This is a genomic window from Eggerthella sp. 1_3_56FAA, assembly GCF_000185625.1.
GTDB lineage: Bacteria > Actinomycetota > Coriobacteriia > Coriobacteriales > Eggerthellaceae > Eggerthella > Eggerthella lenta.
In genome coordinates this window covers 606,240-662,112 of sequence record NZ_GL622581.1, presented here as the reverse complement: position 1 = coordinate 662,112, position 55,873 = coordinate 606,240, and the positions used below count along the sequence as shown (strand labels likewise).

Below are 55,873 nucleotides of genomic sequence, written 5' to 3'. Positions count from 1 at the left end.
GAAGCCACGGCGCATGTGTCGGCGGAGGGTCCTTGCACGGTGACGGGTGCCGATCTCGACATTCCCACCGAGTTCACGCTGGTCAACCCGGAGCACGTCATCGCTACGGTCGCCGACGGCGGTCAGCTGGACATGACGGTTCGCATCGGCGTGGGCCGCGGTTACGTGTCGGCCGAGCGCAACAAGCGCACGGAGGATCCCATCGGGGTCATCCATGTGGACTCGCTGTTCTCGCCGGTTCGCCGCTGCACGCTCAACGTCACCGACACCCGCGTGGGTCAGCGCACCGACTACGACAAGCTCGTGCTGGAAGTTGAGACTGACGGCAGCATCACGCCCACCGAGGCCGTGTGCCGCGCGTCCAACATCATCAACCAGTACATGGGCGCGTTTTTGAGCCTGTCCGACGTTGTCGACGAGGAGGAGGGCGAAATCCCGTCCATCTTCGCGCCGGAGGGCCAGGAGTCCAACGCCGAGCTGGACAAGCAGATCGAGGATCTCGACCTGTCCGTCCGCTCGTACAACTGCCTGAAGCGTGCCGGAATCCACTCGGTGCGCCAGCTCGTTGAGTTCTCCGAAAACGACCTGCTGAACATCAGAAACTTTGGTGCGAAGTCCATTGAAGAAGTGAAGGACAAGCTCATTTCCATGGACCTCAATTTGAAGCTATAGGAGATACGAATCATGCGACACAACTACAAGGGCCGCAAGCTGGGCACCGACTTCAGCCACACCAAGGCCATGAAGAAGAGCTTGGTGAACGCCCTGTTCCTGAACGACCGTATCAAGACGGTCGAGTCCCGCGCCAAGGAGATCCGTCCGAACGTGGATAAGATCATCACGTGGGCCAAGAAGGGCGACCTGCATTCCCGTCGTCTGGCCATCGCGGCTCTGGGCGACAAAGAACTCGTGCGCGAGATCTTCGAGAAGGTCGAGCAGGGCATGTTCGCCGACCGCCAGGGCGGCTACACCCGCATCATGAAGCTGGGCAACCGCAAGGGCGACAACGCTCCCATGGTTATCATGGAGCTCGTGACCGAGCCCGTGAAGAAGAAGGAAGAGCCGAAGCCCGCTGCCAAGAAGGCGACGAAGAAGGCCGCTCCGAAGAAGGTCGAGGCTGCGGAGGAGGCTCCGAAGGAGGAGGCCGCCGAGGCCAAGGCCGAGGAAGCCGCCGTCGAGGTTGCCGAGAAGGCCGAAGAGGCTGCCGCCGAGAACGCGGAAGCCGCCGAGGTCGAGACGGCCGATGCCAAGGAGGAAGAGGCTGCTAAGTAGCCTTTTCTTTTCAGATTGCTTTTCCGAACGGGGACCTGCGGGTCCCCGTTCTGCTTTTCAGAGGATGAAAATGAGACAAAGGGACAGGGTTAATGTCTCATCCATGCGCTGTCGCGCAGCCGTTTCAGTACCGTAGCGCTGCGGTGGTCGTGCGCGCAGGGCTTCCTCAGTACAATCGGGGTATGAACTCAGCACGCAAAGCGCGGTGCTTCGCGCCGTGCAAATGGAAAGGAGCCGACATGGATGGCACGACCACGAAGGAAGACGTCCGCATCGACAAGGATGATGCCGACGAGCTCAATCGGGAGGCGGCCGAAGACCTCGAGCGCATCGAAAACGAAGTGAAGCGCGAGGCCGAGCAGTACGTCGAGGCCGTCGACGGCGATGGCAACGAGAAGGAATCCGTGGAGGCGGCGGCTACGGCGTTCGATTTCGATCGCGCCGAAGCCGAGACGGAAGAGCTGCTTATCAAGACCACCGGCGAAGCCGACGAAGCGTAGCACGAAAACGATACCTCTATCTGAAAGGAACTATCATGGTTGATCGGGCTTACAAGACGGGCGACGCGTCCGTCGATATGAAGAACGGCGCGAAGGATATGGGCCACGACGTGAAGAACAACATGAAGGATGCCTACCACGAGGCCAAGGCCGGCATGAACGAGCGCAAGGCCGAGGATGCCGCCGCGAAGCGCGAGCACGAGGAAGCGCAGCGCACGGGCGACCCCGCGGCCGCTATGCGCGCGCAGCAGCACGAGCAGCGCAAGGATGAGAAGGGCGAAGGATTCATGGAGTCCGTCAAAGAGTCCATCGGCAAGGCCGGCGAGGCTATCAAAGATGCCGCCGTCGATGCCAAGGACAACGTAAAGCAGGGTGTCGAGAACATTCGCGAAGGCCGCTAGGCGCTCACGCGCTCGACCGTCAGCGGCGAGGGCGAAAGCGCTCTTACGCTGCTTTCGTCCTCGCCCCGGGCGCACTTGGAAACGAGCGCGCCCGGCATCCTCCGAAGCCCGTGGCCAGCGCCGCGGGCTTTTTCTTGCCGGTTGATTCACTCTTGAAAGGTCGTGCCATGGCTCCGTCTTCTTCCTCATCTGCTTCGTCCGCCTCGCGCGGACGCGGCAAGGGGTTCGCGCTTGTTGCGGCCGTGTATCTGCTGGGCCTGTTCATCGGGGCGCTCGATACCGGCATCGTCACGCCTGCCCGCACGGTCATCCAGAGCGATCTGGGCATCGGCGAGCAGATGGGCGTGTGGATCATCACCATCTATACGCTTGCCTACGCGGCCGCCATTCCGGTGATGGGCAAGCTGGCGGACCGTTCGGGACGCAAGTACGTGTACCTTGCGAGCATCCTGCTGTTCGGTGTCGGGTCGCTTCTATGCGGGTTGGCGCAGGACGTGGGGAGCTTTTGGATGCTGTTAGCCGCGCGCGCCGTGCAGGCGGTGGGCGGAGGCGGCATCGTGCCTGTTGCCACGGCCGAGTTCGGCACGACGTTTCCTCCCGAGAAGCGCGGGCTGGCGTTGGGTCTGGTAGGCGGCGTGTACGGCATTGCCAACATCTTCGGAGCGTCGGCCGGCAGCCTGATCCTATCGGTGTTCGGGCAGGCCAACTGGCAGTTCATCTTCTACGTGAACGTTCCCATCTGCGCCTTCATCGTGGTGGCGGGGCTGTTCGTGCTGCCGAACACGCGAGCCGAGCAGGTGAAGCCCATCGACGGGTGGGGCATTGCAGTGCTGGTGGCGATGGTGTTGTCGCTGCTGTACGGACTGAAGAACCTCGATTTCTTCGATCTGGGAGCATCTGCGACCTCGTCTGACGTGTGGCCGTTCTTGCTCGCGTTCGTCGTGCTGCTTCCGGTGTTCGTGCTGATCGAGCGCCGCGCGGCCGACCCGGTGCTCAACCTGTCGTACTTCCGCGACCGCGACATCGTGATCACGTTGGTGCTGTCGGTGATCACCGGCGTCATCCTGATGGGCATCATCTTCATCCCGCAGTTCGCCGAGAACGTGCTGAAACTGCCCTCGGGCAGCGGCGGCTACGTAGTCATCGTGCTGGCGGCGTTCGCCGGGGTGGGAGCGCCGGTGTCGGGCAAGCTCATCGATCGCTTCGGCGTGAAGGCGGTGCTCGCGTTCGGGCTGGCGGCTTCGGCTGCGGGAGCGATGTTCCTGGCGCTGGTGGCCACGCAGTTCGCGAATATGGCGACGCTCATCATCAGCCTCGTGGCCATCGGCATCGGGATGGGCTTCACGATTGGAACGCCGCTCAACTACATGATGCTGGCGAAGACGAAGGAGCGCGAGGCGAACTCGGCGCTGGCGACGCTGTCGCTGGTGCGCTCGGTGGGCACGGCGGTCGCGCCTGCCGTGCTGGTTGCGTTCATCGCGCATGCGGGCATGGCCATTCCCGATCGCATCATGGGCGTTCTGCCCGATGCGCCGGGCGGGCAATCGATTGCGCAGCTAGCGAGCGGGCAAGCGCAGGGAGGCGATGGCGCTGGGTTGCCCGACGATCTTCAACAGCTGATGAAGGGGTCGGATGTGACCACGATCGTCGCGAACGTGAAGACGCTGGCAAAAACCGAGATCGAACAGGAAGCTGCTTCGGCGGGCATGCCGGCCGAAGCCGTCGACGCGGCGGAGCAACAGTACCTCGCCGCCATCGACGATCGGGCAGGCGACATAGAAAGCACGTTCCAGAGCACGGTCGACGAAGGCTTTCGCGGTGCGTTTCTGCTGGTGGGGATTTGCTCGCTCGTGGGGTTGGCGCTGCTTGCGCTCTACCGGGAAGACAGGCCGCGGCCCGGGCAGGCGAAGGGGGAGCCGGCGCGCTGATCGCGCGGAATTGTCACCCTGGTCGTCGCGCGGGAAACGCCGTTGTGGCATACTGCCAGCATGCGTATCAACGTCAGTTCGTACATCCCCGGAACCTCTGCTGTGCACGCGTGCGACGCACGCGTGAAAATCGTGCTGCTTGCGGCGTATTCCGTCACGCTGTTTTTGGTGCGTTCTTGGATGGGCTTGGGGCTGTGCGCTTTGCTGTTCGTCACGGTGGCGACGGCGTCGCGCATTCCGGCGCGACGGTTCTTCGGTTTGCTCGTGCCGGTGTACGTGATCGTGGCGTTCACCGTGCTGTTCAACGGGTTCTCGCTTGACGTGGGGCAGGCTGCGAGCGCGGCTCCGCCGGCCTTGGGCGATGTGTCGGCGGGAGTGCTCGCCGCATGGGAGCCGGTGGCGCTGATCGGGTCGTTCGGGCTGGTGCCGGCAGGGCTTGCGCGTGGCCTTTTCTTCGCGGTGCGCATCGTGCTGCTGGTGGTGGCCAGCCTTACGGTCACGTACACGACGACTTCCACCGAGCTGACCGACGCGTTGGGCTTCTTCCTGAGGCCGCTCAAGCGTTTGGGCGTTCCCACCGACGACATCGCCATGGTGTTCTCGTTGGCGCTGCGGTTCATCCCGGTGACGGCCGAGGAGTTCGGTCGCGTGCACGACGCCCAATGGGCGCGAGGTGCTTCGTTTGCCGAGGGCAGCCTGTGGGAACGGCTGCGCGCGTGGCAGACGGTGCTGATTCCCCTGTTTGTCGGGTTGTTCCGGCGTGCCGATTCGCTGGCTGTCGCCATGGACGCGCGCTGCTACGGCGCCCCTGATGTCGAACGCACCTCGCTTGCGCCGCGCGCGTTCTCGGGGCGCAGCGGCCTCGTGCTGGCGGTGGGCTTGCTGGCGTGCATCGGTCTGGCCGTGTGGCTGTAGTAGTGCTATCACATCATTTGATGTCATTCGGCATGCTTTCATGGTATACTGATCACATCAAATGATGTGATGCGGGGTGAGCGATGGGGACGGTTGCAGAACGCTGGAAGATCGAAGCGGTGTTGGCGCTGGTGCGGCAGGTTGAAGCCTGCGATTTCTTTGTCGCTGGCGAATACAATCCATCCAGCAAAACGAGGGCTTTCATGAGGTTGGTGGAATTCGACTATCGTGACGTGCGCCGGATTATGCGAGGGCTTGAAGTCGAAGACTATTGCGAGGGGCCGCTATCTGACGACAAAGGTCGCCCTCATGATCTATGGGTGTTCGGAGCCTATGTGGCGCAATTCGAAACATATATAAAATTTGCGATCTACGTTATTCAGGGAACGGTGAAATCGATCTGCGTTTCGTTCCATGAGGCGGAACGACCTCTTTCGTATCCGTATAGAAAGGCATCGTGACATGACGTGCACGAAATCGCTGCTTTGCCCGGAATGCTGGGAGGAAGTTGACGCGACATACGAGATACGGCACCATGTCGAGCAAGTCCGAGGCGTGACGGTCGAGGCCGATATCGAACATTACGTTTGCCCGAAATGCGGTGAATCTATCGGATGGGCGCCGATCGTGGATAAGGGTCTTCATAAGCTCTACCACGCGTACCAAGAAAAGATGGGGCTGATGCTGCCCGAGGAGATCGTTGCGCTGCGTAAGAAATACGGGTTCTCGCAGCGAGTGCTCGCGGCGATTCTCGACATCGGCGTGGCCAGCTTGCAACGGTACGAGCGGGGGTGCCTCGCTTCCGATTCCCATGCGCAGCTGCTAGCCAACGCGCGCGATCCGCGCTTCTTGCTGAAGTGCCTGGAACGGGGCGCGCGCAAGCTTTCTGACGAAGAGCGCGCCAAAGCGTGCGATACGGTGCGGAAGCGCGGTCTCTTCCGGGTCGACTACGCGGTGGTTCGGCTCAACGTGCTGGACGAGATCGCGAAGGAAAAGACGCTGGATACGGGCATGCGCGCGTTCGATTCGGATCGCATGCGCGAGACGGTGGTCTACCTTGCCCGGCATGTTCACGATCTGTATCGCACGAAGCTGAACAAGGTGCTGTTCTATCTGGATTTCGCTGCCTACCGCGACGGCGGGGAAGGTTTCACGGGTCTGCGCTATGCGAAGGCGCCGTTCGGTCCGGTTCCCGACCAGTTCGAGCTGCTGGTTGCCGGTCTCGTCGACGACGAGGCGCTCGCATTGCGCGAACAGGGCGACGGCCAGGTGATCGTTGCGGGACGCGCGGAGGATCCCATCTGTTTTTCTGCATCCGACCTGAGCCTGCTCGACGCGGTATGCTCGTTCGCCAACGGCTTCGCTTCAACGTCGGCGTTATCCGAGTTCTCCCATGGCGAGCGAGGCTGGCGCGAGACGGAGGTGGGGGGCATCATCTCGTACGAGTACGCCGCGCACCTTCTCTGGGCTTCGTGATCGGGCTAGCGCGTTGAAGAGGTAGGGCTCGCGTTTCGCCCTCTCGACCGCTTGTCGACAATGGCGGGAAAACGGCCAAAGGGACGAACGCTGCGCTTCCGACGTGCTATGATTACCGCGAAGTGCATCTTTGCCGTGGCGATGCGGCAAAGCGGGAAAACCTACTAGGAGGCATGCATGAGCGTCATCATCGATGTGTTCGGTCGCGAGATTCTGGACTCGCGCGGCAACCCGACCGTGGAAGTTGAAGTGGTGCTGGAAGACGGCGCGTTCGGCCGTGCCGCGGTGCCGTCGGGCGCTTCGACGGGCGCGTTCGAGGCCGTCGAGCTGCGCGACTGCGACAAGGGCCGCTATCTCGGCAAGGGCACACTGGATGCTGTCGCCCACGTGAACGAGGAGATCGCCGAGGCGCTCATCGGCGTCGAGGCCGACGATCAGCGCTTTATCGACGACATCATGCTGCAGGTGGACGGCACCGACAACAAGGGTGCCTTGGGCGCGAACGCCATCCTTGGCGCGTCGCTGGCCTGCGCCAAGGCTGCTGCCGAGTCGGCTGAGCTGCCGCTGTACAAGTACGTCGGCGGCGCGAACGCGCACCTGCTGCCCACGCCCATGATGAACATCCTCAACGGCGGCGTGCATGCTGACAACAACGTGGACTTCCAGGAGTTCATGATCATGCCGGTGGGCGCGAGCACGTTCGCCGAGGCGCTGCGCTGGTGCGCCGAGATCTACCACACGCTGAAGAAGGTGCTGCATGACGCGGGCCTCGGCGGCGGCGTGGGTGACGAGGGTGGCTTCGCCCCCAACTTCAAGACGAACGAAGAGCCGCTCGAGTACGTGACGAAGGCGTGCGAGGCTGCCGGTTACAAGCCCGGCGTGGACATCATGTTCGCCATGGACCCGGCATCCACCGAGTTCTACGACGCCGATAAGAAGAAGTACGTGCTGGCGGGCGAGGGCCGCGAGCTGACCAGCGCCGAGATGGTGGACTATTGGGAAGCGCTCGTGAACAAGTACCCCATCGTCTCCATCGAGGACGGTATGGCCGAAGAGGATTGGGACGGCTGGAAAGAGCTGACCGACCGCATCGGCGACCGCGTGCAGCTGGTGGGCGACGACCTGTTCGTCACCAACTCCAAGCGCCTGGCCAAGGGTATCGAGCTGGGCTGCGCGAACGCCATCCTCATCAAGGTGAACCAGATCGGCAGCCTGACCGAGACGCTGGAGGCCATTGAGATGGCGAAGCAGGCCGGCTATGCATGCGTCATGAGCCACCGCTCCGGCGAGACCGAGGACACCACCATCGCCGACCTGGCCGTCGCTTGCAACACCGGCCAGATCAAGACGGGCGCGCCCTGCCGCAGCGACCGCGTGGCGAAGTACAACCAGCTGCTCCGCATCGAGGAAGAGTTGGACACCGCCGCCCAGTACGCCGGCATGAACGCCTTTTACAATATCAACCGCTAACGGTTGCGAGAGCTTGACGGCTCTTTAGCTTCGCGAAACGAGAAGGGCTGCCTTTGGGCAGCCCTTCTTCATGAGCGGGAAAAGGCTTTGCCCTACGCTCCCCGGTGCATGTCCATGTCGGGGGCGGGGTGCTCCAGCACTCCCTGCTCCAGCATTTCGCCGCTTTGGCGCACGTAGTCGTCGGCGGGGAAGGTGCACATGGACGCAATCTCCTCGTCGGTCAGCGCGCGCTTCACGCGCGCCGGCGTGCCCATGATGAGGCTGCCCGGCGGGAACTCCTTGCCCTCTGTCACCAGCGATCCTGCCCCGATCAGGCTGTTCGCGCCGATCTTCGCGCGGTTCATCACGATGGAGCCCATGCCCACCAGCACGTTTTCGCCCAGCTCGCACCCGTGCAGGATGGTGCCGTGGCCTACGGTGCAATGCGGCCCCACGATGCAGGGCACGTCGAAATCCACGTGGACGACCGTGTTCTCCTGCAAGTTGGACTCGTCGCCGATGACGACGGGCGCGTCGTCGCCGCGGATCTGCACGCCGGCGAACACGCTGGCGTCGCGGCCGATGGTCACGTCGCCCACGATGCCAGCCGACGGCGCGATGCGGGCGGTGGGATGGGCTTTCACGCGGTGGTACAGGGGCGTTTCTTCTGAGGTCATGGGCGTCTCCTTGTGTGCGAGGGTTCGGTGTCCTTCCATTATCGCGAACCTGGGGGCGAGGGGCTATCGTCAGATCATGGCGATTGGGTGGAGCGCCCCCCCTTGAAGCCCGCGTACGACTGCCGATGCTGCCAAACTTCCTGCGCAACACTATACTGCAAGCGCTATAATGAGCCGCACGAAGGAAAAGGATGTGCAACCATGCCAGAAATGATCTCACTTGAAGAGGCCCGTGCGCTCGTGTTGTCCCATGCGGCGCCCCTGCCGGTGGAAACCGTGCCCGTGTTGGAAGCGGTCGGCCGCGTGGCCGCCGCCGATTTGAAGAGCGATATCGACATCTCGCCGTTCGCCCATTCGGCGATGGACGGGTTCGCGGTTCGGGCCGCCGAGCTTGCCGAGGCGTCGCAGGAAGCGCCGGTCGAACTGGACGTCGTGGCCGAGATCGCGGCGGGCGACGTGTTTGAAGGCTCTATCGAGGCCGGGCAGTGCGTGCGCATCATGACCGGCGCGCCCATGCCCGACGACGCAGACTCCGTGGTGAAATACGAGATCGTCGACGTGGTGACCGGCGACGGCAAGCCCGGCAGCCGCGTGGCGTTCTCCGCCCCCACCGCCGTGCGCTCCAACGTGCGCGAGGCCGGGGAAGAGGCGAAGGCGGGCGAGACGGTGGTGTCGAAGGGCGAGGTCATCGGCTCGGCCGGCGTCGGGTTCCTCGCGGGATGCGGCATCGTGGAGGTGCCGACGCATCGGCGTCCGCGCGTGGCCGTCATCTCCATCGGCTCCGAGCTGGTGGATCCCACAGTCGTGCCCACGCCCGGCAAGATCCGCAACTCGAACAGCTACGCGCTTGCCGCCTGCGCGCAAGCAGCGGGTGCGGTACCCGTCATCCTGCCCATCGTGGAGGATACGAAGGAGGCGCTTGCGGCGGCGGTGTCCGCGGCGGCGGACGCGTACGACTTCGTCGTGACCAGCGGCGGGGCGTCGAACGGCGACTTCGACTTCATCAAGCCCGTGGTGTCCGAGTTGGGCGAGCTGCTGATGACCACGGTGAACATTCGTCCCGGCAAGGCCCAGACGTTCGGCATCGTGCGCGGTACGCCCGTGTTCGGCCTGCCCGGCAACCCGGCGGCGGCGTACGTGGGCTTCGAGATGATCATCCGCCCCGCGCTGCGCAAGATGCAAGGGTATGCGCATTTCGAGCGCCCGTCGGTGATGGCGAAGCTATCGCGCGACGTGAAGAAGAAGGACCCGCGCCGCATCTTCCTGCGCGGCACGCTGTACAAGAACGATGAGGGCGAATACGTGGTGGCGCCCGCCAAGAACCAGAGCTCGGGCCTGTTCGGAGTCATCCAGCGCAGCAACTGCATGGCCATCCTGCCGGAAGGCCTCGACTCTCGCACTGCCGGCTCGCTTGTGCAGTGCGTCCTGCTCGACGTTTCCGAGGAAGTGAGTTTGTAAGATGGAACAGAACATCACCTTCGCCATTATCACGTGCTCGGATACGCGCGGCATGAAGGAGGATACGGCCGGCGCAGCGCTGGAGACGCTGATCGCCGAAAACGGTTGGGAGTGCAAGAGCCACGTGGTGGTGCCCGACGAGCGACCGTTCATCGCGTCGGCCATTGTGCGCGCCTGCGACGAGCAGGACGTGGACGTGGTGCTGACCTGCGGAGGCAGCGGGCTCTCGCTGCGCGACGTGACGCCCGAGGCCACGATGGACGCGTGCGATCGCAACGTGCCCGGCATAGCCGAAGCCATGCGCGCGCATTCGCTGGCCATCACGCCGTACGCCATGCTGTCCCGCGCGCTGTGCATGCAGCGCGGCCGTCACCTGGTGATCAACCTGCCCGGCAGCGAGAAGGCTGCCCGCGAGAACTGGGACGGCGTGGTGAAAGCCCTGCCGCACGCCGTGAAGATGATGGCCGGCGGCGGGCATTAGGAACCGCTTCCCCGCGGTGTTTGACGTATGCGACTGAACTTTCCTATCGTAAGGGTTTCTTCGTACGCAGGGGAGTCGGTTTTTGTTTGCGCGGGCAGCGATAGTATCGGTAGCGAGTCGGATTTTGGCAAAAATTTCGAGGTAGGAAGATGTCATCTGCATCTAACTCTACGGTTCAGGCTGTATGGAAAAACATGACCTGGGATTATTGTCGAAACGAGCTGGGCAAGGCATCCTATAGTGCAAGTATTCCTTGGCTAACATCTTCTTACCTCGAAATTTTTGCCAAAATCAGGGAAGTCGGCGAACGGCCGCTGTGTTGCCACACGGGAGAACTGCTCGATCAAAACCCTACGGTCATGTGCAGGTGGTAGAACACGATGCGGGTGACGAAGACGGCTGCGAGCGCGAGCAGGCTGGCGGTGGCTCTCAGCGCGAGTGTCGTGCGGCGGGATTGGACGCGCTTCATCGACAGGCCGGCTATCGCGAGTGCGATCGCGCCTACGATGAGATGCGCGCCGATGACAGCAGGATAGGAAGGCGCGAGCGTGCTGGCTGCGAACTCGTTGTTCGCGATGGCGGAAAGGCTCTCCTGGTGCAGTGCGAGCACGACGGTCCCCGCCACGAGCGCGAGCGCCGCCAGTACGACGAGAGCGCGCTCGAGCGCGCGCGGCCGCACCTGCGCCAGCTCCAGGAACAGGAGCCCCAACACAGGGCCTGCCAGCAACGCTGCCAACACGAGGTTCGCCGGCGTGAATGCGGTATCCCAGGTAGGAACCGTGTCCACGTTGTACGCCATGGACGTGCACGCGATAAGCGCGATTCCTGCCAGACAGGCCAACGCCAGCCATGGCTTCGCCACGGCATCGGGAAAGCGCTCCTTGAACGCCATCATCCAGTACGAACCTACCAGGAAAAGGAACGCGACAGCGCTCAGAACCTCGTTGGACAGCGGCGAGCGGCCGACGCCCGAGAACACGTGCAGCGCGTTCGCGGGCGTTCCGAGGTGCGTAGCCGAGGCGATGAACCCGATCAGAACCACGCTGAACGGCAGCGCGATCATGCGGTCGATGCGCACTGAGGCCGTGCGGTCGCGCGACCAGAGCCGCACGAGCGCGAGTGCCAGGAACGCAACGACGCCCGCCGGTGCGAGCGAGGTGAACAGGCCCAGCGAGAAGGCGTCGAATCCGCTGGTCATAGATGAAGCTCCGTTCGGTTCACGATGCTGCCTCCCTGCTTTTCGGCTCGTTCGGCCGCAGGCGACGGCAGGATGAGGAGGTTGGGGCGCGTGGCCGATTCGTCCGGTAGCGGCAGGATGGAGCGCACCGCGTCGGGGTGGCGGTCGGTCAGCTCGGACGTCAGCCCGAACTCCAGCGCGCGCAGCGGGCAGGCTTCCACGCAGACAGGCTGCCCGCCGTCGACGAGGCGGTCGCGGCAGCCGTCGCACTTGCTGCTGCGTTTCAGGCGCGCGTCGATATGCGGTGCGTGGTAGGGGCAGGCCATGGTGCAGTAGCCGCAGCCGATGCACTTGGTGGCATCGGGCCAGACCAGCCCGAGCTCGTCTTTATGCATGGCGCCGGTGGGGCATACGCGGGTGCACACGGGGTTGTTGCAGTGGTTGCACGAGATGGACACGTGGTAGGCGAACGCGTCCTGCGAGAACGTCCCGTCGACATCGGGTTGCCAGGAGCCGCCTTCGTAGTCGATGACCATGCGGAAGGCCATGTCCGGTCCGTGGTCATGGTAGTCCTTGCACGCTATGACGCAGGTTCTGCACCCGGTGCAGCGCGTATTGTCGTAAAAGAAGCCCCGTGGCATAATGCCGCTTTCGGTCGGAAACGATGGAAGACGAAGACGATTCTACCACGAAGGCCCGTCGATTCCCCGGAGTCCGTTCGGGCGGCGCCGTGCGCGGGGAAGCCCCGTCCTTGGGGAAGGGAGCCTTCGTTCGAAGATGCGAAGGGGCGCCCCTGCGGCGCCCCTTCGAGTAGCGGATGGCGGTTAGGCCACGCCCGTCACTTCCTTCTCATTGGCGATGGCGCCAGTGGTGTCGCCGGGCTCCTTCGCCGCCGGGCACGGCAGGATTGCGATGGAGGGCGTCGTCTCGTCGGGCGACGGCATCGGCGCAATGCCTGCCACCGTTCCTTCGTGCTTCGCCCTCAGCTCCTCGATGTCGCCGAACTCCAGCGCGCGCAACGGGCAGGCCTCCACGCAGATGGGGCTCTTGCCCTCGGCCACGCGGTCGGCGCAGCCGTCGCATTTCACACCCTTGCCCAGGGCCTTGTCCACGATGGGCACGTTGTAGGGGCACGTCTCCACGCAGGCGCCCACGCCCGTGCATTTTTCCTGGTTGATGTGCACCAGGCCCGTCTTGGTATCCTTCTCGATGGCGCCCTGCGGGCACTTGGCCATGCAGGCCGGCATCGCGCAGTGCTGGCAGCCCAGCGACACGTGGTAGGTGAACGCGTCGGACGTGAAGGTGCCGTCGCCCGCGTCGCTCCAGGCGCCGCCCTCGTAGTCGTACACCTTGCGGAATGCGATGGTGGCGGACAGGTCCTTGTAGTCCTTGCACGCCATCTCGCAGGTGCGGCAACCCGTGCAGCGCGTGCTGTCGAAGAAAAATCCGTACTGAGTCATGTGGTCCTCCCCCCGTTAGGCTTTCGTGATCTGGGCGATGATGGAGTGCGCCGGGCCGTTGCCCTTGGCAAGCGGCGTCGGGCGGTACGTGGTCAGCGTGTTGACGCACGCGCCCTCGTCCACGCGGTCGCCGTTCATGTCGGCCTTGTGCCACGCGCCCTGCGGGATGCCGATGGTGCCCGGGATGATGCGCGACGTGACCAAAGCCTCGATGCGGATCTCGCCGGCGGGGCTCTTCACGGCCACCGTGTCGCCGCTGGCGATGCCGCGCGACTCGGCGTCGGCGGGGTTGATCCACAGCTGCTGGCGCGCCACCTGCTCCAGCTCGGGGATGAAGCCGAAGGAGGAGTGGGTGCGGCTCTTGTGATGGAAGCCCGTGCAGTACAGCGGGTACTCGTCGGTCACCGAGCCGTAGCCCTGGAAGCCGGGCGTGAACACGGGGATGGGGTTGATGACGTCGCCCTCTTCGAGCTCCCACGTGGCGGCGATCTCGGCCAGCTGCTCGGAGTAGATCTCGATCTTGCCCGACGGCGTGGACAGCGGGTTCTTCACCGGGTCGGTGCGGAAGTCCACCAGGCCGATGGCCGGCTCCAGCGGACGCTTGTACACGCCTTGGGCCTTGATCTCGTCCCAGGTGGGCATGTTGCCGTCGGCTTTCGCGCCGGCCTCGTAGAGCTCCTTGATCCAGTCTTCCTGCGTCTTGCCCTCGGTGAACGCGTCCTTCTTGCCGAACTTGTCGGCGATGTCGGCGCATACGTCGTAGCTGGAGCGGCACTCGCCCGGCGCTTCCTGCGCGGGCCCGCCCACGACGACGGCGGTGTAGTATTCGGAGTAGCCCTGCGTCTGCATGTTCAGCTGCTCGGAGCGCATGGCGTCGGGCAGCAGAATGTCGGCGTACTTGGCGGAGTCGGTCATCACGGTGTCCCACACCAGGATGAACTCCAGCTTGCTCTCGTCTGCCAAAACGTCGTGCGTGTAGTTGATGTCGCCGTGCTGGTTCGTGATGCAGTTGCCCGCGTAGTTCCACAGGAACTTGATGTCGTTGTTCAGCTTGTCGGCGCCCACGATGCCGGCGTTGGTGGCCGTCATCTCCTTGCCGTGGTCCACGGCGTTGATCCACTGGTACACCGGGATGGCCGTCTTGATGGGGTTCTCGAACGGCAGGCTTCCCACGAGATAGGTGGGCGGTTCGGCCTCGCGCTGGCCGGTGTTCGTGCCGGGCAGGCCGATCTTGCCGATGAGCACGGGCAGCATGCAGATGGCGCGCGACGTGTCCTCGCCGTTCGTGTGGCGCTGCGGGCCCCAGCCTTGGCAGATGAACGGCGCCTCGGCGGCGGCGATGTCGGCTGCCAGCTGCTTGATGCGCTCGGCCGGGATGCCGGTGATGGGGGCGGCCCACTCGGCGGTCTTCTCTACCATGTCGTAGCCGGTGCCCATGATGTAGTCCTTGTAGGACTTGTTCTGGCCCTTGGCGCTCTCGGGCATGGTGTCCTCGTCGTAGCCGACGCAGTACTCGTCCAGGAAGCCCTTGTCCACCTGGTCGTTCGCGATCCACTCGTGCGCGATGGCGGACGCCAGCGCGGCGTCGGTGCCGGGACGGATGGGCAGCCACTCGTCCGGGTGTCCCGAGCACGACTCGTTCATGCGGTAGTCGATGTTGACGATCTTGCCGCCGCGGCCGGTGACGGACTCGCGCACCTTCGCGAAGTCCCACACGGCGTTCGCGCCGCCCATGCGGGTTTCCGCCGGGCTGTTGCCGAACATCACCACAAGGTCGGAGGCGCGCTCGGCCTCGGAGAACGAGGAAGCGTGCACGTTGTCGTACGGGCTGCACTTGCTGCCGTACATGAAGGGCAGCGCCACCTGCAGCATGTGGGTGGAGTAGTCGTACGCCTGGTTGATGTAGCCGCCCAGCAGGCCCAGCAGGCGCAGGCCCGGCTGCTTGCCGGTGGTGGAGTACATGCCGGTGGCGTAGTTCACGTAGATGGCGTCGTTGCCGTACGTGTCGATGACGCGCTTCAGCTCGCTGGCGATGGTGTCGATGGCCTCGTCCCAGCTGATCTCCTCGAACTTGCCCTCGCCACGCTTGCCGACGCGCTTCATGGGCTTCGTCAGGCGGTCGGGGCTGTTGATCCAGCGACGCATGGAGCGGCCGCGCAGGCAGGCGCGTGCCTGCAGATCGACGTCGCCGGTGTTGTCGGACTCCATGTAGACGATCTTGCCGTCCTGGGAGTGCCACTGGAAGACGCAGTTGCCGCCGCAGTTGACGTTGCACTGGCTCCACGAGATCTGGTCGGTCGATGCGCCCGCGCCCTCGCTTGCGGCGCCCTTCTCGTCCTTCGGCGCGCAGCCGTACAGCGCGGTCGATCCGGCAGCGCCGGCAAGCGCCAGGCCGGCCAGCGATCCCTTGACGAACGTGCGGCGCGATACGCTCGATTCGTTCATGGTCATGGTTCCCTCCTCTTGCTTCGATTGTTCCTCTCGCCTGTTCCAAAGTACCGGAAACAGCTGGCGGGGGAATCACACTCGTCATGTGATTTAAGAACAAAACCCCAGGTAGGAGTCATCACTATTCTCTGAATCCCCCGTTTCGGAGCCGACGGCTATGCTACCATGCGAAGCGTCGTGCAAGCTGGGATAGGAGGGGTCGTGGAGCAAAGCTCATCGCGCATGCATGTGTCCAGTTGGGGCTACGCATGTTTTCTCACGGTGAACGCCACGTCCATTTGGGGCGGTGTCTTCCCGTTTCTGCCGCTCGAATTCCAGACGGCGGAGATCACCCTCACGTTCTTCCTAGCCCAGGCGCTCGCGTTCGGCGGCGCGTTCGTAGCCAGCATGCTCGGATCGTACTACTTTCCGCGCGGCGCGCGTGTGATGCTGGTGTCGCTGAGCGCGCTGTTGGTGTTCGCCGGGTCGGCCTGCCTTATCGCGGCCATGTACGTGCAGGCGGCCACGCTCCCGCTGGTGTTCGCCGGTGGCGTGTTGCTGGGCATCGGGTGCGCGGGCATGTTCATGCTATGGCAGCGCTACTTCGCGTCGCTGCCGTCGGCCGAGGGCAACTTGCGGCTCATCGTGGGCACGGCCATCGCGCCGCTCATCTACTTTGCGCTGTACCTCGTGCCCATCGCGCTGACGGCTTTCCTCATACCGCTCGTGTTCGTGCCCTTGTGCGGCCTTTGCATCGCGCTTTCGGTGCGCGAGATGCACGTGGACCAGCCTATGTTCGAGGACGTGCCGCAGCAGCATCCGCGCGTGTATCGGCAGGTGGTGGCCGACTATTGGCGCAGTGCGCTGTGCGTGGGGTCGCTCGCGTTCGCCAGCGGCGTCATCCGCGGCATCGCGCTTCTGCACGAGGATATCGGCGCAGTGGTGAACAGCGCGTCGATGCTGGGCTCGTTGGTGTCGGCGGTGGTGCTGTTGGTGCTGTGGTACCGCATGAGCTTCCGGTTCGGGCTGACCTCGGTGTTCCGTGTGGTGTATCCGCTCATCATCACGGGGTTCTTGCTGCTGCCGTTTTTGGGTGCGACCTATCTCAACCTGTTCGCGGCGCTTACGTACATGGTGTTCTCGCTAGTGCAGATGCTCATGATGATGCAGTGCGCGCAGATCTCGCGCGACCGCGGCATCAACCCGGTGTTCATCTACGGGTTCTTCGGCGGCGTGGCCTACATCATGCAGAGCGCCGGCTTCTTGCTGGGCTGGGTGAGCGACTTCATGTGGATCGGCGGTCGCGAGTGGTTGTTCATCGTGGCCATGGTATCGAGCTACGTGCTGGGCCTCACGCTGCTGGCGGCCACGGGCACGCTGTTCAAATCGCTGGCGGCGAAGGGCACGGTGACGGCCGATCCCATCGAGTTCCTGGCGGTCGGCGCGCCGGAGGAGCCGCGGCAGCAGAAGGCGGCGAAACCTGCGGCAAAGCGCCGACGGAATCGCCCTTCGGCATCCGAAGACGCGGGCGTCATCCGCGATCGCACGTCGAAGCAATGTCTCATGCTGCAGGAGGCGCACGGGTTGTCGACGCGCGAAACGGAGGTCATGGAGCTTATCGCGCGCGGGAACAGCATGGCCGCCATCGCCGAGCGCCTGGTCATCAGCGAGAACACCGTGCGCACGCACGCGAAGCACATTTACACGAAGCTCGACATCCACCGTCGTCAAGAGCTGTTGGACATGCTGCATGAATGAGGGCGGGCTTCGCCACGATCCCAAGTGCTATACTGATGCCCGATCGACTGAAAGGCGTAGAGCATGGCACAGGATCTTCCCAACGGGTTCACCGGTTTCTCGCAACGCAGGCCCAACGGCTTCGTGTCGGCGAGCGCGGCGATGGGTACGCCGCGATACGTAGGCGAGCAGCCTCCGGCGGGCAACGCGGCCAACAAGGGCGCGTACGAGGCGGCCACGGCGGCGTTCAGCAGCGGAGCGGAGGGCGCGTTCCAGTACGCGCGCGACCACGCGCGGCCCGACGGCGAGCCGGCCCAATTCGACCCCGACAAGCTGCGCCTCATTCCCGACGTCGACCGCCGCTGGTCGTGGACCGAGATCGACCTCAACGCCATCCGTCATAACACGAGCGCCGTCAAGCAGCGCATCGACAACGGCGTGCGCCTCATGGCCGTGGTGAAGGCCGACGGATACGGTCACGGCGCGGTGCGCTGTGCCAAGACCGCGCTCAACTCCGGCGCCGACTACCTGGGCGTGGCCACGGTGAACGAAGCCATCGAGCTGCGCGAGGCGCTGGTAAACGCGCCCATCCTCGTTCTTTCGCAGCCGCCCGAGACGGCCATCCCGCTGCTTCTGGCTTACAAGGTCATGCCGAGCGTCTATACCTCCGAGTTCGCCATCCAGTACGCCGAGGCCGCCGACGCGTACGGCGTGCGCGCTCCGTACCACCTGGCGGTGAACACGGGTATGAACCGCATCGGCGTGCGCCACGACGAAGTGGTCGAGTTCATGGGGCAGGTGAGCTTCCATCGCGCGCTCGACCTCGTGGGCACGTTCACGCACTTCGCCACGGCCGACTCCGCGGAGACGTTGGACTTCCAGATCCAGGTGAAGCGGTTCATCGAGGCCGTCACGGCGCTGCGCACGGCAGGCGTCAACCCCGGCATCGTGCATGCGGCGAACTCGGCCGCGGCCATCCGCTATCCTGACGTGCAGTTCGACATGGTGCGCCTGGGCATCGCCATGTACGGCCTGCATCCGTCGATCGTCACGCGTCCGATGATCGACCTGCACCCCGCCATGAGCGTGCACGCGCGCATCACCGACGTGCGCACGGTGCCCATGAGCGAGGGCGTGAGCTACGGCATGAACTACCGCAGTCCCGGCAGCGTGAAGATATGCACCGTGCCCGTGGGGTACGCCGACGGTCTGCGTCGCGGCCTGTCGGGGCGCACCGACGTGATCCTCAAGGGGCAGCGCTGCCATCAGGTGGGCAACATCTGCATGGACCAGTGCATGTTCGAGGTGGATCTGCGGGTGTACGGCAGCCGGCGCCGGCTCGATCCGATGATTGGCGACGAGGTGCTGCTGGTGGGACGCGAGGGCGATTCCGTGATCACCCTCGACGACATGGCGAACACGCTGGGCACCATCAACTACGAGCTGGCCTGCGGGTTCAGCTTGCGCATGCCGCGCGTGTACGTGTAGGAAAGGGGATTCGCATGACCAAGCCGCATATTCCGCTCGACGAGATACGCGCGCAGGTGGAAGGGTGCCGCAAATGCCCCTTGGCCGACGGTCGCACGCAGACGGTGTTCGGCGTGGGCAACCCCGAAGCGCGCGTCATGATCATCGGCGAGGCGCCGGGCAAGAACGAGGATCTGCAAGGCGAGCCCTTCGTGGGCGCGGCAGGCAAGTACCTCAACGAGCTGCTGGCCGTTGCCGGGCTCGTTCGCGAGGATGTATTCATCGCGAACGTGCTGAAGTGCCGCCCGCCCGGAAACCGCGACCCGCGCCCCGAGGAGATCGAGCTATGCACGCCGTACCTGCGCGAGCAGACGCGCACCATCGATCCCGAGTTCCTGGTGACGCTGGGGAACTTCTCCACGAAGTTCATCCTGAAGACGGATATCGGCATCACACGCCTGCACGGCACCGTGCAGCGCGCCGGCAAGTTCAAGGTGTTCCCCATCTTCCACCCGGCGGCCGCGCTGTACGACGGTTCCAAGCGCGAGGCGCTGGAGAACGACTTCGCCACGCTGGGCGAGCTGTTGCGCGCAAGCGAAGCCGAACGGGCCGCGGAGGCCGCCGCCAAAGCCGCCGAACCCCCGCACGTCGAGCAACCGCCGCTGCTGTAACGGCTCGGCGCAAGCGCCGTCCGCCCCCTTGCCTCATACAGCCCCGCTATCGAAAGGTTTCTTTCGATAGCGGGGCCTTTTCGCAGCGTAACGAAAAACAGCTGATTTCTTTCGTTAGCGGCTGACTTAGTGCGCAGCCCCCTTCGATCCGGGATCGCCCCTTTGGCGCTCGTGCAGCGGATCGAGGCCGAAATGGCAAAAAAAGCATCGAATTCGGAATGCATCGCAAGCCTTGAGCAAGCGCCGTGCGCGGCACCAGAAGAAGTGCTCTTCGCAATCAGGCATTATGCGGGGTGGTTATCCGGAGCACGGTCGGCTCGCAGTCGATCCCAGGCGGCAACTTCCGAATTCGATGCTTTTTTGCCATCTGGGTCTTCGTTGGATGCGCGGGAGGGGGTGAGGCACTACAGCCACTTCTTGCGCTTGAAGATGATGATTTCGATCACGACGATGATTACCGATACGGCGATGATGGCTTCGTAGCCCCAGCGCCAGTCAAGGCCGGGCATGTTCGTGAAATTCATGCCGAACCAGCTGGTCAGCAGCGTCAGCGGCGCGAACAACGTGGTGATAACCGTGAAGAACTGCATCGTGTTGTTCTGCTGCAGGTCGATTTGCGTCTGGTACAGTTCGCGCAACTGCAAGCTGTACTCCTTGAGGGTGAGCGAGCGCTTCAACAGGCGTTCGGCCTGACGTTCCGCTACCAGGAATAGGCGGCTTTCCTCCTTGCTGAGCAGCCCGTTCTCGTTTTCGGCTATGCCGCTGGCCATGTCCACCAGCTGCTGGTAGTACGTGTCGATGCGCAGCAGCTTGCGCCGGAACGTCAGCATGGTGCGGCTGTTGGCGTTCTTGCCGCGATCGATGATGGACTCCTCCACGTCCTCCATGCGATCCTCCAGATCGGCCAGGAAGGAGAGGTCGTTCTTCATGAGCATCTTCATGAACTCGAACAGGCAGTGACCGACGGTGGGCTGCTTCAAAACGCCTTGCGAGGCGATTTCCTCGAGAACGCGCGCGCAGGTGGTGCCGTCGTCGAGGAACACCAGATGCGTGGCGTCGAAGTAGAACGCGAAGCAGAGCGGGTCGAACAGGATGTGGTTCTTGTTGGGCACGGCGAACGATCCGATGAGGCAGTGGGGGAACACATCGAGGTAGGTGTTCTCGACCGTGTATATGGAGCGCAGCGACTCCCGCGTCTCGGAGCTGAGGAAGCAGGCCTCGCCAATTTCCAGCGAGTTGAGCACTTCGACCACCGGCTGATCGGCGTCGATGGGCGTGCCTGCCGGGGCGGCTTGCAGGCGGTTGTGCAGAAAGTAGAGGTGAGCCATCGCGTTCTCCCAAACGAAACCCCGGGCGTCTTGCCCGCGGACCGGACGATTCCCCAGCTTACCATGCAGGAGCCTCCCTGCATGCTCTCCGGTTGCTCCGTTGGGGGATTGTTGACGCACGCCAGAACATTGAGAAACCCTTCCGGCGCGATTTCCTCCACTGGCCGGGTGGAAACATGCTCGTAACATAGGTGCGGCAGCGCCTTTGCTATACTGACGGCCACATCTACGAGACGGCACCGCTTTCGGTGCTGCTTTTGTATCTGAGACGAGAAGGGCAGTGACGTGTATCCCATCGAACAGGTAGAGGCGCTCAATCCCGAGGTGACGCGCATGGTGGTGCGCGCGCCCGAGATCGCGAAGAAGATCAAGCCGGGTCAGTTCATCATGCTGCGCATCGACGAGCAGGGCGAGCGCATCCCGTTGACCATGAACGACTGCGACCCGGAGGCGGGCACGATTACGATCATCTTCCAGGCGGTTGGCGCCACCACGATGCGCCTCGCCCAGATGAAAGCGGGCGACGCGCTGCAGGACTTCGCCGGGCCGTTGGGCAACCCCACCGAGCTGGAAGGCGCGAAGCGCGCGTGCGTCATCGGCGGCGGTTTGGGAACAGCCATCGCGTTTCCTCAGGCCAAGTGGCTGTACGACCATGGCTGCGAGGTGGATGTTATCACCGGCTTCCGCAACAAGGATCTTGTGCTGCTGGAAGACGAGATCAACCAGCATTCTACGCGCCAGATCATCATGACCGACGACGGCTCGAACGGCAACAAGGGCCTGGTGACACAGGCGCTGCAGCGGCGCATCGACGAGGGAGCGGACTACGACCTCGTGCTGGCCGTGGGCCCCGTCATCATGATGAAGTTCGTGGCCGCCACCACGAAGCCCTACGGCATCAAAACGTACGTGAGCATGAACCCTCTCATGATCGACGGCACCGGCATGTGCGGCGGTTGCCGCGTGAAGGTAGGCGACGAGTACCTGCACGCGTGCGTGGACGGCCCAGACTTCGATGGCCATCTGGTGGACTTCGACGACGCCATGCGTCGCGGCGTGATGTACCGGAGCTTCGAGGCCGAGGCGCGCGAAGGACGCTCGTGCGGCGCGCATGCGGGCGACGAGCGGAAGGGGGCCTAGCATGGCGCGGACGAACTACGAGGTGAACAGGCAGAAGACGCGCGTTCCCATGCCGGAGCTCGATCCGGTCGAGCGTGCGCAGACGTTCGACGAGGTGGCTCTGGGCTACTCCGAAGAAGAGGCGGTAGCTGAGGCGCGCCGCTGCATCCAGTGCCCGAACGCTCCGTGCGTGGGCGGCTGCCCCGTGGGCGTTCCCATCCCGCAGTTTATCGCGCAGGTGGCCGAGGGCAATTTCGCCCGCGCGTACGCCATAGTGAAGAGCGCGAACTCGCTGCCTGCCATCTGCGGACGCGTGTGCCCGCAGGAGACGCAGTGCGAGGGCGTGTGCACGCGCGGAAAGAACGGCGAGCCCGTTTCTATCGGTCGTCTGGAGCGCTTCACGTCCGACTGGGCGTTCGAGCACCCTGAGGAAGCGGCTGCGGCTATGGAGGAGTTCGCGTGCGAAGGCGAAGGGCTCGTCGAGCAGACGGCCGGCGATGACGCGGCGGCATCGATCGACCTTTCCGGCAAGCGCGTGGCCGTTGTGGGCTCGGGCCCGGCGTCGCTGACGTGCGCGGGCGAGCTGGCGAAGCTGGGCTGCGACGTGACCGTGTTCGAGGCGCTGCACAAGGTGGGCGGCGTGCTGACCTACGGCATCCCCGAGTTCCGTCTTCCGAAGGACCTCGTGCAGCGCGAGGTGTCGAAGCTGGGCGACAAGGGCGTGTCGTTCGAGGTGAACGCGCTGGTGGGCAAGCTCTACGACATCGACGAGCTCATGGAGGATCGCGGCTTCGACGCGGTGTTCGTGGGCACGGGCGCGGGGCTTCCCAGCTACCTGGGCATCGAGGGCGAGGGCCTCAACGGCGTGTCGGTGGCAAGCGAGCTGCTGACCCGCGTGAACCTTATGAAGGCGTACCTGTTCCCCGAGTACGAGACGCCGGTGTACGCTGGCAAGAAGTGCGTGGTGGTGGGCGGCGGCAACGTGGCCATGGACGCCGCGCGCACGGCGAGGCGCCTGGGCGCCGAGGTGACCGTGGTGTACCGCCGCGGCCGCGAGGAGATGCCGGCGCGCGCCGAGGAAGTGCACCATGCCGAGCAGGAGGGCATCCGTTTCCAGCTGCTGACGAACCCGACGCGCATCCTGGGCGATGAGAAGGGCTGGGTGTCCGGCGTCGAATGCGTGCGCATGGAGCTGGGCGAGCCTGACGCGAGCGGCCGTCGCCGCCCGACGGCGGTCGAGGGCAGCGAGTTCGTCATCGACATCGACATGCTGGTGATCGCCGTGGGGTCGAAGACCAACCCGCTGATCGCGAAGACCACGCCGGACCTCGAGGTGACGCCTCGCAGCCTGATCGTGGCCGACGACGACACGGGTGCCACGTCGAAGCCGGGCGTGTTCGCCGGCGGCGACGCGGTCATCGGCGCGGCCACCGTGATCCTGGCCATGGGTGCCGGCAAGCGCGCCGCCGCGGGCATCGCGGAGTATTTGACGCAGGACTAGACTGAATACCGTTGTACAAGGGAACGAGTGTTTCATTTGAAACACTCGTTCGTGTTTTTTTGGGAGGCTGGATATGCCGTTCGATCCTATCGCCTACATCAACGAGCCCCGCTGGATGGAATCGCGCTTGGGGCTCGATCGCATTCGCGAGCTGCTCGACCGGCTGGGCCGTCCGCAGGACCGCCTCAAGTTCGTGCACGTGGCCGGCACGAACGGCAAGGGTTCGACCTGCGCGTACCTGGCTTCCATCTTGCAAGCGGCCGGCTTGCGCACGGGGCTGTTCACCAGCCCCTACCTGATCACGTTCGAGGAGCGCATCCGCGTGGACGGCGTTAACATCGCGCTGGACCAACTGGCCGAGGTCGCGTTGCTCGTGAAGGAGCAGGCCGAGGCCATGACCGATCACCCCACCGAATTCGAGCTGATGACGGCGGTGGCGCTCGTGCACTTCGCGCGCCAGGGCTGCGACATCGTGGTGCTGGAAGTGGGCCTCGGCGGGCGCCTGGACTCCACGAACGTCATCGACGCGCCCGAAACGGCCGTCATCGCGCGCATCGGCCTCGACCACACGAAGCTGCTCGGTACCACGCTGGCCGCCATCGCGGGCGAGAAGGCCGGCATCGTCAAACCGGGGTCGGCCGTGGTGTCGTGGCCGCAGGACGCCGAGGTCATGGCCGTGGTCGAAGCGGCCGCAGCCGCGGCCGACGATACGCTGACGGTGCCCGATTTCGCACAGCTTGCCGTGGGGGCCGTCGACTGGCACGCCCCCGGGGCTCCCGTGCGCTCGTTCTCGTATGGGCGCTTTGCGAACTTGCGCACAAAGCTATTGGGTTCGTATCAGCCGTCGAACGCGGCGCTGGCTATCGAGACGGCCGTCGCGCTGCGCGAGCGCGGATGGCGCATATCCGACGAAGCGGTGCGCCAGGGCGTCGCAGATGCCGCATGGCCTGGGCGCTTCGAGATCGTGCGCGCGGGGGAGGGCGAACCGACCATCGTCGTAGACGGCGGTCACAACCCGCAGGGCGCTCAGGCGCTCGTCGATTCGCTGGTCGACGTGTTTCCCGGTCGCAAGCCCGTGTTTATTATCGGCGTGCTGGAGGACAAGGACTATCCGGTCATGCTGGAGACGGTGCTGCCGCACGGCTCGGCGTTCGTCGCGGTGGCACCCGACAATCCGCGCGCGCTGCCCGCCAGCAAGCTGGCGCGCGCCATCCGTTGGACCGGGCAGGATCTGCTGGGGTGCTCGGCGTGCGTAAACCCGTACGTCGCGCGCGATATGGCCGACGCGCTGGCGCATGCGCGTGAGCTGGCCGGCCCCGACGGCCTCATCTGCTCGTTCGGCAGTCTGTACTCCGTTGGCGCGCTGAAGGAGTTGCTGGCAGGGTAGACCTCACTCCCTGTTCTGCAGCAGGTCGATCAGTTCCTGCTTCGAATGCACGTCCAGCTTCGCGTAGACGTTCTTCGCGTGCGTGCGCACCGTGTTCTCCGACAGGCACAGCGCGTCGGCGATGTAAGCCTTGCTGCGCCCCTGCGCGATGAGCAGCGCGACCTCCGTCTCGCGCTCCGACAGGTCGAATTCCTCGCGGAACCAGTCCTGAGCGCTCGGCGCCTTCTTGGCGTCCAGCACCCCGGGCGCCGCTCCGTCGGCCGCTTGCGGCGCGGCGAACGCGCCCGACGCTTCAGGTGCCAGGCTTGCAACGGGTGCCGACGGCTTCGGCTCCCTCGCGCGCCGTTCCGGTTTGGGCGCTTCGTCCTCGGCGAATAGCGGCCGCATCTTCAAGATGCCGTCCGACAGCAGCAGCGCCATGCTGGCGGCCAGCGCGAACACCACGATGCCGATGACGGCGGTCACCGCGTACGACGATGCGCCCACCGCGCCCAGCACCATGATCAGCACGCGGCCCGCGTCGCGCGACAGCACGCGCGACGCCCAGGCGAATCCGTACACGGCGTACACGTCGGTGGTGGCGTGGCGCGCCACGTCCTGCAGCGTGATCCACAGCACGCCCAGCATCAGCGTGTCGGCGATGTTCACGGTGGCGATGGCCAGCCCCGTGAAGTGCCCGGGGAACACCGACAGGATCAGCATCCCCACGGCCACCAGCATGATCTCGATGCGCCAGAGGAACGAGAAGCTCAGCCGCTTGCGTTTCACGATGAACCACCAGATGATGAACAGGCTGATGATCACCACGCCCATCTGGTGCACCACGCGCTGCAGCGCGTCCATAGGCACCGGCTCGCCCGCCGGGAATCCGCGCGAGATGCCCAGCGCCAGCCCGAACACCGCCAAGCCGCCGAAGATGAACAGCATGGTGGTGCGCGGTTCCTTGTCGTATACGGGCTCGGGTGCGGGAAGCTGGCCCACGTCGGCTTTCATGGCGCGCTGGTAGCATAAAAGCGCGATGGCCGGCATGAACATGCTGATCGTGTAGCTGAGGAGGTCGGGCAGGAAACTCAGCGCCAAGCCGCCGACGGATCCGAGGGCCAGCGACAAGAACCCGTACAGCACCGATTGGCGCAGGCCCAGCCGCACGTAGGCCGCCGTCCACATGCCGCCGCCCAGCGCGCCGCCGATGCCGGCCAAGACGCTGGCCACTGCCAGGATCTCGACCGCGCCGGTCTCCTTGCCCGCCAAGATAAGCACGGTGGAGAACGTCATCACCGTGAAACCCAGCCACGCCACCGCCGTGCGGCCTCCCTTCGAGAAGGGCTTGCGCAGCGCGATGGCCGCGCCGATGACCATCACCAGGCCGTACGCGAGGTTGTTGACCACCGTGAACAGCCCGTCGTCGCTTTGGGTGTACGAGGCGAACAGGTTCACTTGCAGCCAGACGCGCGTGGCTGCCAGCCCGAGAAACGATGGCAGGAAGGTGCCGCCCATGAGGGCGATTATTTGGCTTGTTCGAGCGGCGGCGCTCGTGTGCGGCATCGATCCTCGATTCTTTTTCTGGGGATGAGGTACGGCAACCAGTATATACGAGCATGCGCGGACGCGTGCGCAACGCACAGAACGCGTCCTCACACCTTCCGGGTGAATCTGGGCGGCACCGGGTGGTTTCACCCGGAAGGTGGCTTCTGATCTGCGCGCATCGTGCGTAGAGTGCAGGGTATGAAGCAGAACCCCAGGGAGGAAAGGATCAATGATGACGGGAATCAAGACGGGACGCTCCGCCACCCAGCCGACGAGGGCTTCCGTGCCGTTGACGCGCCGCCAGTTCGCCCAGGCGATGACCGGCGGCCTGGCCACGTTGGCGCTGGGCGGCCTGTTCGGCTGCGCACCGCAACAGGCTGCGGCGGCCGAGGCGCACGAGACGATGGACTACGACGTGGTGGTTCTGGGAGGCGGCGGCGCCGGCGTGACGGCTGCGGGCCAGGCTGCGGCGGCCGGCGCGAAAACCGTGCTGGTGGAGAAGATGGCGTGGCTGGCGGGTTCCAGTTCGCTGGCCATCGGCACGCTGTACGGCGCGGGCACGAAGCTGCAGAAGGAGGCCGGCATCGAGGATACGCCGGAGGGCCTGCTGGAGTACTTCCTGTCGCGCGGCGGCGACAAGCTGGACTACGACGTGCAGAAGTTCTGCGCCGAGCATTTCGGGGAAACCATCGACTGGCTGTACGAGGATCTGAAGGTGCCCTTCAAGGAAACGGTGTCCAAGAAGGGCAAGGATCCTGTTCCGCGCGGCCATAACTGCTCGAACAACGCCATGGACTACCTGCGCGCGGTCACGGCGTACGCGCAGGAACAGGGCGCCGAGTTCCACTTCGGCACCACGGTGGAATCGCTTGTCGTGGACGAGGGCGGCGCGGTGACCGGCGTGCTCGCTAAGCGAGGGAACGGCTCGACGGTGCTCTACAACGCGAAGAACGTGATCGTGGCCACGGGCGGGTTCTGTCGCAACGCCGACATGATCGACGAGTACATGCCCGACTATTCCAGCGTGTACACCGAAGTGGGCGTCGGCTGCACGGGCGAGGGCCTGCGGATGGGCCTCGACATCGGCGCGGACTACGTGGGCCACGGCGGCACGAATGGCATCCTCGCCTGCCCGGTCGAGCCGGGCCAGTCGAAGCTGATCAGCAACAAGGCGCTGTGGATCAACTCCAAGGGCGAGCGCTTCGCCAACGAGGCCGGCCAGACCCACGACATCTACTATGATGTGGCGCACTTCGACGACCAGAAGTTCTTCGCGGTGTACGACCAGGCCATGGTGGACGCGCTCGACGACGACCTGCGCTCGAAGTTCGAATTCGGCCTGGAGCAGGGCATGTTCGCCCAGGGCGACACAGTGGCCGAAGCCGCGGCAGCGCTCGGCATCGACGGCGCCGCAGCGCAGGCGGCGCTCGACGGGTACAACGAGCTGGCCGCTGCGGGCGAGGACGCCCAGTTCAAGAAGAAGGCCGAGGTGCTCGTCCCGCTCACGGAGGCTCCCTACTACGTGCTGACCATGGGCGTGTGCACGCACGGCAGCTTCGGCGGCTACCGCGTGAACACCGAGTTCCAGGTGCTCGATACGAACGGCCAGCCCATTCCGCACCTGTACGCGGCGGGCGAGGTGTGCTGCGGCACGTTCATCTACGACGACTACCCGGCGGGCGGCTGCGGCCTTAACTGGTCCTACACTTCCGGCCGCTACTCGGGCAAGAACGCGGCCAAGGCAGCGCTCGCGTAAGACCTCCCGCTGAAAGCACCCTCCCTGAACAAGCGAAGACCCGCCGATCGGCGGGTCTTCGCGGTGCTGCTTGCAGGGTCGTGCTTACAAGGAGTCGATGTACTCCACGAGGGCGCCCACGGTGTCGAGGCCCTCGGGCTCGCCGAAGTCCACGTCGCAGGCCTCTTCGAGGTCGCAGATCAGCTCGACCATGTCGAGCGAGTCGATGCCCAGCGAGTCGAACGTCGAGCTCTCCTCAACGGTGTTCGGATCGATATCGAGGTTCTCCTCGAGGATGGTCTTGATGGTGTCGATGGTTGCCATGCTCTTATTCCTCCGTCTGCTTGAGCAGGCCGTAGCCGCCGTCGTCGCGACGGTACAGCACGTTCACCATGCCGCTGTCGCGGTCGGTGTAGGCGAAGAAGTCGTGACCCAGAAGGTCGATCTTCACGAGCGCTTCCTCCTCGGTCAGCGGCTCGAACTCGATCGTCTTCACGCGCACCACTTCGTCATCGGCGGCAAGTTCCTGCATGAGCCCGTCCACGTCCAGCTCGCCCGCTGCGGCAGGCTCGGCCATGCGGATGGTTTCGTCGGCGGCGCGCAGCTTGCGGTCGACGACCTTCGTCTTGTACTTGCGCAGCTGGCGGACCACCTTGGCTGCGGCCACGTCGATGGCCGCGTACATGTCCTCTTCGTGTTCTTCAACACGAATAATGTGGCCCTTCGTGCGCAGCGTGACTTCGCAGACGGCGGGGCGGGGGTTGGCAGGGTTCTTCTCGACGAACAGCACGACCTCGGCAACAAGCGGGTCGATGTCCATGACCTTCATGGAATTGCCGATCTTCTCCTCGGCGTACTCGCGAAGCGCGTCGGTTACAGGCATCTTGCGTCCGGTGACGGTAATGCTCATAGCGATCACCTCTTACCTCGTGGCGAATAAAAAAACAGCTCGGTCGCCGTCGTCGTACCTGGTCATACGAGCGATCGGGTGATATGCCCTCCACGCGAATCCCAAGCCGACTCCTAACGCCTAAGCTGATGAGTACAGAATAGCGCAATTCTCAGCGTTTTGCCCGGTCATTTTGATCTGTTGTGAAATCGATCTAAAAACGGGTAACAATTGCGCGAACGTATCGGGCAAATGAGGGATAATACCCCAAAAGACGAAGCCGAAAGGGCACCATGACCGAACAGAACCAAGACGGAACGCAGCGTATCTTCATTAGCGAAGTGCAGCGTCATCAGGCACGATACAGGAAACTCATCCAGTTCACCCATTCGTCCACCAAGGCGGCCGGCGCCATGCTGCTGGCGGCTGTCGTGGCTCTCATCGTGGCGAACACGGGCGCGTACGAGGCGTTCTTGGAATTCTGGCATACCGAGGCGGGCTTCTTCTTCGGCGACGCGTTCGCGGGCATGTCGCTGGCGCATGTGATCAACGACATATTCATGGCCGTGTTTTTCCTGCTGGTGGGCTTGGAGGTGAAGTACGAGCTGACGGTGGGCGAGCTGACGAACATCCGCCAGGCTCTGCTGCCCATCATGGCGGCCATCGGCGGCGTGCTGGCGCCTATCGGCATCTACCTGGCGTTCAACGCGACGAATCCCGAAACCGTGCAAGGCTGGGGCGTCCCCACCGCCACCGACATCGCGTTCGCGCTGGGTATCCTGGCTTTGTTGGGCAACCGCGTTCCCAGCGGCGTGCGCGTGTTTTTGAGCACGCTGGCTGTGGCCGACGATATCATCGCCATCCTGGTGATCGCCGTCTTCTACGGCCACAGCCCGTCGATGTTCTGGCTGGGCATGGCCGCCGCCGTGCTGGTGGTGCTGGTGCTGATGAATCGCAGCCACATCTACTCGTTGGTGCCGTATCTGCTGGTGGGTGCCGTGCTGTGGTACTGCGTGTTCATGTCGGGCGTTCACTCCACCATCGCGGGCGTGTTGCTGGCGTTCGTTATCCCGTCGGGGTCGCGCGTTAATCTCGAGAGCTTCATTTCGTGGTCGGGCGACAAGGTTCGTCAGGCGCGCGACGCGTTCCAGCCCGAGACGCCCGTCATCGCGCAGGGCGACTACATCAAGACCGTAGCGGATCTCAGCCAGGTGACGCGCCAGGTTGTGCCGCCGGCGACTCGTCTCGAGCACAAGCTGTATCCGTGGGTGTACTTCGGCATCCTGCCCTTGTTCGCTTTGACCAATGCCGATGTCAGCTTCACGGGTATGGACATCGGCTCCATGCTTACGGATCCGGTGCTGTACGGTGTCATGCTGGGCCTGTTGGTGGGCAAGCCGCTCGGCATCATGCTGATGAGCTTTGCGATCGTCAAGAGCAAGCTGGCCTCGCTGCCCGAGAACGTGAACTGGTTCCATATGCTGGGAGCCAGCATCTTGGGAGGCGTCGGCTTCACCATGGCCATCTTCGTGGCGAATCTTGCTTATACCGACGAGATGCACATCGCCACGGCGAAGCTGGCCATTCTGGCGGCCTCGCTGCTTGCCGGCGTGCTGGGCTTCGTGTTCCTGCTGCTGCAGGCGAAGGCTGCGCAGAAGCGCGGCGTGGCGTACGTTTCGGCTTCGAGCGACGACGTGGCTCGTCAGACTGCCGGCAGCGAGGTTGCGCGCGAGTCGGAGGAGCTGCTGCGCGGCATCGAGGATCATCCCGCCATCAAGAGCGAGCTCGAGGCGGCGAAGAAGCGCGGCGGCGTGTTCGAGATCGTCGTGGATCTAGGGCCGACCGGTCTTTTGGGCGGCGGCTCCATCGGGGACGTGCGCGAAGCGGTGCGCAACGAGGTGGTGCGTGTGCTGAAAGAGGAGGGCAAGGACGACCTGCTTGAAAAAGTGCAGGAGGATTTCAACGACGAAGGAAAGCCTCCGCTGCTCAGCGTGGAGGAGGCTCTTCTGCGCGAGGGCGGCGAGGAAGCGCTGCGCCGCGCCCTGCACCACGAGGAAGAGGACGTGGAGGGCGTGTCGGGCGATACCGACTCTCGAAACGAACGGTGATCGTGCCGTTGCGCTATACTTTTTAACCTTGATGAACTGCGTTGCGAAGGAGCGATATGGAAGCTGCCGCTATCGTGTTGGCCGCAGGTGCGGGCACCCGGATGAAGTCCAAAAAGCCGAAGGTCGCTCATGAGGTGTTGGGCAAGCCGCTTGTCCGCTGGGTGGTGGACGCGGCGCGCGAGGCGGGCGTCCAGCGTGTGGTGTCCGTGGTGGGGCACGCGCGCGAGCAGGTGGAGCCGCTGGTGGCCGACACGCAGACTGTGGTGCAGACGGAGCAGAACGGCACGGCGGGCGCCGTGGCCGTGTGCAAGGACGCTCTAGCCGATTTCGACGGCTCGCTGGTGGTGCTGTCGGGCGACTGCCCGCTGATCACGGCCGATACCATCGCGCGCCTTGCGGCCGTGCGCGAGGAGAACGACGCGGCCGTGGTGGTGCTCACGATGCAGCTGGACGACCCGTTCGGCTACGGGCGCATCGTGCGCGACGAGCAGGGCGCGGTGGCGCGTATCGTGGAGCAGAAGGACGCCACGCCCGAGGAGGCGGCCATCTGCGAGTGCAATTCCGGGTTCTACTGCTTCGATGCGCGGGCGCTGTTCGACGCGCTCGGGCAGGTGGGCAACGATAACGCGCAAGGCGAGTTCTACCTCACCGACGTGCTGGAGATCTGTCGCAACGCTGGCCGTCCCGTGTTGGCATTGGCCTGCGACGACCCTGCCGAGTGCCTGGGCGTGAACTCGCGCATCCAGCTGGCCGAGGCCACGAAGCTGGCCCAGCGTCGCATCAACCGTGCGCATATGGCGGCCGGCGTGACCATGATCGACCCCGAGCTGGTATGGATCGGTCCGGACGTGGCCATCGCGCAGGACGTGGAGCTGCTGCCCAACGTCACGCTCATGGGCGCCACCAGCATCGGCGAGGACAGCGTCATCGGCCCCGACTCGCGCCTGACCGACACGACGGTGGGCTGCGGCTGCGTCGTGGACGAGACGGTGGCCGTAGAAGCGCAGATCGACGACGGCGCCACATGCGGTCCGCGCGCGTACCTGCGTCCGGCGGCGCATCTGTGCGAGGGCGCGAAGGCCGGCACCCACGTGGAGATCAAGAAGTCCACGGTGGGGAAGGGCTCGAAGGTGCCGCACCTGTCCTACATCGGCGATACGACCATCGGCGAAGATGTGAACGTCGGTGCCGGGTCCATCACCTGCAACTACGACGGCAAGAAGAAGCACGCCACCACCATCGGCGACGGCGCGTTCATCGGCAGCGACACCATGATGGTGGCGCCGGTGAACATCGGCGCAGGCGCGATCATCGGCGCGGGCTCCTGCATCACCAAGGACGTGGCGCCCGACGCGCTGGCTCTGACGCGCCCGGAACAACGGGAAATCCCCGGGTGGGCCGCGAAGAAGCGCGAGCGGCAGGAGTAAGCATCTTGTCATCCTTCGACTCCGGCCTACAGCCTGCGCTCAGGATGACAAGTCTAGGCGTCGCCCATGATCGGGAAGGCGAAGCTTTCCTACAACGTCGCTTTCAGCAGCGCCAACGCGTCGGCCGGGGCGAGCGCGGCGACGGGGGCGTGCTTGATGAGCGCCTCGTCGTTGGTAACGAGGTACGTCGCGTCCGCCCGTTGCGCAGCGGCCACCACCAGGTTGTCCTCGAGGTCGTTGTGGATGCTGCGGAGGTTGCACGCCGTCCAGAGATCCGATTCGTCCGCGCCCACGGCGGTGGCCTGTTTTCGCATGCTGTTCACGCATCCCCACGCGGTTTCGGTTGCCGTTACCGCGTCGCTTTGGGTGAGCGATCCCTTCTCTGCGCGAGCGATGCGCTTGAACGTCGAGACGGCAACGTAAAACACGTCTTTCACGATGGCAGCGGGGTAAAGAAGAGGGAATTCGTACTCGAAAGCGAATACGATGAGGTCGATCGCCTCTTTGCCTCCCGCACGATCAGGGAGGAAATAGTCGAGCCAGACGTTCGTGTCGATGAGGAGGGAGGGCCGTTGGCTAACCATCGAGGCCTCGCTCCCGCAAGCGTTCCATCAAGGCGTACTCGCGCATCTCGGCGTACGACGCGTTCTTCGTCCACTCCGAAGGCTCGATCCCAGCTCGTTCGTACGCGTCGGCAACGATATTCGCGCTTTTGAGAGCGACGGCCCGCCTTCGCGCGCGCTCTTCCTCGGCTTCGCGTTTCTCCGCTTCGTCTTCGGTGTCGAACAGGCTTTGTATGATCTGCGGGTTATGCGAATTGCGGGCGGCGAAGTCCCACAGCTTGCGGACGGCTTGCGACGGCGTCATCCCGGCCTTCTCCAGCGCCGCATCGCCGCGCTCCTTGAGCGAGCGGCTGATGCGCGTGTTCATCTGCGCCATTTCCGTCGACATAACAAACCTCCCTTCGACAATGCTATGCCATATAGTATAGCAACTATATAAATGTATAGCAACAAAGTCTGATCGTGTGCCAGCAAAGAGGGGTTTCGTACGCTTTCAAGACGTTTTACCTGATCAACACCCTTACTCATCCATTATTGGTGGCGTTCGTCACCCATAAATATCCTTGCTTGCCGCACGTTTTCACGAACTACGGACGTTTTCCGTCCGTCCGTCGCGCCGTAAGGTGAAGTCGCTCGAAGCCGAGAGGAGGAATCGGCAGGGCGTTATCAGACGAGCGAAACGGGGGACATCATGAAACAAGACGACCAGCGCGCCGACGCGACCCAGGCTGACGCTGCCAATCGGCGCGCCGACGCGAACCGGGCTGATGCCGTTGCCGATGAGCGAAACTTCGACGACGCGGTCGAAGCCGTCGTCAAGCGCCTCGAGGCGAACCGCGCGAACACGCTGGCGCTGTGCGCGTGCCTTGCCATCTGCGAGACGCGCATGCCCTATCGCGAGGCCGAGGCGCTCATCGGCCAGCGTCCCGAGCTGAACCTCAGCACGCAGAACGCCCACGCGCTGCTGCGCATCATGATCGATTGCGGAGGCGTGGAAACCGAGGAGGTTCCCGAGCCGGCGTGCGAGCCGGGCGACGACAAGCAGGATCAGCCCGTCGACTACACGGTGCGGACCACCGAGGCGGGCAGGGCGGCGCTGGCGCAGTTCGAGCCGACGAAGCGGTTCGGCCGCATGCTGCAAGACGAACCTGCCGGCTACGCCCAGGCATACGCCATCGTGCTCGCCCTGTGCGAGGACGGCGCGACGAAGGCCGCCATCGAGCAGGCGCTTGAGGGCAACCCCGCGCTGAGCAACCCGAAGCAGGTATTCCCCAGCTACTTCATCTCCAAGCTGGAGACCGTGGGCGGTCTTACATGGGACGGTTCGTGGAAAGCCACGGAAGCCGGCCGGCAGATGCTGGCCCTGGTCGGGTAAAGCGCTGCCCGATCGCCGCCCGCGCAACGGGCGCTCCCATCTGAGATAGCAAGCAAACAAGAAAGCGAAGACGAGAAGAAGGAGGGAACATGACACAGCCTACCATCACGCGACGCAGTTTCGTGAAGTCGGCGGCGGCGCTGGGCGCCGCATGCGGTCTGGGCGTTGCCGTGAGCGACGACCTCGTGCACGTCGATCCGGCGCATGCCGATACGGGCGGCGACGTGAAGATCGTGAAGACGGCCTGCCGCGCCTGCATCGCAAGCTGCGCCGTGCTGGCGCATGTGAAGAACGGTCGCGTCATCAAGATCGAGGGCAATCCCGAAAGCCCTATGAGCCAGGGCGGCCTGTGCGCGAAGGGCATGGCCGGCATCCAGGCGCTGTACCATCCCAACCGCAACAAGTACCCCATGCGCCGCGTGGGCGAGCGCGGCCAGAACCAGTGGGAGCGCATCACCTGGGACGAGGCCATCACCGAGATCGCCACGAAGCTCATCGAGATCGACGAGAAGTACGGCTCGGAATGCGTGGCCGTGTCCACCGGCGGTGGCGGCAACCCGCACTTCAGCAACGTGAAGCGCTTCGGCGAGGCCATCAACACGCCCAACGTGTGGGAGCCTGGCTGCGCGCAGTGCTACCTGCCACGCATGGGCGCCTCGCAGCTGTCGAACGGCATGGGCAAGCCGAACAACCTGTCCTTCAGCGACTCCAATGGTTGGGACTACTACTTCACCGACTCGCCGGTGGACTCCCTCGTGCTGTGGGGCACCGACCCGGCCAACAGCTCGGTTGCCACGGGCGGCCGCGCGCTGGCCGAGCTGCGCGCCCGCGAGCAGGGCTTGAAGACCGTGGTCATCGACCCGCGCATGACGATGGACGCCGCCAAGGCCGACGTGTGGCTGCCTATCCGCCCCGGCACCGACGCCGCGCTGCTCATGGCGTGGACGAAGTGGATCATCGACAACGAGAAGTACGACGAGGACTTCTGCACGAACTGGACCAACATGCCCTACCTCGTGAACCCCGAGACGCGCCTGACCCTCAAGCCCACCGAATGCGGCCTCGAAGGCACCGACGCCGATTACGTCATCTGGGATCCGGCGCAGGGCAAGCCCGTCGTGCTGGAGTACCCCATGAACGAGGGCGTCACCCCGCCGCTGTTCGGCACGTACGAGATCGACGGGAAGCAGTACCCCACGGGCGGCCAGCTGCTCAAGGAGAGCGTGGAGGAGTTCACGCTGGCGAAGGCGGCCGAGATCTGCTGGCTCGACGAGGGCCAGATCGAGAAGGCGCTGGAGATCTACACGACGGGCCAGTCCGGCATCATGCAGGGCGTGCCCATCGACCAATACGAGCAGTCGCAGCAGTGCGCGCTCGGCGCCCTCAACCTCGAGTACCTCATGGGCAACGTGCAGAAGCCCGGCGCCATGCTGCAAAGCTTCAAAGCCTGCCCGGCGCGCGATCAGATCCCCAACACGCCGCGCTTCCTCAAGAAGGAGAAGATGCTCAAGCGCTTGGGCGTGCAGGAGCACAAGGGCCTGCTGGACTGGGATATGGCGTTCATTCCCGCGGTGTTCAAGGCCATGAAGGACGGCGATCCCTACCAGATCCACGCATGGTTCGAGCGCTCCGGCAACAAGCACGTGGTGCTGGGCAACGCCACGTGCCTCGACGAGATCGTCCCGAACCTCGACTTCGTCTGCCACATCTTCATGTACCCGACGGCGTTCTCCGTGCTGTGTGCCGACATGCTGCTTCCCTCCGCGGAGTGGCTGGAAACCAACCTGGTCATCCCGCAGCTGAACGCCATCGTCATCCGCCAGGCGGTCACCCACCTGTTCGAGACGGTGGAGGAGGGCCTCATCTGGACGCAGATCGTGCAGAAGATGGCCGAGATGGGCAACGTGCATGCGCAGGAGGCCTTCACGGCCGAGGGCACGAACGGCATCCCGATGTACAAGAACGAGTACGAGAAGCAGAAGCTGCACCTCAACAACCTGAAGATGAGCTGGGAGGAAGCGGCCGAGAAGGGCGTGTTCGAGTGGTGCACCGAAGAGGAGTACCGCACGTACTACGGCTATAAGGCGGTTGACGAGGCCACCGGCAAAGCCAAGGGCTTCGGGACGCCTTCCAAGAAGTGCGAGGTGTACTGCGAGTCCAATACCATCCTGGGCCGCACGGGCTTCCCCTGGTCGCAGTGCTTCGAGGAGAAGAACCTGGTGCTGGAGCCGGCGTCGAAGGACTACGAGCCGCTGTGCTACTACAAGGAGCCGGCCGAAAGCCCGCTCACGGACACCGAGTACCCGCTGGTGCTGACCGAGGGCCGTCTGCCCATGTACCACCACGGCACGCTACGCAACATCCCGTATCTGCGCGAGATCTACCCCGTGCCCGAGATGTGGATCCATCCCGACGACGCGGCGACCTACGGCGTGGAGGACGGCCAGTGGTGCACCATCGCCAGCCGCCGCGGCGAGACGCACGGCAAGGCGCGCGTTACCACGGCCATCGCCAAGGGCGTCATCTACCAGGAGCGCTTCTGGGCGCCCGAGCTGCTGGACACCGACCCCGAGCGCGCTTACCGCGTGATGAACATCAACGTGCTGACCAAGAACGACGAGCCGTACAACCCCGAGTACGGCACCTATACCCTGCGCGGCTTCCAGGTGAAGGTCACGCCTGACGCCGCTGCTCCGGAAGGCGTGTGGACCGAGCCCGAGCAGTTCGAGCCCTGGATGCCGCAGCCGAGCGATCCTACCGAGGAGGTGTTCGATTATGGCGCATAACTGCATCGTGGTGAACCTCGATCGCTGCACGGGCTGCTATTCCTGCGAGATCACGTGCAAGATGGAGAACGACATCGCCCTGGGCGAGCATTGGAACAAGATGCTGCAGCGCGGGCCCTTCGGCGACTACCCGAACATGACGCGCTACCCGCTGCCCACCATGTGCCAGCAGTGCGCCGATGCCCCGTGCGTGCACGTGTGCCCCACCGGCGCCAGCTACCGCGATGGCAACAACGTGGTGCTCATCGACCGCGAGAAGTGCATCGGCTGCAAGTACTGCATGATGGCCTGCCCCTACGGCGTGCGCGATTGGAACAAGGCGTCCAAGACGGTGGAGAAGTGCACGCTGTGCGGCCACCTGACGGCGAACGGCGAGCTTCCCGCGTGCGTGAAGAGCTGCAGCGCCGGCGCCCGTTTCTACGGCGACTTGGACGATCCGAACTCCGACGTGTCCAAGGAGCTGGCGAAGTACGATGCGGCGGACATCCACGAGCTGCCGAACGTGGGCAACAACCCCTGCACGAAGTACATCATGACCAGCATGCACGGCGAGTGGATGGAAGGGGCTGAGTAGCATGGACATCCAATGGTCCCTCGTTCTGTTCACGGCGATCGCCAGCTGCGGCACATGGGTGTCGGTCGGCGTGGCCGTTGACGAGCTGCGTGGATTGACGCAGCGCACCAACCTGGTGGCTTCCGTTCTGGCGCTCGTGCTGGCCGTCGTGGGCGGCATCGCGTCGGTCACGCACCTGTCGCACCCCGACCGCATCATGGCCGTGCTGAGCCATCCCACGGCGGGCATCTTCCTGGAAGCGCTGCTCATCGGTCTGTTCATCGCGGCGGTGGCCGTGTACGTGATCCTGCTGAAGCGCGATGCGTCGGCCGGAGCCCGCAAAGCGGTTGCCGTGCTGGCCGCCGTCATCGGCATCGTGTTCAGCTTCGCCAGCGGCTACTCCTACATGATGGAGGCGCGCACCACGTGGAACACCATCACGCTGCCGTTGGGCTATCTGGGCTTCGGCGCGGCGAGCGGCTTGAGCCTGTACCTGCTGCTGGTCGCCTGCAAGAAAGAGAGCGCCGAGGCCGTGAAGCTGGCCGGCTTGGAAACCGTGATCGGCGGCGTTCTGGCGCTCGTGTCCGGTTTGGCCTTCGGCTTCGCGTCCGGCGCGGCGACGGGCGATGCCGCGGCCATCTTCTGGGTCGCACTCGTGTGCGGCGGTCTCGCGCCCCTCGTGTGCGGATGGCTGGCGCGCAGCAAGCCCGCGTCGGCCGTGACCATGGCGACCGTCGCGTTCGCCGGCGGCATCATCGGATCCATCGCGTTCCGCGCCGTCATGTGGATGGTGGGCACCGCGGTGGCCAACTACTTCGGCATCGTCCTGTAGACGATGCCGGCGGGGAAGGGGCCGTCCTGCGCGCGTGCGGAGGACGGCCCCCGACCGGGCCGCTCGATCAAGCCATACGCAACCCCCCCCTCCCCTCATGCGTATGGCTCGATCGGTCGACAACGGAACCGGTAACCAACGGGGAATGCAAGGAGAGCACCATGGAACAGCATGATCGCGAAGAGCTTGCCGAGGTGAACGCCGCGCGCAAGGGCTTTTACGAATTCCTGGCAAGCATGTACAAGCTGGAACTGACCGACGAGCAGATAGGGACGCTGACGAAGCAGGACCTGCCGACGGATGCCGAGTACGTGGGCGCGGGATACGCGACGGTGAAGGAGTACCTGCGCCATCGCGATTCGGGCACGCGCCAGGAGCTTGCCGTGGACTACGCGCGCGTGTTCTTGTGCGCGGGCATGTACGAGCAGCTGATGGCGCCGCCGTACGAGTCGGTGTACACGAGCGAGGAGCACCTGCTCATGCAGGATGCGCGCGATTCCGCGGTGGCGTTCTACCTGGGCGAGGAGCTGGGCCTGCCGGCCGACAACACCACGCCGGAGGATCATCTGTCGTTCGAGTTCCAGTTCATGGCGAAGCTGATCGAGCGCGCGGGCGCGGCGCTCGATGCTGGCGACGAGGCGCGCTACGCCGAGCTGTGCGCGAAGCAACGCGCGTTCTTCGACGAGCACCTGGCCAACTGGGTGCCGCGTTTGTGCGCTGACGTGCGCGCGTACGCGCAAACCGCGTTCTATCGGGGCGTCGCCGACATCACCGAGGGCTTTCTGCAGTTGGAAGACCAGATGATCGGCCAGAGCGCCCAGGCGGCGTAAGCCATGGCCGCGTACACGCGACGGGCGTTCGCAGGGTTCTGCGGCGCAGCGGCCGTATTCGCCGCGTTCGGCGGGGCGGTGAAGGCGGCCGACGGCGCGTCCGAAACCGCGCTCGTGCGGCCGCCGGGGGCGCAGGACGAGCTGCATCTGCTGGCCTCGTGCGTGAAGTGCGACCGCTGCCGCAGCGTGTGCCACACCGGGGTGATCGGCGTGGCGGAGGTTGGCGACGGCTTTCTACGCGCCCGCACGCCCAAGCTGAACTTCCATCGGGGAAGCTGCGACTTCTGCGGCGACTGCCAGCGCGTATGCCCCACGGGAGCCATCGGGGCGTTCGACCCGGAGGCCGACAAGATGGGCATGGCGGTGGTGCAGAAGGACCGCTGCGTGGCCTACTACCAGGGGTGCGTCGAGTGCCAGAAGGCCTGCCCGTTCGAGGCGATCGCGCTTGATGGAGACGGCCATCCCGTGGTGGACGCCGACCGATGCAACGGCTGCGGCGTGTGCGAGGACGTGTGCCCGGCGCTTGTGTACCGCAGCTTCTCGGGCGGCACGCGGCGCGGCATCGTGGTGGTGAGTCCCAGCGCGTACGCGCGACTGGGGAAGACGGTGGTGGAGGACGAGAGCGAGATGAGCGCGTGATGAAACGGAACTCCAAACTGCTGCGCACGCTGTCCGTCTTGGCGGTGATTGCGCTCGTGTGCCTGGGGCTGGCCCTGCACACCGGTACGGGCACGCCGTCGGCCTGGGGCATCTACGACATCGCGGCCATCTGTCCGCTCGGCGCGGCGGAGGCGGCGCTGGCCAGCAAGACCGTGGTGCCGCCGATGCTCATCGCGCTGGCCATCGGTATTGCGCTGGTGGTGCTGTTCGGCCGTGCGTTCTGCGCCTGGGGCTGCCCGATCCCCCTGCTGAGGCGTATCTTCGGCTTGAAGGAGCCGAAGCGCAAGCGTCGTGCGTCCGATGCGCTCGACGTGCCCGCCGCCCAGCGCGGCGGCGCGGCCGATTCGCGCAACTGGGTGCTGGGCGGCGCGCTGCTGTCCACGGCGGTGTTCGGGTTCCCGGTGTTCTGTCTCATCTGCCCGGTGGGCCTCACGTTCGCCACGCTCATCGCGGTGTGGCGCTTGTTCCAGTTCAACGAGGTGGCCCTGTCGTTGCTGGTGTTTCCGGCCATGCTCGCCCTGGAGGTGCTGGTGCTGCGCAAGTGGTGCAGCCGCTTCTGCCCGCTGGGCGCGCTGTTGTCGCTGGTGTCGCGGCTGAACAAGACGTTTCGTCCCGTCAGCAACGAGGCGACGTGTTTGCGCTCGTCCAAAGGCGAGCCCTGCCATCAGTGCGCCGACGTGTGTCCCGAGGGCATCGACCTGCACGACGCATCCGGCTCGGCGCCGATGCACGAGTGCACGAAATGCCGTGCGTGCGCCGACGCATGCCCGATGCATGCCATCTCGTTTCCGTTTCTTCCGAAACGCGTCGGCGAGGACGGCGACGGGGTCGAAGCGGGGGAGGACGAGCGGGTGTTAGAATAGGCCTTTGCGGTACGGGGAGCGCGGGCTGTTGCGAGGCCGCGTAAAGGGGAGGAACATGATGCGTGAGATGAAGGCTGGCGAAGAGCGGGATCGCGCGCGGTTTTCGGCGACGCGGCTGCTCGAGGACCTGGACGAGCAGTGGCCCAGCATGAAGTTCCTGGGCTTCGGAGCTTATTACGCGTGGATTTTCCTCAGCTACAACAGCGACGTGCTGTTCGGCTGGTCGGGGGCTTCCGTCGGGGGCAACGCCATGTCGGTGATGTACCTGGCTTCCACGACGGCGCTGGGCCTCGTGCTCATCGTGGCCGGGGCGTTCCAGAAGGTCACGGCGCGCATCGTGGAGTCGCGGCTGTCGGTGACGGTGCTGGCGGGAATGGCGACGCTGGCCACGCTGGTGGTGGCCTGGTCGGCGCCTGCCCAGGCCGGCGAGGCGCTGTACGTGGCGGGTTGCTCGCTCACCGGGGTGGGCACCGCGTTCGTCGCCTTGCGCCTGGGTTCGGTGTACAGCACGGTGGGCGCGCGCCAAGCTTTCATGTACACGGCGGGGTCGTTCATCTTCGCGGGCATGCTGTACTTCGTCTGCATCGGGCTGCCCCAGCCGGTGGGGCTGCTGATGGCGGCCAGCTTGCCGCTTCTGGCGGTGGTGTTCACCATGGCCGCGGTGCGCGCGCCGAGCGAGCCGGCGGAGGACGTCGTTCCCGTGCGCGAGCTTCCGCGCGGCTACTTCATCCGCCTCGTGGTGGCGGTGTCGGTGTTCTCGGTGATCGCGGGCGTGATCAAGGGGTTCATGGCGCTGCAGCAGCCGCTGTCGGCGGCCACGGACCAGGGCGTGATCATCGTGTTTGCCACGGCGTGCGCGGCCGTGCTGCTGTTCGTGCTGGTGGGGCTGCTGGTGCGCGAGTTCGACATCAGCCAGCTGTACTATCCCATCATCATCCTCACGTGTTTGGGCAACCTCGTGGTGCCGTTGTTCGGCGGCCTGGGCGTCATCCAGGTCGAGCTTGTGAGCATCGCGTACAACCTGTTCATCCTCATGGTGTGGTGCCTGCTGGCCAACGTGGCGAACCGCACCGACCTGTCGTACGTGCGCGTGTTCGGGTGGGGCCGCGGCGCGTCGGCGGCGGGCACCACCGTGGGCTGGTTCGCCGGGGCGTCGCTGGCGCCCGTGCTGGTGGAGAACCCCAGCAACATGGTGGCGCTTGCCATGGGCATGGTGTTCGTGCTGCTGGTGGTGTCGATGGTCATCCTCAACGAGCGCACCATCGGCATGGCGCTCAGGAAGACCCGCAACGCCCAGACCGACCAGGGGACGGGCGATTTCTTCCCTAGCGGCAGGGGGCCGGAGGGCGCTGGGGGCGCCAGCGACGGCGACGGCGCGCCGCGCGAGGGCGCCTGGACGAAAAGCTGCAACGCGCTGGCCGAGCAGGCGGGCCTGTCGCTGCGCGAGCGCGACGTGCTGTTCCTGCTGGGGAAGGGCTATACCATCGAGTACATCGCAGGCGAGTTGGGCATCTCGTTCAACACGGCGAAAAGCCACATCCGCAACGTCTACGCGAAGGCGGGCGTGCATTCCAAGCAGGAGCTGCAAAGCCTCATCGAGGACGGGAAGATCGTGCGCTGAGCGTTCTCCGTCCGGAGTTGGGCGCTTGCCTCTTGTCAGACCTTGCGGTCAATCTGCGAAGATGCCGAAGTTCACCCTGTGCGTGCGCGACGCGTGCGGATACAATAGTGCCGATGAGACAGGGGGCGACGGCTGCGCGGTGCGGCGGCCCTGAGGGTGAAGCGAAGGAGCGCGCACATGACGGAAGTGCAGAAGAGCATGGCCTTGTTCTCGGGGTCGGTCAACCCCGAGCTTGCCGAGGAGATCGCGAAGGATCTGAACGTGTCGCTCGGCAACGTCAAGCTTGAGAAGTTCGCCAACGGCGAGATCTACGCGCGCTACCAGGAAAGCGTGCGCGGCGCGGACGTGTTCCTGGTCCAATCGGTGTGCAGCGGCGCGGGCTACGACGTGAATGACGCGCTCATGGAGTTGCTCATCATGGTGGACGCCGCCAAGCGCGCCTCGGCCCGCTCGGTGTCGGCGGTGGTGGCCCATTACGGCTACGCGCGCCAGGATCGCAAGGCCGCCCCGCGCGAGCCTATCACCGCCAAGCTCGTGGCCGATCTCATGGCCGCGTCGGGCGTGGACAACGTCATCACCATCGACCTGCACCAGGACGCCATCCAGGGTTTCTTCGACTTGCCGGTGAACCATATGACCGCCATGCCCATCTTCGTCGACTACTTCCAGAGCATGGGCTTGGACAAGGACAAGCTGTGCGTCGTGTCGCCCGACGTGGGCCGCGCGAAGGCCGCGAAGAAGTTCTCCACCATGCTGGACTGCGACATCGCCATCATGCACAAGGACCGCCCGAAGCACAACCAGGCCGAGATCACGGCGCTCATCGGCAACGTGCACGGCAAGGTGTGCATCCTGAACGACGACATGATCGACACGGCCGGCTCGCTGGTTGCCGCCGCCACCACGCTCAAGGCGAAGGGCGCCGAGAAGGTGTACGCGTGCGCGACGCACGGCCTGTTCAGCGGCCCGGCGTACGAGCGCATCGCGAACTCGTCCATCGAGGAAGTGGTGGTGACGAACGCTGTGCCCGTGCCGCTGGAGCGCCAGACCGGCAAGGTGAAGGTGCTGTCCGTGGGCCCGCTGTTCGCGAAGACCATCAGCAACGTCTACAACAACGGCTCCGTTGCCTCGCTGTTCGAGTAGGGTCCGATGTTTTTGATCGTTGGCCTGGGAAATCCGGGCGAGGAGTACGAGCATACGCGGCACAACGCCGGGTTCGACGCCGTGGACCTGATCGCCGAGGAGGTGGGCGCGCGCTACTGGAAGACGGAATGCGGCGCGCTGACCACCAAAGGCGTGTATCGCGATCACGACCTGGTGCTGGCCAAGCCGCAAAGCTACATGAACACGTCGGGCGGTCCGGTGAAGCAGCTGATGAACGCGTACGGCGTGGATGCTGAGCACCTGATCGTCGTGCATGACGAGCTGGACATCGACCCCGGTACCGTGCGCGTGAAGTTCGGCGGCGGGCACGCGGGGCACAACGGCCTGCGCTCTATCTGCGACAAGCTGGGAACGCGCGACTGGCATCGCGTGCGCGTGGGCATCGGGCGCCCGCCGGGACGCATGCCCGTGGTGGACTGGGTGCTGTCGAAGCCGAAGAAGGACGCGGCCGACGACTTCGCCCAAGCCACCGACCGCGGCGCACAAGCGGCGTTGTCCTTGGTGCAGGTAGGGTTGGAGAAGACCCAGCAAGCGTTCAACTAGCGCGCACCCGTCGAAAGTGGCGGGTGCGTTTTCATTTCACCGTTACGAGTAATTCCACGAGGACGATGACGGTGAGGAATAGCAGCAAACCGCCGATGGCGCGCGCCTGCTGTTTGTCGGCTCCGGTGCGTTTCTCGAGGTCGCTCGTTCCGGGATGGAAGTTCACGAGCGAGAGGCCCTTGCCCGTGATCAGCATGTATAGGGCGGGTGAGAGTAGGGAGAGCCGATCCGGGCCGCTTGCTCCGTAGTGCAGGGGGACGCTATCCGGCAGAAACGGCTGGGCGAGCGCGGTCAGCACAACCGGCAGGATGGCCAGCACAGCCAGCAGCGCAACGCGTCCGTGCCTGCTGCTTGTTTGAGTTTTGGCGCTATGCGCTTTGGTGTCCATTGCGCATGTCGAGCTCCGCGATCTCTTTCTGAACTTGGTCGATGAAAGCTTGTCGATTGTGGACATCGAATTTGCGGTAGATATGCGTGATATGCGTTTTGACGGTGCCATCGGACAAGCAGAATACCTCGCAAATATAAGGACGGCTTCTGCCTTGAGCCAAAAGGAGGAATACCTCGCTTTCGCGGGAGGAAAGATTGTGCCGCTTCGCGATTTCCAGATGGTATTTCGTCAGGGTTTCGCTGACGCGTTGCTCTATCGAGGGTTCGTTGCGCTCTGTTGGCTCGCTTGCGCTTGTCGAACGATCGCCTTGAAGCTCCGCTGCGCCTTCGCAAGATGACAAAGAGAGCGAGCGCTCGATTTCCATGGGGCGCGTGCTCATGGGACGTATGGCGGCTACCATCACGAGGAAGATGGCTACGGCCATCAGGATTCTGATATCGACATGAGCTTCCTGAACGAGGAGCAGCCATGGTACAGCGACTAAGCCGAAAGCTGAATCGCTTATTCCTTGGAACAGCCAGGCCGGCGCCGATGCCGAGCGGATGGCGGTGATGATCATGGTTCCCGAGAGCAGGTGCCCGAACAACTCTACGGTCAGGTAGAGCCAGTCGAACACGGGATCTGCGATCCGTGCGAAAACGTACTCATTCTGAAGAACGTAGATGAGAAAGCCTCCGGCTAGGACAAGGAACGCAGGCTGGTATCGAACAAGCATCTGATTATTGCTGTTGCGAAGCAGGGTGAGGTATGCGCAAGCAGTCAAAGCGAGGGCGACTGTGAGGTAGCCTGCCGGAGTTGAGACGGGCGATCCCAAATGGTTGCTTCCCCAGAGTCCAAGATGGCTGGTGCCTCTCAGAGCCGCCAGTATCAACGATACGGCTACTAGCAGAAACACGAGGTCGTACATACCTTTTTTCGTCAAAAGTGGGCGAGAGCGGTATGCTTCGAGATAGCGTGATGTGCCGAAGCGCTTGAGCGCCTCCAGGCACGCGAAGGAGACCCAAGGCAGAATCGAAGCAAAAACCACTTGTGCCGACGAGGTCAGAGCCGTGCTTAACTCCGAGCCGACGATCGTTTTGAGAATCAAGCTCGCTGATAAGGCTCCTATTGCCATGACGAGGCGTTTCGTTTTTGCGAGTTCGCAATATATGAGCAAAGTCGTCGCGTAGTATCCGGCGCCGCAGCAGACGAGTCCCAGAAGCGCGATGATCTCCGACGGTAGCGCCGTTTGCAGGTAGGCGAAGCCGTATAGTCCTGTTCCAAGGAAAGCGGCTGTCGGAGCCGCCTTTGTCAGCACCTGCGTTTTTCTTTGTGGAGCTCTCGCTAAAAGCACGGATCCTATGGCGCAGAGGGTGAATCCTACGAGAAAGAAAAGACGGGCATTTCCCAGCTGTTGAATAATCGACGAAGACGGTGCGAATCCGAATCCGTGCCCCAAGAGGTCGGCCCATACTATCACGGCAGTCAATCCGATCGAAGATATGACGGAGACGGCTGCATCCGAACGAACAGCTTCGTCATCGAGCGAATAGGGCGTGACGTTCTTCATGGGCGCCTTTCTGCATTCCAGAGAGATTTGGAAGCCTGATTTCATTCGAACGACCAACCGTTGACCGTTTATCGCGTCGCGTCCGATTCAGGCCTTACGCTAGCGCGCGAAAACGCGTGCCGCTCTTCTTGGTCGTGCCTGGTTCGAGACGGTGCAGTTTCTGGTTCGATCCACTATAGAACATCGAGGTTCTCGCGGTAAGCGCGCAGATAGCGATATTGTCTCGCATAGTGCGTCCGGGACGAAAATCATCCGGTTCGGGGATGCGTTTCAACCTCGTTCGGACAGTTTGTCGGATGAACGGGCTCGGGAGGAAGGGTAAAAGTGGAAGCGGCAGGTTGCGGAAGCGAGCCTTGCCGTCTGTCGAGGCGCTGGCTTCGGCAGGCTAGCGATCGATGCAGAAAGGGATGAGATATGGAGGGGGAATGCGCGATGACGAATGAGAATCAGCAGGGAACCAAGACAACGCGCCGCAATTTCTTGAAGGGGGCAGGTCTGGCTTTGGCCGGGGCTACCGCTTTCGGTCTTGCGGGGTGCGCCAGCGGGGAAGCCGATTCGGCTTCTTCCAATGAGAAATGGGACGGAGAGTACGACGTCATAGTGGCGGGTGCCGGCATTGCGGGGCTTACTGCTGCGATAACGGTGGCGGACGAGGGTGACGGGGCTTCCTGTCTTGTCGTGGAAAAGGACTCGCTTCCGAACGGGAACAGCCCGTTCTGCGCGGGTTGGCAGCTGTATTTCGACGAAACCGACGGCCCGATGAACTACTTGGGACACCTTATAGGGGAAAGCACTCCGGAAGCAACCATCAGGGCGTTCGTGGAAGAATCGAAGGAAAACCTGAACTGGATTTTGGGTTTGGGGGCTAAGGAAGAGTGGCTGAACATCTACGAACCCGACCCATCGGGGGAGGAGACGAACGAATACGCCGAGTACCCCGACGACAACACGGTGGGCTTCCTTCTCTTCAAAACGGAGGGCGATCAGCCCCATCATATCCATGAGTTCTTGTTTTCCGAAATGAAGAAGCGCAACGACACGATAGAGTACAAGGCTTCCACGCCTTTGGAGTCGCTTGTTCGCGATGCCTCAACGGGCGAAGTGACGGGCGTTGTGGCGGGCGGCAAATCGTACCGTGCGAAGCGAGGCGTCATCATGTGCACGGGGGGCTTCGAAAGCGACCCGGATATGCTTCGCGACTATACGGGCGTCAAAGGCTATCCGTATGCAGGCAAGGCGAACACTGGCGACGGGCATCGTATCTGCATGAAAGCGGGTGCCGACTTCTGGCATATGCACGGAGGCGCCCAATACTGGCTCTCTTTGCGCAACATAGAGAACACCCGGTTCGTTTCGACGTTGTACTCGTTTACGGTGAAGCAGCACGGCATCACCGTCGGCGTGAACGGACGAAGGTTCTACCAGGACTTCGACGCATGCAGCAATTTCAAAAAATATGCGCTGCCCGATACCGACATAACTCGCAACGTCGGCTACCGACACGGCATCACGCAGTTCGGTGGAGATATGGCGCACCTTCCCTTGCCGGAAAAGGGTTGGTTCGTATTCGATCAGGCGGGTCTTGACGCGGGTGCGTGTCCGGAAGAGACTTCGACCGATCCCGTCGGTGACGGATGGGCGGTTTCAGCGGACACTCTCGAGGAGCTTGCCAAGGTTATCGAAGTTCCCGAAGACGAGCTGCTGAAAACGGTCAAGCAATGGAACGAGTTTGTGGACAAGGGAGAGGATCTCGCTTTCTACCGTCCTTCTGACACGCTCACCGGTTTGAACCAGCCTCCTTACTACGCGATGCTTTGCGTCCCTGCACTGCTCAATACCGATGGCGGTCCGGTTCGCAACGAAAAGGGCGAGATTCTCGACCCGTTCGGGCAGGCTATTCCGGGATTGTATTCTGCCGGTGAGTTCGGCTCGATTTGGGGCCATCTGTACCAAGGAGGTGGAAACGTGGGGGAGTGCGGTGCGTTCGGGAGGATATCGGCTAGAAGCGCACTCGCTCGTTCGTAGCGATAGGCGTTTCCGGAGTCGATTGCTTTCGGGTTGTTCGCTAAGATGATCCGATGGCCGCACGCATGTCTTTCAAGCGACCCGTCCAAGGAGGAGCCTCGTGCGCTTTAGCGATTTTGCATCGCGAAGCGCGAGAGGCTCCTCCTGCGTTCGCGCATATTTGGGATATACTGGAATGCGCTGGTGGGAAACGGAGGGTAGGCGACATGCGGGCATGAAACGAGTGAAGAGCGAGCGGATGGGCGTGTACGCGCTGTTCGCCATCGTCGTGCTGGCGTCGGCGTCGGGGAACCTCTCGCAGACTGCGGTCAACGCCATGCTGGGCGACATCATGCTGCAGTTCGGCCTGACGGTGGACTTGGGACAATGGCTGACTACCAGCTACATGCTGGTGCTGGGCATCACCGTTCCGGTGGCCACGTTCCTCTCGCGACGCTTCTCGGTGCGCCAGCACGTGTTCATCGCGCTTGCGTTCTTCCTGGTGGGGGCGCTGGCCGACCTGTTCGCTCCCAACTTCGGCGTGCTGCTGGCGGGCCGCGTGTTCCAGGCTATCTCCACGGGCATGCTCATGCCCCTCATGCAGACCATCGCCATGACGCGCTTCCCGCGCGGTCGTCAGGCCACGGCCATGGGCGTGGCAGGCATCGCGATGGGCTTCGCGCCGAACATCGGTCCCACCATCGGCGGGGCGATGAGCTTCTCGCTGGGATGGCGCAGCTTCTTCGTGCTGCTCGTGGTCATCATGTTGGCGCTTGCCGCTGCGGCGGCCGTCGCCATCAAACCCTCGGCGGCTCCCGACAAGAGCGCGCGCCTCGACGTGGTGTCGCTCGCGCAGTCGACGCTCGGGTTCGGCGGGCTGCTGCTGGCGTTCTCGAACGCGAGCAGCTTCTCGTTCGAAAGCCCGTTCATCTGGGCTCCGCTTGTGCTGGGCGCGCTGTTCCTCGTGCTGTTCGTGCGGCGGCAGAAGCGGGTGGACGACCCGCTGATCAGCATGGATATCTTCTCATCGCGCCAGTATCGCGCGGGCTTCATTGCGCAGAACCTGCTGAACGCCTCCTTCATGGGCGTGACGCTGATCGTGCCGCTGTACGTGGAAGGGCTGTGCGGCGGAACCGCGCTCGAAGCCGGGGTTGTGCTGCTGCCCGGCACCGTGGCCGCGCTCGTGCTGAACCCGCTGGCGGGCGTGCTCACCGACAAAGTGGGGGTGCGTCCCGTCGCGCTCGTGTCGGGCGCGTTTCTGGCGACCGGCGCGGTGCTCATGTCGTTTCTCGATGCGGACACGCCGTTGTATGTGACCACGTTGTGCCAGGCCGTGCGTGCGGTGGGCGTGTCGGGGCTGGTGGGGCCGCTCACGTCGTGGAGCCTCGCGCAGCTGCCGCGGCCTATCGTGGCCGACGGCTCGTCGTTCTGCATCTCGGCCCGCCAAGCGTGCGCGTCGCTGGGCACGTCGGTCATGGTGTTCCTCATCGCGGTGGCAGGCGCGTCTGCGGCGGGGCTCGCGAACCCCGCGCTGGCCTACCAGCTGGCCTTCGGCTTCTCCGCCGTCATGGCCGTGGCCACCCTGGGCTTCATCGTGGCGAAGGTACGCTAGCTGCGAAACATGCGCGATCGCAGCGAGCGGAGCCGTGCGCGGCCCATCATCGCCCGAAAAACACGTCTCAGGTGCGAAAACCGTGTTTTACGGGCGATGATGCGTTGTCTCGCTTTGCATAAGGCTGGGGAAGGTGAGCGTCTTTCGCCATGTCGTTCGCGCGCCGCGTCCGTCACGAATCGGCGCGGAACGCGCTCCTTCAGATCGCAAGCGCGACTTCGCGCCATAGGAGCGATCAGTACGCCAGCGGGGTGTCCTCGAGGCCGTATTGGGCGAGGCGCTGGGCATCGAAGATGCGGATGCGCGTGCGCGTGCGCTCGATGACGCCCTCGTTCTCCAGCGCCGCCACGATCTTCGTGCAGGTGGTAATGTGGATGGACAGCAGCTCGGACAGCTGTTGCAGCGTCAGCTTGCACTCGATGTCGTACACGCCGTGCTCGTCGCATTCCTGCGTGGCGCACAGCTTCTGCAGCCACATGATCATGCGCTTCGTCGACGATTGGTAGCCCGTGTTGCTGATGCGGTGTCCCATCTGCGCGAACGACATGTGGCACACGTTGATGAACTCGTAGAACAGCTCGGGGTCGTCCTGGCTCAGCTCGTAGAGCTGGCGCTGCGTGAACGCGAACAGCACGGTGTTCTGCGCGGCGATGAAGCGCGCTTTGTAGCGGCCGATGGACGCGTAGTCGTTGTACTCGGCGGAGAAGGCGTTGCCCGCGTTGCGCCAGTACAGCGGCGCCACCTCGCCCGATTCCTGCTCGAACGTGGCCACGATCTGGCCTTCGTCGATGTAGTAATAGTACAAGTCGTCGATGGTCTTGGCGCTCGTGCGGATGTACTCGCCCTTGAAGAGCTTTTTCTTCTTCCCCTGCGAAATGTAGTCGGCGATCTTCAGCCGGCGGAACGGCTGGTTCGGTATCAGGATGGATCGATACTCTTGCTCGGTTGCCATGGTTCCCTCTCCCTGCGGCTCGGCCAGCCGCGCTGCATGGTGAATCCCCAGGACAATACTATCACTTGTGGGGGTTTGCCGTCAACGCCGAAGAGCGTGTGTCGTGTGTCAAAGGGACGGGCGATTTGACACACATGCCGCTCGTCACCGACAAGGTTGAGGTGTGTCAAGTCGCCCGTCCCTTTGACGTGCTTAAACCTGGCGTACGCCAGAAACCGATGATGCCGCTGCCAGCCGCGCGGGAGGGCGAAATACGGAAATCGGTTGTTGCGGGCGCTTCTGGAAGAGGCCCTCGGTCCCGCGTAGAGTTCGCACCAGGAGATGTGCGAGCCGAAACGGCCGCGCCAGGGAGAAAGGACGAGGGGATGACAAGGTACGGAATGGCCATCGACCTGCGCCGATGCGCAGGATGCGGCGCATGCGTGGTGGCGTGCCAGATGCAGAACAACCAGCGGCCGGGGGTGTCGTGGAACAACCTGGACGTGTACGAATGGGGCACGCAGGCAGGGGAGAGCGGTCGGGCGTACGTGCCGAACGCGTGCGTGCAGTGCGAGAAGCCCGCGTGTGTGGACGCCTGCCCCACGGGAGCCAGCGTGCGGCGCGACGACGGCATCACCGTCATCGACTACGAGAAGTGCATCGCGTGCGGGCTGTGCCTGGCGGCGTGCCCGTACGGCGCGCGCAAGCTCAACCGCACGAGCGAGAACATGTTCGGCGCCGACGTGCCCGCGCCCTACGAGTCCTACGGCGTGCAGCGCGAGCTGGTGGCCGAGAAGTGCATCTTCTGCGAGGCCCGGCTGGCCGAGGGCAAGCAGCCGGCATGCGTGGTGAACTGCCCGGGCCGCGCGCGCTACTTCGGCGACCTGGACGACCCGGAGAGCCCGGTGTCGAAGTTCATCGCCGGCGACGAGGCGGTGCTGCGCGTGGACGAGACTTCGTTCTACTACCGCCCGGTCGATGGCATGCCGCTTGACGTGCTGCCGTCCAACGCGCTGGCCTCGTCGAAGAAGGGAAGGTAGGGGGATACTATGAGCGAGTATATCAATGTTTCGCGCCGCACGTTCCTCAAGGGGACGGCGGCCGTTGCGGGTGCCGCGCTGGCCGGTGGGGCGTACGAGATCGTGCATCCCGAAGGGGCCGTTGCGGAAGAGGCGCCCATCGAGGTGAAGAACACCTATTGCGACATGTGCAACCACGTGCCGAAGTGCGGCATCGCCGCGTCGGTGAAGGACGGCAAGGTGGTGCGCGTGGAGGCGCGCGACAAGTACCCGGCCGACCCCATTTGCGCGAAGGGCATTTCCAGCTTGCAGGAGTTGTACGATCCGCATCGCATCACGTATCCCATGGTGCGCACGAACCCGAAGGGCACGGGTGCGCCCGAATGGGAGCCCATCTCCTGGGACGACGCGTACGCGCGCATCGCCAGCGAGCTCAACCGCATCAAAGAAGAGAGCGGTCCCGAAGCGGTGCTGTTCTACTGCGGCGACCCGAAGGAGCCGCGCGGCGCTATGCAGCGCCTGGCCACGCTGTTCGGCTCGCCCACGTACGGCACAGAAAGCTCCACCTGCGCGGCGGCCACGTGGATCTGCTCGCAGCTGGTGACCGGCCAGCTGACCATGGGTTCCGATCCTACCGACGCCACGGCCAGCTGCCTGGTGTGGTCGCTCAACCCGGCATGGTCGCAGCCCTACCGTTTCGGCGACATGATGAAGCAGAAGGAGCGCGGCTGCAAGTTCGTCGTCGTCGACCCGCGCATCACGCCCACGGTGACCGGCTTGGCCGACGTGCATCTGCAGCTGCGCCCCGGCACCGACGGCGCGCTTGCGCTCGGGTTCATCCACGTCATGCTGCGCGACGGTCTGTACGACAAGGACTTCGTGGAGAAGTGGACGCACGGCTTCGACGAGCTGTCCGGTTACGTGCAGGAGTTCACGCCCGAGCGCGTGGAGGAGATCACCTGGGTTCCCGCTGCGAAGCTCGAGGAGGCCGTGCGCATCATCTGCGAGAACGCGCCCGCGACGCTGGTGTCCAGCTCGGCCGGCGCGTGCCACGCCACCAACGTGGGCAACTTCCAGCGCGCGGTGTACTCGATCATCGCGCTGACGGGCGATTTGGACGTGGCGGGCGGCCTGGCCATGGGGCCGGGGCTGCCGTTCGATTACTCGGCGTCCACTGCGGCGTTTCGACTCGAGGACATGTACGCCGAGAAGGGCCTGCAGGATATCCGCTACGACAAGGATGACTTCCCGGTGTGGGCGCACTATTTCAAGATGATCCAGACCGCGCACCTGCCCGAGCTGGTGGCCGACGGCAAGATCCGCGCCGGCGTGCTGCTGGGCGTGAACTCCATGATGTGGCCGCAGACGCCTGAGTACCAGAGGGCCATTAAGGACATGGAGTTCACCGTGGCCATCGACTACTATATGCGTCCTTGGACGCACGACCTGGTGGACATGCTGCTGCCGGCCGCCATGTGCTACGAGCGCATGGCCCCGCCAGCCATCTTCGGCCGCAAGATCTTCCATCGCGACCCGGTGGTGAAGCCGATGGGCCAGTGCCGCGAGGATTGGCAGATCATCCTGGAGATCGGCTGCGCGCTGGGCTTCGAGGAGGAGTGCTACGGCGGCAGCGTGGAGGCGGCGCTCGACGATATGTACCGGGGTGCGGGCATCGACATCTCGCTGGAGCTGCTGCGGGAGCATCCCGAGGGTTACGAGGTGCCGGGCGGCTCGAAGGACGAGAAGAAGTACGAGACCGGCGGCCTGCGCAAGGACGGCCAGCCCGGCTTCAACACGCCGACGGGCAAGATCGAGCTGGTGAGCGAGATTCTGAAGCAGTACGGCTTCGAGGGGCTGCCGGTGTACGAGGAGCCGGTGCATAGCCCGGTGAGCACGCCCGACGAGGCGAAGGACTACTCGCTGGTGCTGAACAGCGGCTCGCGCGTGCCGTACTACACCCACTCGAAGCTGCGCGATCTGCCGTGGCTCAACCAGTTCATGCCCGACCCGGTGGTGCGCCTGCACCCCGACGACGCCGAGGCGCGCGGCATCACGGACGGCGCGCAGGTGCGCGTGTTCAACCAGTTCGGTGAAGTGACGATGAAAGCCGAGATCACGAACCTCGTGCTGCCCGGTGTCGTGGACGTCTTCCACGGTTGGCACCAGGCCGATATCAACTTGCTGACCACGCGCGACTTCGACCCCATCACCGGATTCCCTCCCTTCCGATCCGGCTTGTGCGAGGTCGAGCGTACGGGCAAGGGCAAGATCACCGTATAGCGCGGCGATCTTGAGGAGGGGCGTTCCGTTTCGGGGCGTCCCTCCTACGCCGCGTGCCGCCTGCAACGACGGCGGGGTGTTTCATGTGAAGCGTACTCGGATGGCAGGGGTCCTTCTGCCAGCCTCCCGCTCGTGCAGCTCGAGTAGAAAAATCGAGCTTCTCTGCAACTTTTTCGACTTCGTGGCAGGTTGAGGAAGCCGCCGAAAGCGCCGACCAGGGGTTTTCCAAGAGCTTCTCGATTGGTTGCAGTCGATCGATCATCCGGAAGATCGTTTTCGACCCTGAAGCCTGCCACGAAGTCGAAAAAGTTGCAGAGGGGTCCTTGAAATCGGTTCGAGCCTCGCGACGCGAAATGATGCGAGGCTGTGCTTGCGCAGATGAATGGGTGCGTACTGCGCCGACGCCCTTTGCGTCCGCGGATCCCGCGCAGGCGCAGGGGAGGAGGGCGCCGGCCGTAGCGTTCGAAGAGCAAAGCGCGAGCTCGACCCCGCCCTCACTTCTTCTTGGTGCGCGGCGACCGCACCAAGTGCGGCGGGATGTTTCACGTGAAACATCCGTTCTTGTTATCCCGTTCGATGCTGAGCAAGGGGGTTTGGGTTCCGGTTCGCTTTCTTGGGGTGACGGGTTGGCGGGCGCGCTCGTCGACGCATCGGCCTCGGCGCTGTCCGCCCTCTACCTGTGCGCGGCGCTGCCCGCCGTCAGCGCCGTCGTCTGCCCGGTGATCAAGCGGTAGGCGCGTATGCTAGCTTGCCGTGCGGGCGAGGTCGGCTTTCGTCATGTCGTCGGGCAGGCCCGCCTGCGGCATAGCGAGGGTGCCGGCTTTCTCGCGGCGGTGCATATCCCACAGCATGAGGGCCGCGACCACGATGAACGCGCTGCCGCCGACGATGCCCACGGGCATGGGTCCCACGAAGGGGTTGCCGCCCGTGAGCGAGAACATGATACCCGCGCTGACGAACGCGTTGATCGCACCGTGGCCGACAGCCGCCGCCAAGCAGCTGCCCGTGCGCACAGTGACGTAGGTGAGGAAGATTCCAAGCGCCGTGCAGAACACGCACATGGCAGCGATGCCGGCGAATGGCCAGCCGGGATACCCCACGCCGTAGTTGTGCCCGATGATGGTGAGCGGCGCGTGCCACAAACCCCAGATCACGCCCGTGACCAGCAGCGTCGGCACGATGCGCAGGCGCGCAGCCGTCTTCGGCACCAGGTAGCCGCGCCAGCCCCACTCCTCGCCGAACGTGGGGTTATAGGCAAGAAAGTGTGTCCGTTTTAGGGGTGTAAGGGCAGGTCAAACCCTCGATAAACCATCGTTTAAATTTCGGAGGCAGGTTTAAGTGCCTGGCAAGAATGTGTGTCCGCTTTCGACTTGACACCGCAGGTCAGAGGCCGTAAACCGCCCTCTTAAATTCCGTGGTTCAATCACGGGATGAAGAAGATACTGTGCCCTGCGTGCGGGGGCGACACGAAACGCAACGGGAAGACCTCGTCGGGGGCGACTCGTTGGCGCTGCAAGGCATGCGGCGCATCCACCACGCAACGTTACGACAACGAGCCTAAACTGCTAGAGCTGTTCCTGAGGTGGCTGCTCTCGAAAAAGACCCAAGGCGAGTTCGGCATGCCCGGACGCACCTTCCGGCATCTCACGAATAAGTTCTGGGACCTGTGGCCCGTGGCTCCTGTCTGTGACGAGGTCCACCACGTGGTGGAGGTGGATGGCCTTTGGCTGGGGCGCGACGTCGTGATTATGATCGCCTGCACCGAGAAGCACGTGATCGG

The 55,873-nt window shown here is 64.1% G+C and carries 49 protein-coding genes and 2 pseudogenes (1 of these 51 running past the window's edge); 36 read left to right on the top strand and 15 right to left on the bottom strand.

Annotated elements, in window-relative coordinates; all coding sequences use genetic code 11:
• The 9 genes from HMPREF1023_RS13140 to eno all read left to right on the top strand — a co-directional run.
• On the top strand, positions 1-672 hold the 3' portion of the coding sequence (locus HMPREF1023_RS13140; protein ID WP_009306914.1) for a DNA-directed RNA polymerase subunit alpha. It extends 279 nt beyond the left edge of the window; the window shows 672 of its 951 coding nt (coding positions 280-951); its start codon lies beyond the left edge, outside the window; its stop codon occupies positions 670-672.
• A gap of 12 nt (positions 673-684) precedes the next feature.
• Entirely contained in the window at positions 685-1,272 is a 588-nt protein-coding gene (gene rplQ / locus HMPREF1023_RS13135; RefSeq protein WP_009306913.1) for a 50S ribosomal protein L17, read from the top strand.
• 239 nt (positions 1,273-1,511) lie between these two features.
• Positions 1,512-1,772, top strand: coding sequence for a hypothetical protein (locus tag HMPREF1023_RS13130; protein WP_009306912.1), 261 nt, complete (start codon positions 1,512-1,514; stop codon positions 1,770-1,772).
• Between the two features lie 35 nt (positions 1,773-1,807).
• Positions 1,808-2,173 (top strand): hypothetical protein, encoded by a 366-nt coding sequence (locus tag HMPREF1023_RS13125; protein ID WP_009306911.1) that lies wholly within the window; start codon positions 1,808-1,810, stop codon positions 2,171-2,173.
• A gap of 167 nt (positions 2,174-2,340) precedes the next feature.
• Positions 2,341-4,101: an MFS transporter gene (locus HMPREF1023_RS13120; RefSeq protein ID WP_035579021.1), complete on the top strand. Its 1,761-nt coding sequence runs from the start codon at positions 2,341-2,343 to the stop codon at positions 4,099-4,101.
• A 60-nt stretch (positions 4,102-4,161) separates the two neighbouring features.
• Positions 4,162-5,016, top strand: coding sequence for an energy-coupling factor transporter transmembrane protein EcfT (locus tag HMPREF1023_RS13115; protein WP_009306909.1), 855 nt, complete (start codon positions 4,162-4,164; stop codon positions 5,014-5,016).
• A gap of 83 nt (positions 5,017-5,099) precedes the next feature.
• Positions 5,100-5,477, top strand: a complete 378-nt coding sequence (locus tag HMPREF1023_RS13110; protein ID WP_009306908.1) for a hypothetical protein — start codon at positions 5,100-5,102, stop codon at positions 5,475-5,477.
• Positions 5,431-6,492 carry a type II TA system antitoxin MqsA family protein gene (locus tag HMPREF1023_RS13105; protein WP_306770023.1) on the top strand — a complete coding sequence of 354 codons (1,062 nt, stop codon included), beginning with the start codon at positions 5,431-5,433 and terminating at the stop codon, positions 6,490-6,492. Before HMPREF1023_RS13110 ends, HMPREF1023_RS13105 begins: the two co-directional genes overlap by 47 nt.
• Before the next feature lie 177 nt (positions 6,493-6,669).
• Positions 6,670-7,962, top strand: coding sequence for a phosphopyruvate hydratase (gene eno, locus HMPREF1023_RS13100; protein WP_009306906.1), 1,293 nt, complete (start codon positions 6,670-6,672; stop codon positions 7,960-7,962).
• A gap of 92 nt (positions 7,963-8,054) precedes the next feature.
• On the opposite strand, the gene HMPREF1023_RS13095 is transcribed toward eno, so the two are convergent.
• On the bottom strand, positions 8,055-8,618 hold the full coding sequence (locus HMPREF1023_RS13095; RefSeq protein WP_009306905.1) for a gamma carbonic anhydrase family protein: 564 nt from the start codon (positions 8,616-8,618) through the stop codon (positions 8,055-8,057).
• A 201-nt stretch (positions 8,619-8,819) separates the two neighbouring features.
• Here HMPREF1023_RS13095 and glp point away from each other — a divergent pair, with 201 nt between their 5' ends.
• Together glp and HMPREF1023_RS13085 are read left to right on the top strand one after the other, a co-directional pair.
• Positions 8,820-10,076: a gephyrin-like molybdotransferase Glp gene (gene glp / locus HMPREF1023_RS13090; protein WP_009306904.1), complete on the top strand. Its 1,257-nt coding sequence runs from the start codon at positions 8,820-8,822 to the stop codon at positions 10,074-10,076.
• A gap of 1 nt (position 10,077) precedes the next feature.
• Positions 10,078-10,557: a molybdenum cofactor biosynthesis protein B gene (locus HMPREF1023_RS13085; protein WP_009306903.1), complete on the top strand. Its 480-nt coding sequence runs from the start codon at positions 10,078-10,080 to the stop codon at positions 10,555-10,557.
• Between the two features lie 343 nt (positions 10,558-10,900).
• Here the strand turns inward: HMPREF1023_RS13085 and HMPREF1023_RS13080 are convergent, their stop codons facing one another.
• The 4 genes from HMPREF1023_RS13080 to HMPREF1023_RS13065 form a co-directional block, all read right to left on the bottom strand.
• The gene (locus HMPREF1023_RS13080; RefSeq protein WP_009306902.1) at positions 10,901-11,755 is read right to left on the bottom strand and encodes a DmsC/YnfH family molybdoenzyme membrane anchor subunit; all 855 of its coding nucleotides are present in this window, start codon (positions 11,753-11,755) and stop codon (positions 10,901-10,903) included.
• Positions 11,752-12,375, bottom strand: coding sequence for a 4Fe-4S dicluster domain-containing protein (locus HMPREF1023_RS13075; protein WP_009609325.1), 624 nt, complete (start codon positions 12,373-12,375; stop codon positions 11,752-11,754). Before HMPREF1023_RS13075 ends, HMPREF1023_RS13080 begins: the two co-directional genes overlap by 4 nt.
• A 183-nt stretch (positions 12,376-12,558) precedes the next feature.
• Complete coding sequence (locus HMPREF1023_RS13070) at positions 12,559-13,194, bottom strand: 4Fe-4S dicluster domain-containing protein (RefSeq protein ID WP_009306900.1); 636 nt, start codon at positions 13,192-13,194, stop codon at positions 12,559-12,561.
• Positions 13,195-13,209: 15 nt separating this feature from the next.
• Entirely contained in the window at positions 13,210-15,645 is a 2,436-nt protein-coding gene (locus HMPREF1023_RS13065) for a DMSO/selenate family reductase complex A subunit (RefSeq protein WP_009306899.1), read from the bottom strand.
• Positions 15,646-15,843: 198 nt separating this feature from the next.
• Between HMPREF1023_RS13065 and HMPREF1023_RS13060 the strand changes: the two genes are divergently transcribed.
• The 3 genes from HMPREF1023_RS13060 to HMPREF1023_RS13050 all read left to right on the top strand — a co-directional run bounded on the left by HMPREF1023_RS13060 (position 15,844) and on the right by HMPREF1023_RS13050 (position 19,496).
• Entirely contained in the window at positions 15,844-17,379 is a 1,536-nt protein-coding gene (locus HMPREF1023_RS13060; protein WP_009306898.1) for a helix-turn-helix transcriptional regulator, read from the top strand.
• 63 nt (positions 17,380-17,442) lie between these two features.
• Positions 17,443-18,846 (top strand): alanine racemase, encoded by a 1,404-nt coding sequence (gene alr / locus HMPREF1023_RS13055; protein ID WP_009306897.1) that lies wholly within the window; start codon positions 17,443-17,445, stop codon positions 18,844-18,846.
• A 14-nt stretch (positions 18,847-18,860) separates the two neighbouring features.
• Positions 18,861-19,496: a uracil-DNA glycosylase family protein gene (locus tag HMPREF1023_RS13050; RefSeq protein WP_009306896.1), complete on the top strand. Its 636-nt coding sequence runs from the start codon at positions 18,861-18,863 to the stop codon at positions 19,494-19,496.
• 404 nt (positions 19,497-19,900) lie between these two features.
• On the opposite strand, the gene HMPREF1023_RS13045 is transcribed toward HMPREF1023_RS13050, so the two are convergent.
• Positions 19,901-20,824, bottom strand: a complete 924-nt coding sequence (locus tag HMPREF1023_RS13045) for a CorA family divalent cation transporter (RefSeq protein WP_009306895.1) — start codon at positions 20,822-20,824, stop codon at positions 19,901-19,903.
• Between the two features lie 285 nt (positions 20,825-21,109).
• Between HMPREF1023_RS13045 and HMPREF1023_RS13040 the strand changes: the two genes are divergently transcribed.
• The 3 genes from HMPREF1023_RS13040 (at position 21,110) to HMPREF1023_RS13030 (ending at position 24,831) form a co-directional block, all read left to right on the top strand.
• Positions 21,110-21,964, top strand: coding sequence for a sulfide/dihydroorotate dehydrogenase-like FAD/NAD-binding protein (locus HMPREF1023_RS13040; protein WP_009306894.1), 855 nt, complete (start codon positions 21,110-21,112; stop codon positions 21,962-21,964).
• A 1-nt stretch (position 21,965) separates the two neighbouring features.
• Positions 21,966-23,444: an NADPH-dependent glutamate synthase gene (gene gltA / locus HMPREF1023_RS13035; protein ID WP_009306893.1), complete on the top strand. Its 1,479-nt coding sequence runs from the start codon at positions 21,966-21,968 to the stop codon at positions 23,442-23,444.
• Positions 23,445-23,517: 73 nt separating this feature from the next.
• The gene (locus HMPREF1023_RS13030; RefSeq protein ID WP_009306892.1) at positions 23,518-24,831 is read left to right on the top strand and encodes a folylpolyglutamate synthase/dihydrofolate synthase family protein; all 1,314 of its coding nucleotides are present in this window, start codon (positions 23,518-23,520) and stop codon (positions 24,829-24,831) included.
• Positions 24,832-24,834: 3 nt separating this feature from the next.
• Here the strand turns inward: HMPREF1023_RS13030 and HMPREF1023_RS13025 are convergent, their stop codons facing one another.
• Positions 24,835-26,376: a response regulator transcription factor gene (locus HMPREF1023_RS13025; protein WP_114552459.1), complete on the bottom strand. Its 1,542-nt coding sequence runs from the start codon at positions 26,374-26,376 to the stop codon at positions 24,835-24,837.
• Positions 26,377-26,587: 211 nt separating this feature from the next.
• Here HMPREF1023_RS13025 and HMPREF1023_RS13020 point away from each other — a divergent pair, with 211 nt between their 5' ends.
• Positions 26,588-28,114, top strand: a complete 1,527-nt coding sequence (locus tag HMPREF1023_RS13020; protein WP_229041036.1) for an FAD-dependent oxidoreductase — start codon at positions 26,588-26,590, stop codon at positions 28,112-28,114.
• A gap of 84 nt (positions 28,115-28,198) precedes the next feature.
• On the opposite strand, the gene HMPREF1023_RS13015 is transcribed toward HMPREF1023_RS13020, so the two are convergent.
• Positions 28,199-28,417 (bottom strand): acyl carrier protein, encoded by a 219-nt coding sequence (locus tag HMPREF1023_RS13015; RefSeq protein WP_009306889.1) that lies wholly within the window; start codon positions 28,415-28,417, stop codon positions 28,199-28,201.
• Positions 28,418-28,421: 4 nt separating this feature from the next.
• Entirely contained in the window at positions 28,422-29,003 is a 582-nt protein-coding gene (gene hpf / locus HMPREF1023_RS13010; protein WP_009306888.1) for a ribosome hibernation-promoting factor, HPF/YfiA family, read from the bottom strand.
• A gap of 272 nt (positions 29,004-29,275) precedes the next feature.
• On the opposite strand from hpf, the gene nhaA reads away from it, so the two are divergent.
• Together nhaA and glmU are read left to right on the top strand one after the other, a co-directional pair.
• The gene (gene nhaA / locus HMPREF1023_RS13005; RefSeq protein WP_009306887.1) at positions 29,276-31,090 is read left to right on the top strand and encodes a Na+/H+ antiporter NhaA; all 1,815 of its coding nucleotides are present in this window, start codon (positions 29,276-29,278) and stop codon (positions 31,088-31,090) included.
• A gap of 56 nt (positions 31,091-31,146) precedes the next feature.
• Positions 31,147-32,517, top strand: coding sequence for a bifunctional UDP-N-acetylglucosamine diphosphorylase/glucosamine-1-phosphate N-acetyltransferase GlmU (gene glmU / locus HMPREF1023_RS13000; RefSeq protein ID WP_009306886.1), 1,371 nt, complete (start codon positions 31,147-31,149; stop codon positions 32,515-32,517).
• Between the two features lie 89 nt (positions 32,518-32,606).
• On the opposite strand, the gene HMPREF1023_RS12995 is transcribed toward glmU, so the two are convergent.
• Positions 32,607-33,101 (bottom strand): type II toxin-antitoxin system VapC family toxin, encoded by a 495-nt coding sequence (locus HMPREF1023_RS12995; RefSeq protein WP_009306885.1) that lies wholly within the window; start codon positions 33,099-33,101, stop codon positions 32,607-32,609.
• On the bottom strand, positions 33,094-33,468 hold the full coding sequence (locus HMPREF1023_RS12990) for a type II toxin-antitoxin system RelB/DinJ family antitoxin (protein WP_009306884.1): 375 nt from the start codon (positions 33,466-33,468) through the stop codon (positions 33,094-33,096). The genes HMPREF1023_RS12995 and HMPREF1023_RS12990 overlap by 8 nt, the downstream gene beginning before the upstream one ends.
• 303 nt (positions 33,469-33,771) lie before the next feature.
• On the opposite strand from HMPREF1023_RS12990, the gene HMPREF1023_RS12985 reads away from it, so the two are divergent.
• The 10 genes from HMPREF1023_RS12985 to pth all read left to right on the top strand — a co-directional run bounded on the left by HMPREF1023_RS12985 (position 33,772) and on the right by pth (position 44,307).
• Positions 33,772-34,455, top strand: a complete 684-nt coding sequence (locus tag HMPREF1023_RS12985; RefSeq protein ID WP_009306883.1) for a hypothetical protein — start codon at positions 33,772-33,774, stop codon at positions 34,453-34,455.
• 89 nt (positions 34,456-34,544) lie between these two features.
• Entirely contained in the window at positions 34,545-37,241 is a 2,697-nt protein-coding gene (locus tag HMPREF1023_RS12980) for a molybdopterin-dependent oxidoreductase (protein WP_009306882.1), read from the top strand.
• Complete coding sequence (locus HMPREF1023_RS12975) at positions 37,231-37,815, top strand: 4Fe-4S dicluster domain-containing protein (RefSeq protein ID WP_009306881.1); 585 nt, start codon at positions 37,231-37,233, stop codon at positions 37,813-37,815. Before HMPREF1023_RS12980 ends, HMPREF1023_RS12975 begins: the two co-directional genes overlap by 11 nt.
• 1 nt (position 37,816) lies before the next feature.
• Positions 37,817-38,626, top strand: coding sequence for a DmsC/YnfH family molybdoenzyme membrane anchor subunit (locus HMPREF1023_RS12970; protein WP_009306880.1), 810 nt, complete (start codon positions 37,817-37,819; stop codon positions 38,624-38,626).
• Between the two features lie 161 nt (positions 38,627-38,787).
• The gene (locus HMPREF1023_RS12965; protein ID WP_009306879.1) at positions 38,788-39,456 is read left to right on the top strand and encodes a molecular chaperone; all 669 of its coding nucleotides are present in this window, start codon (positions 38,788-38,790) and stop codon (positions 39,454-39,456) included.
• A 3-nt stretch (positions 39,457-39,459) separates the two neighbouring features.
• Entirely contained in the window at positions 39,460-40,095 is a 636-nt protein-coding gene (locus tag HMPREF1023_RS12960) for a 4Fe-4S dicluster domain-containing protein (RefSeq protein ID WP_009306878.1), read from the top strand.
• A complete protein-coding gene (locus HMPREF1023_RS12955) occupies positions 40,095-40,979 on the top strand; it encodes a 4Fe-4S binding protein (RefSeq protein ID WP_009306877.1) in 885 nt (294 codons plus the stop codon). The genes HMPREF1023_RS12960 and HMPREF1023_RS12955 overlap by 1 nt, the downstream gene beginning before the upstream one ends.
• A 55-nt stretch (positions 40,980-41,034) precedes the next feature.
• On the top strand, positions 41,035-42,600 hold the full coding sequence (locus tag HMPREF1023_RS12950) for a helix-turn-helix transcriptional regulator (RefSeq protein WP_232228725.1): 1,566 nt from the start codon (positions 41,035-41,037) through the stop codon (positions 42,598-42,600).
• 177 nt (positions 42,601-42,777) lie between these two features.
• Positions 42,778-43,743, top strand: a complete 966-nt coding sequence (locus tag HMPREF1023_RS12945; RefSeq protein WP_009306875.1) for a ribose-phosphate pyrophosphokinase — start codon at positions 42,778-42,780, stop codon at positions 43,741-43,743.
• Positions 43,744-43,749: 6 nt separating this feature from the next.
• Positions 43,750-44,307 (top strand): aminoacyl-tRNA hydrolase, encoded by a 558-nt coding sequence (gene pth / locus HMPREF1023_RS12940; protein ID WP_009306874.1) that lies wholly within the window; start codon positions 43,750-43,752, stop codon positions 44,305-44,307.
• 31 nt (positions 44,308-44,338) lie between these two features.
• Here the strand turns inward: pth and HMPREF1023_RS12935 are convergent, their stop codons facing one another.
• Together HMPREF1023_RS12935 and HMPREF1023_RS12930 are read right to left on the bottom strand one after the other, a co-directional pair.
• Positions 44,339-44,695, bottom strand: coding sequence for a DUF1648 domain-containing protein (locus HMPREF1023_RS12935; RefSeq protein ID WP_009306873.1), 357 nt, complete (start codon positions 44,693-44,695; stop codon positions 44,339-44,341).
• Complete coding sequence (locus tag HMPREF1023_RS12930) at positions 44,676-46,247, bottom strand: LuxR C-terminal-related transcriptional regulator (protein ID WP_009306872.1); 1,572 nt, start codon at positions 46,245-46,247, stop codon at positions 44,676-44,678. Before HMPREF1023_RS12930 ends, HMPREF1023_RS12935 begins: the two co-directional genes overlap by 20 nt.
• Positions 46,248-46,679: 432 nt before the next feature.
• Between HMPREF1023_RS12930 and HMPREF1023_RS12925 the strand changes: the two genes are divergently transcribed.
• Together HMPREF1023_RS12925 and HMPREF1023_RS12920 are read left to right on the top strand one after the other, a co-directional pair.
• Positions 46,680-48,272, top strand: coding sequence for an FAD-dependent oxidoreductase (locus HMPREF1023_RS12925; protein ID WP_015761391.1), 1,593 nt, complete (start codon positions 46,680-46,682; stop codon positions 48,270-48,272).
• 214 nt (positions 48,273-48,486) lie between these two features.
• Positions 48,487-49,863 (top strand): DHA2 family efflux MFS transporter permease subunit, encoded by a 1,377-nt coding sequence (locus tag HMPREF1023_RS12920; protein ID WP_009306870.1) that lies wholly within the window; start codon positions 48,487-48,489, stop codon positions 49,861-49,863.
• A gap of 235 nt (positions 49,864-50,098) precedes the next feature.
• Here the strand turns inward: HMPREF1023_RS12920 and HMPREF1023_RS12915 are convergent, their stop codons facing one another.
• Complete coding sequence (locus tag HMPREF1023_RS12915) at positions 50,099-50,815, bottom strand: Crp/Fnr family transcriptional regulator (RefSeq protein WP_009306869.1); 717 nt, start codon at positions 50,813-50,815, stop codon at positions 50,099-50,101.
• Positions 50,816-51,180: 365 nt separating this feature from the next.
• Between HMPREF1023_RS12915 and HMPREF1023_RS12910 the strand changes: the two genes are divergently transcribed.
• From HMPREF1023_RS12910 to HMPREF1023_RS12900, 3 genes are all read left to right on the top strand, one after another.
• Positions 51,181-51,834 carry a 4Fe-4S dicluster domain-containing protein gene (locus tag HMPREF1023_RS12910; protein WP_015761389.1) on the top strand — a complete coding sequence of 218 codons (654 nt, stop codon included), beginning with the start codon at positions 51,181-51,183 and terminating at the stop codon, positions 51,832-51,834.
• 9 nt (positions 51,835-51,843) lie between these two features.
• Positions 51,844-54,093: a molybdopterin-dependent oxidoreductase gene (locus HMPREF1023_RS12905; RefSeq protein ID WP_009306867.1), complete on the top strand. Its 2,250-nt coding sequence runs from the start codon at positions 51,844-51,846 to the stop codon at positions 54,091-54,093.
• Between the two features lie 593 nt (positions 54,094-54,686).
• Positions 54,687-54,827: a hypothetical protein gene (locus HMPREF1023_RS12900; protein ID WP_226844200.1), complete on the top strand. Its 141-nt coding sequence runs from the start codon at positions 54,687-54,689 to the stop codon at positions 54,825-54,827.
• 9 nt (positions 54,828-54,836) lie between these two features.
• On the opposite strand, the pseudogene HMPREF1023_RS12895 reads toward HMPREF1023_RS12900, so the two are convergent.
• Positions 54,837-55,328: pseudogene (locus tag HMPREF1023_RS12895) on the bottom strand (CPBP family intramembrane glutamic endopeptidase); the annotation flags it as partial.
• Between the two features lie 195 nt (positions 55,329-55,523).
• Between HMPREF1023_RS12895 and HMPREF1023_RS12890 the strand changes: the two are divergent.
• A pseudogene (locus HMPREF1023_RS12890) lies at positions 55,524-55,873 on the top strand (IS256 family transposase); the annotation flags it as partial.

Coding starts and splice junctions, on each gene's coding strand:
- glp (WP_009306904.1), top strand. CDS start 8,820: ATGCCAGAAATGATCTCACTTGAAGAGGCCCGTGCGCTCGTGTTGTCC.
- HMPREF1023_RS12920 (WP_009306870.1), top strand. CDS start 48,487: ATGAAACGAGTGAAGAGCGAGCGGATGGGCGTGTACGCGCTGTTCGCC.
- HMPREF1023_RS13080 (WP_009306902.1), bottom strand. CDS start 11,755: ATGACCAGCGGATTCGACGCCTTCTCGCTGGGCCTGTTCACCTCGCTC.
- HMPREF1023_RS12930 (WP_009306872.1), bottom strand. CDS start 46,247: ATGAAGAACGTCACGCCCTATTCGCTCGATGACGAAGCTGTTCGTTCG.
- HMPREF1023_RS12985 (WP_009306883.1), top strand. CDS start 33,772: ATGAAACAAGACGACCAGCGCGCCGACGCGACCCAGGCTGACGCTGCC.
- HMPREF1023_RS12955 (WP_009306877.1), top strand. CDS start 40,095: ATGAAACGGAACTCCAAACTGCTGCGCACGCTGTCCGTCTTGGCGGTG.
- HMPREF1023_RS13085 (WP_009306903.1), top strand. CDS start 10,078: ATGGAACAGAACATCACCTTCGCCATTATCACGTGCTCGGATACGCGC.
- HMPREF1023_RS13075 (WP_009609325.1), bottom strand. CDS start 12,375: ATGCCACGGGGCTTCTTTTACGACAATACGCGCTGCACCGGGTGCAGA.
- HMPREF1023_RS12945 (WP_009306875.1), top strand. CDS start 42,778: ATGACGGAAGTGCAGAAGAGCATGGCCTTGTTCTCGGGGTCGGTCAAC.
- HMPREF1023_RS12960 (WP_009306878.1), top strand. CDS start 39,460: ATGGCCGCGTACACGCGACGGGCGTTCGCAGGGTTCTGCGGCGCAGCG.
- HMPREF1023_RS13025 (WP_114552459.1), bottom strand. CDS start 26,376: ATGCCGCACACGAGCGCCGCCGCTCGAACAAGCCAAATAATCGCCCTC.
- HMPREF1023_RS12905 (WP_009306867.1), top strand. CDS start 51,844: ATGAGCGAGTATATCAATGTTTCGCGCCGCACGTTCCTCAAGGGGACG.
- HMPREF1023_RS12935 (WP_009306873.1), bottom strand. CDS start 44,695: ATGGACACCAAAGCGCATAGCGCCAAAACTCAAACAAGCAGCAGGCAC.
- HMPREF1023_RS12990 (WP_009306884.1), bottom strand. CDS start 33,468: ATGTCGACGGAAATGGCGCAGATGAACACGCGCATCAGCCGCTCGCTC.
- HMPREF1023_RS13105 (WP_306770023.1), top strand. CDS start 5,431: ATGAGGCGGAACGACCTCTTTCGTATCCGTATAGAAAGGCATCGTGAC.
- HMPREF1023_RS13125 (WP_009306911.1), top strand. CDS start 1,808: ATGGTTGATCGGGCTTACAAGACGGGCGACGCGTCCGTCGATATGAAG.
- HMPREF1023_RS13070 (WP_009306900.1), bottom strand. CDS start 13,194: ATGACTCAGTACGGATTTTTCTTCGACAGCACGCGCTGCACGGGTTGC.
- HMPREF1023_RS12980 (WP_009306882.1), top strand. CDS start 34,545: ATGACACAGCCTACCATCACGCGACGCAGTTTCGTGAAGTCGGCGGCG.
- HMPREF1023_RS12950 (WP_232228725.1), top strand. CDS start 41,035: ATGATGCGTGAGATGAAGGCTGGCGAAGAGCGGGATCGCGCGCGGTTT.
- HMPREF1023_RS13095 (WP_009306905.1), bottom strand. CDS start 8,618: ATGACCTCAGAAGAAACGCCCCTGTACCACCGCGTGAAAGCCCATCCC.
- HMPREF1023_RS13015 (WP_009306889.1), bottom strand. CDS start 28,417: ATGGCAACCATCGACACCATCAAGACCATCCTCGAGGAGAACCTCGAT.
- HMPREF1023_RS13110 (WP_009306908.1), top strand. CDS start 5,100: ATGGGGACGGTTGCAGAACGCTGGAAGATCGAAGCGGTGTTGGCGCTG.
- HMPREF1023_RS13065 (WP_009306899.1), bottom strand. CDS start 15,645: ATGACCATGAACGAATCGAGCGTATCGCGCCGCACGTTCGTCAAGGGA.
- HMPREF1023_RS12915 (WP_009306869.1), bottom strand. CDS start 50,815: ATGGCAACCGAGCAAGAGTATCGATCCATCCTGATACCGAACCAGCCG.
- HMPREF1023_RS12970 (WP_009306880.1), top strand. CDS start 37,817: ATGGACATCCAATGGTCCCTCGTTCTGTTCACGGCGATCGCCAGCTGC.
- glmU (WP_009306886.1), top strand. CDS start 31,147: ATGGAAGCTGCCGCTATCGTGTTGGCCGCAGGTGCGGGCACCCGGATG.
- HMPREF1023_RS12975 (WP_009306881.1), top strand. CDS start 37,231: ATGGCGCATAACTGCATCGTGGTGAACCTCGATCGCTGCACGGGCTGC.
- nhaA (WP_009306887.1), top strand. CDS start 29,276: ATGACCGAACAGAACCAAGACGGAACGCAGCGTATCTTCATTAGCGAA.
- hpf (WP_009306888.1), bottom strand. CDS start 29,003: ATGAGCATTACCGTCACCGGACGCAAGATGCCTGTAACCGACGCGCTT.
- pth (WP_009306874.1), top strand. CDS start 43,750: ATGTTTTTGATCGTTGGCCTGGGAAATCCGGGCGAGGAGTACGAGCAT.
- HMPREF1023_RS13115 (WP_009306909.1), top strand. CDS start 4,162: ATGCGTATCAACGTCAGTTCGTACATCCCCGGAACCTCTGCTGTGCAC.
- HMPREF1023_RS13050 (WP_009306896.1), top strand. CDS start 18,861: ATGACCAAGCCGCATATTCCGCTCGACGAGATACGCGCGCAGGTGGAA.
- eno (WP_009306906.1), top strand. CDS start 6,670: ATGAGCGTCATCATCGATGTGTTCGGTCGCGAGATTCTGGACTCGCGC.
- HMPREF1023_RS12925 (WP_015761391.1), top strand. CDS start 46,680: ATGACGAATGAGAATCAGCAGGGAACCAAGACAACGCGCCGCAATTTC.
- HMPREF1023_RS13030 (WP_009306892.1), top strand. CDS start 23,518: ATGCCGTTCGATCCTATCGCCTACATCAACGAGCCCCGCTGGATGGAA.
- HMPREF1023_RS13020 (WP_229041036.1), top strand. CDS start 26,588: ATGATGACGGGAATCAAGACGGGACGCTCCGCCACCCAGCCGACGAGG.
- HMPREF1023_RS12910 (WP_015761389.1), top strand. CDS start 51,181: ATGACAAGGTACGGAATGGCCATCGACCTGCGCCGATGCGCAGGATGC.
- alr (WP_009306897.1), top strand. CDS start 17,443: ATGGCACAGGATCTTCCCAACGGGTTCACCGGTTTCTCGCAACGCAGG.
- HMPREF1023_RS13130 (WP_009306912.1), top strand. CDS start 1,512: ATGGATGGCACGACCACGAAGGAAGACGTCCGCATCGACAAGGATGAT.
- HMPREF1023_RS13120 (WP_035579021.1), top strand. CDS start 2,341: ATGGCTCCGTCTTCTTCCTCATCTGCTTCGTCCGCCTCGCGCGGACGC.
- HMPREF1023_RS12965 (WP_009306879.1), top strand. CDS start 38,788: ATGGAACAGCATGATCGCGAAGAGCTTGCCGAGGTGAACGCCGCGCGC.
- HMPREF1023_RS12995 (WP_009306885.1), bottom strand. CDS start 33,101: ATGGTTAGCCAACGGCCCTCCCTCCTCATCGACACGAACGTCTGGCTC.
- HMPREF1023_RS13045 (WP_009306895.1), bottom strand. CDS start 20,824: ATGGCTCACCTCTACTTTCTGCACAACCGCCTGCAAGCCGCCCCGGCA.
- gltA (WP_009306893.1), top strand. CDS start 21,966: ATGGCGCGGACGAACTACGAGGTGAACAGGCAGAAGACGCGCGTTCCC.
- rplQ (WP_009306913.1), top strand. CDS start 685: ATGCGACACAACTACAAGGGCCGCAAGCTGGGCACCGACTTCAGCCAC.